Raw genomic sequence first — 44,651 nt, 5'->3', positions numbered from 1 at the left:
GTTTTTTTATGGGCTTTTAAAAGGAAAAGCGGAGGGGTTACTTCGCCAGCAACGGGGTCGATAAAATCTCGCGATGGCTAATCAGCGGGCCGCGAACATTGTTAGCGGCGCGATCCAGCACTTCCTGAATAACCGCAGAGAGTTCGTTAATCTCGAACTTCGCCACGTAGCCATCGGCCTGAACTTTACGTACGTGATCTTCGTTAGCGCTACCGGAGAGCGACGAGTGGATCACCACCGGAATGTTCTTCAGACGCGGATCCGTTTTAATCAGACGCGTTAAGGTAAAGCCGTCCATTTCCGGCATCTCAAGGTCCGTTAGCACCATTGAGATCCTTTCATTAATCGGCACGCCTTCAGCATCGGCCTGCTGTGCGATTTGCTGGATCTTCTCCCACGCATCCTTACCGGTAATATGCATAGAGTTCGGGATCTGCATGGCGTTAAGCCCTTTCTCCAGCATGGCGCGCGCCACTTTGGAGTCTTCCGCCACGATAGCGACCGCACCAGGCTTCATATTGAATTTCTTGTCCGGCACATGTTCGCCGTGTACGTCATGATCCGCAGGCACGATGTCATACAGGATCTGCTCAACGTCCAGCACCATCGCCAGGTTGTTGGTATCCTTATCTTCATCCAGGCAGGCAATACTGGTGATATAGCGACCGTTGATCGCTTTTTCCGCCGTGTGCACCTGTTTCCAGTCCAGGCGAATAATATTTTCCACGGACTCAACGGCAAATGCCTGCACGCTTCGGGCATATTCCGTAATCAGTAGGATGTTCAGACCGCTTGCAGGCTTACAGCCGGCCACCGCAGAGAGGTCAATCACCGGGATCACCTGATCGCGGATATTCACCATTCCCATAAGCGGCGGCTTCATCCCGGCCGGACGGGTAAAATTGGGCATCGGAACGATTTCACGTAACTTGAACACGTTAATGCCAAATAATTCAGATTTGGTGGCATCTAACGATGTGCCAAGGCGAAACAGCAACAGCTCAAACCGGTTCGACAGAGTAAGATTCGCCCTGTCATCGATGTCTTTCTGGAAATTGTCCATCATGCCCTCAATAGGAAATGCCTGCGTAAAACTGTTATCGGCATGGTGGCGAAAAAATAGAGTGCAGAGTGCCTAAATTCAAATCAAATGTGAACTACCGCAAAGTCTTCAGCCAGGAACGTCTGTGAAAAGTCACGTTGGCACTCGGCAAGCATCATTTGGCTCCCCTTATCATCGTAACGTGAACTGAGATGGGTGATCACCAGCCGTTTCGCGCCGGCAGCGGCGGCAAGCTGGGCGGCCTGGCGCGTGGAGCTGTGCCCGCGGCTGTTGGCTTTCTCTTCCATTGCCCACTCAAGGGTGGCTTCATGTACCAGCAGATCAACCCCTTGCGCCAGTTCAACGGCTGCAGGGCAGGGTGCGGTATCGCCAAAGATGGCTATCTTCTTGCCGCTTTCAGCCGGGGCCAGATAATCTGCGCCATTCACCGTGCGCCCGTCAGGCAGCGTAACGGTTTTGCCCGCTTTTAATTGTTGAAATAGCGGACCTGCCGGGATGCCTTCTGCTTTCAACGCCGCGGCATCCAGCGCGCCGGGTTTATCGTGCTCTTCGATACGGTAGCCGTAACACTCCACCGGATGCGCCAGCGGGTAAGCGGTCACTTTGCGCAGGCCGTCGTCAACCACCTGTCCCGGCGTGATCTCTTCGATAGTCAGTGGATAATCGGTCCATGAACCGCTGAGACGCAGGGTGGTTTCAACAAACTCGCGAATCCCCGCCGGGCCATAAATCTGTAGCGGCTGAACGTTGCCCGCCATTGAACGGCTGCACAGCAGCCCGGGCAGGCCGAAGAGGTGATCGCCATGCAGATGGGTGATAAAAATCTTATCCAGCTTACCGGGGTGAAAGGCGGTGCGCAGCATCTGCTGCTGGGTGCCTTCGCCGCAATCAAATAGCCAGAGTCCGGCACGGGTCGGGTGCTGCAAATTGAGCAGCATGGCCGTAACATTCCGCGCCCGGGTCGGTACGCCCGCAGAAGTGCCTAAGAAAATCAGTTCCACAATCTTTGCCCGCAAGGAAAAGAATCTAGTATAACGAGGTGACTATAAATAAGGAGAAGAAGATGATTCGCTGGCAAGATTTGCACCATTCCGAATTAAGCGTCGCCGAGCTTTATGCGCTGCTGAAATTACGCTGTGAAGTGTTTGTTGTTGAGCAGACTTGCCCCTATCTCGATATCGATGGTGATGACCTGATCGGTGAGAACCGCCATATCCTCGGCTGGCAGGACGACAGGCTGGTAGCGTATGCGAGGATTCTGAAAAGTAACGATGATTTATCACCGATTACCATCGGCCGGGTGATTGTCAGCGCCGGGGTGCGCGGTCAAAAACTGGGTTATCAGCTGATGGAATGTGCGCTGCGTTCCTGCGAGCAGCACTGGCCGCAGCACGCGCTGTACCTGGGCGCGCAGGCACATCTGCAATCTTTCTATGGTCGCTTTGGCTTTGTGCCCGTTACCGATGTTTATGACGAAGACGGTATTCCACACGTGGGAATGGCGCGGGAGATCCGCCAGGCGTAACCGCTAGCCTTTGTCTATAGTTAGCGGACAACAGGTGCATAACATGGAGAAAAAAGATGACTAATCACTCTTATGAATCACATATTGATGACGACCTGACCCTGCTGAGCGAAACGCTGGAAGAAATTCTTCGCTCCTCAGGCGATCCCGCCGATCAAAAGTACATTGAACTGAAAGCCCGTGCCGAGCAGGCGCTGAACGACGTTAAACATCGCGTCAGCAGCGCATCGGATACCTACTACTACCGTGCGAAAAAAGCGGTTTATCTTGCCGATGATTACGTGCATGAAAAACCGTGGCAGGGCATTGGTGTCGGTGCTGCCGTTGGTATGGTGCTCGGTCTGCTGTTAGCTCGCCGCTAAAGCTTCACTTCCCCTCCCTGGAAGGGGGTACTGTTATTACGCTAAGTACCCCGTATACTATGTGGTTTTTAACAGGGAGGGGCTCGCGTGTACTCTATTTCCTCTGCGCTATCACACTTACATTTGCGCCTGACCGAAATCGATTCCCGGTTACCCGGCTTTTGTTTTTTTGATGCCCCTTTCCCGTTAAACGACGCCTTTGATCCGCTTGCCTGGCTTGCCAGCCAACACATTTGGCCGCAATTCTACTGGCAGCAGCGTAGCGGTGAAGACGAAGCCGCCGCCCTTGGCGCATTACGTCGTTTCTCTTCACTGCCCCAGGCACAACAGTTTCTACAACCTTATGGCGACGATGTGCGCGTCTGGGGGCTCAATGCCTTTGACCCGGCGCAGGGCGAGCTCTTTTTGCCACGTCTGGAGTGGCGACGGGAAGCCGGGCGCGCCTTTTTACGCCTCTATCTGTGGAGCGAGACTTCGTTGCAGGATGACGCACTTAGCGCGCAACAATTTCTTGCGGCGTTAGTGGAACCTGCACCGCTGGCACAGATCCAGCAACCTTGCCTTGAGCAACAGCACGTTCCCGAGCGCGATGGCTGGCAGACGCTTATCGAACAGGCGCTCAGCAAACTTGAAGGCGGTGAGCTGGATAAAGTGGTCCTCGCCCGCGCCACGGACTACCGCTTTGCCCATCCCGTCGATGCCGCCGCGCTGATGGCCGCCAGCCGCCGTCTTAATCATCACTGTTTTCACTTTATGCTGGTGTTTAATGCGCAAACTGCCTTTCTCGGCTCCTCGCCCGAGCGGCTGTGGCGGCGGCGCGGCAATGCGCTTCGTACAGAAGCGCTGGCCGGTACGGTCGCCAATCGTGAAGACGATGAGCAGGCGCAGCAGCTTGCCGACTGGTTAATGCGCGATGATAAAAACCAGCGCGAGAATATGCTGGTGGTTGAAGATATTTGCCAGCGTTTGCAGCAGCAAACCGGCGCGCTGGAAGTGCTGCCGCCGCAGGTGGTCCGCTTGCGTAAGGTGCAGCATCTGCGCCGCTGTATCTGGACCTTCCTGCACAGCCAGGATGATGCTCTTTGCCTGCAGATGCTGCAGCCAACCGCGGCGGTCGCCGGACTGCCGCGTTTAGACGCGAAGGCGTTTATTGCGCGCTATGAACCCTTTCAGCGGGAATGGTATGCCGGTTCGGCGGGGTATCTGTCGCGGGCGCAAAGTGAGTTTTGCGTCGCATTGCGCTCGGCAAAGGTCAGTGGCGAAACCGTCCGTCTGTATGCCGGTGCCGGCATTGTCTCTGGTTCAGATGCGGAACTTGAGTGGCAGGAAATCGAGAATAAAGCGGCAGGTTTGCGATCCTTATTAAAACTTACGTACGCATAACCGACCCATATCAAAAATAGACCCTTTCTGATTATTTATACTAAGCCGTAATATTGATACCGGACAAATTCATGTCGATAAGCTCATTTAACCGGCGCTGGGCGGCGGTGATCCTCGAAGCCCTTACCCGTCACGGCGTCAGGCATGTTTGCATTGCCCCGGGATCGCGTTCCACCCCCTTAACCCTTGCGGCGGCGGAAAATCCCGCCTTTATCCATCACACCCATTTTGATGAGCGTGGTTTAGGCCATCTCGCGCTGGGGCTGGCCAAGGCCAGCAATCAGCCGGTGGCGGTCATTGTCACCTCCGGGACGGCGGTCGCCAATCTCTATCCGGCGCTTATCGAAGCCGGTTTAACCGGTGAAAAACTGATTCTGCTGACGGCGGACAGACCGCCGGAGCTGATTGACTGCGGTGCAAACCAGGCCATTCGCCAGCCGGGCATCTTCGCCTCACATCCTACCGAAGCGCTCGCGCTGCCGCGCCCGTCGCAGGATATTCCTGCCCGCTGGCTGGTCTCGGCTATCGATAATCTGCTGGGATCGTTAGCGGGCGGCGCGGTGCATATTAACTGCCCGTTCGCCGAACCTCTGTACGGTGAAATGGATGAGACCGGTCTTGGCTGGCAACAGGCGCTGGGCGACTGGTGGCAGGCGGAGTCGCCGTGGCTGCGTGCGCCGGGCGCGATAGCGTGCGAAAAGCAGCGCGACTGGTTTTTCTGGCGTCAAAAACGCGGCGCGATCGTTGCGGGACGCATGAGCGCCGAAGAAGGCCTTCAGCTGGCAGAATGGGCCAGCACACTCGGCTGGCCGCTGATTGGCGATGCGCTTTCGCAAACCGGGCAGCCATTACCCTGTGCCGATCTGTGGCTCGGCAATGGCCGGGCGGTAGCAGAACTGCAGCAGGCGCAAATCGTACTGCAGTTTGGCAGCAGCCTGACGGGTAAACGTCTGTTGCAGTGGCAGGCGACCTGCGAGCCGCAAGAGTACTGGCTGATCGATAAGCTGCCAGGGCGGCTCGATCCCGCTCATCATCGCGGACGGAGGCTTATAGCCAGCGTCGCCGACTGGCTGGCGCTGCATCCGGCGGAGCCGCGCGCCCCCTGGTATGAGGCAATTCCGGCGCTATCTGCACAAGCGTGGCAAGCGGTGGATGCTAAGCGGGAGAGTTTTGGCGAGGCGCAGCTGGCGCACCGCATTGCGGATTATTTACCCGCACAGGGCCAGCTTTTTCTGGGTAACAGCCTGGTGGTACGGCTGGTGGATGCCTTAAGCCAGCTCCCGGCAGGTTACCCGGTGTACAGCAACCGTGGTGCGAGCGGCATTGACGGCCTGTTGTCGACAGCCGCAGGCGTACAGCGCGCCACCGCCCGGCCGACGCTGGCTATCGTTGGCGATCTTTCTGCCCTTTACGATCTCAACGCGCTGGCGCTGCTGCGTCAGGCTTCCGCTCCCTTCGTACTGCTGGTGGTGAATAACAATGGCGGGCAAATTTTCTCATTACTGCCTACGCCGCCCGCCGAGCGCGAGCAGTTCTATTTGATGCCGCAGAATATCGATTTTTCCCACGCGGCGGCGATGTTCAGCCTCGGTTACCAGCGCCCGCAAAACTGGGCTGAGCTTGAGCAGGCGCTGGACGACGCATGGGCTAAACCGGGAGCCACCGTTATTGAACTGGTGGTTAACGCCACCGACGGCGCGCAGACGCTGCAAACGCTGCTGGCGCAGGTAAGCCAACTGTGATCCTCCACGGTCAGGCCATGCCCGGAAACCAGTCGCAGCCGTGGCTGGTGTTTCTGCATGGCTTTTCCGGCGATAACCGCGAGTGGCAGCCCGCAGGCGAAACCCTGGACAGGCTGCCTCGCCTCTATCTGGATCTGCCCGGACACGGCGCGTCGGCGGATATTCAGGTTGCCTCTTTTGCACAACTGGATGCGCTGCTGCGGGCTACGCTTGATAGTTACAACATACTAAAGTACTGGCTGGTGGGGTACTCCCTCGGCGGCCGCGTTGCGCTGTTTCACGCCTGCCAGCAGCCCGCCGGGCTGTGCGGGGTGATTGTTGAAGGGGCGCATCCTGGACTGACCTCGGAAGAGGCCCGCGCCGAGCGAAGCGCTAACGATAGCCAATGGGCGGCGAGTTTTCGTCAGCAACCGCTGCCGGAGGTGTTTGACGCCTGGTACCGACAGCCGGTTTTTGCCTCATTAAGCGACGCCGAGCGCAGCGCGCTGGTGGCTTTACGCAGCCGCAACAACGGTGCGTCGCTGGCGGCCATGCTTGAAGCAACATCCCTTGCTCGCCAGCCCGATTTGCGCGCTGCACTGCGGGAACTGCCTTTCCCGATACACTATTTATACGGTGAACATGACAGTAAATTTCAGGCGCTGGCGACGCAAGTCTCCCGCCGCTGTCACGCCATTCCTGCCGCCGGGCACAACGCGCACCGGGAAAATCCCGCTACCGTTGCCACCGCCCTGGCGCGAATTCTGCGTCTTGAGATAAAGGACCCACTATGATCTACCCTGATGAAAGCATGCTTTACGCGCCGGTTGAATGGCAAGACTGTTCTGAAGGCTACAGCGATATCCGTTATCAGAAATCTGCCGACGGTATTGCCAAAATCACCATTAATCGCCCTCAGGTGCGCAATGCGTTCCGTCCGTTGACGGTTAAAGAGATGATCCAGGCCCTGGCGGATGCGCGTTATGACGACAGTATTGGCGTGATCGTTCTGACCGGTGAAGGGGATAAAGCCTTCTGTGCTGGCGGCGATCAAAAAGTACGCGGCGATTACGGCGGCTATCAGGATGATTCTGGCACCCACCACCTCAACGTGCTGGACTTCCAGCGCCAGATCCGCACCTGCCCGAAACCGGTGGTGGCGATGGTTGCGGGCTACTCCATTGGCGGCGGCCATGTGCTGCATATGATGTGCGATCTGACCATCGCGGCGGAAAACGCCATTTTCGGCCAGACCGGCCCGAAAGTCGGCTCTTTCGATGGCGGCTGGGGCGCTGCCTATATGGCGCGCATTGTCGGGCAGAAAAAAGCGCGTGAAATCTGGTTCCTCTGCCGTCAGTACGACGCGCAACAGGCGCTGGATATGGGACTGGTTAACACCGTAGTACCGCTGGCGGATCTGGAAAAAGAGACCGTGCGCTGGTGCCGTGAAATGCTGCAAAACAGCCCGATGGCGCTGCGCTGCCTGAAAGCCGCCCTCAACGCTGACTGCGACGGCCAGGCGGGCCTGCAGGAGCTTGCCGGTAACGCCACCATGCTCTTCTATATGACGGAAGAGGGGCAGGAAGGCCGCAACGCGTTTAACCAAAAACGCCAGCCCGATTTCAGCAAATTCAAACGGAATCCATAATGCGACAGGCGCAGGTTTACCGCTGGCAAATCCCGCTTGACGCGGGTGTGGTGCTGCGTGAGCGGCGCCTGAAAACGCGCGATGGCCTGTTTGTGCATCTTAAAGAGGGCATGCGCGAAGGCTGGGGCGAAATTTCCCCGCTGCCGGGGTTTAGCGAAGAGACGCTGGACGAGGTTCAGCCGCTGGTAATCGGCTGGGTTGATTGCTGGCTCTCTGGTGAAACGCCAGCGCTGCCCGCTCAGCCCTCCGCCGCCTTTGGCCTGAGCTGCGCCCTTGCTGAACTCGCTGATGCGCTGCCGCAGGCGGCGGATTATCGTGCCGCGATGCTCTGTAGCGGCGATCCTGACGAGCTTTTCGCCGCCCTGGCCGCGCTGCCGGGCGAGAAACTGGCGAAAGTGAAAGTCGGGCTGTATGAAGCGGTGCGCGACGGCATGGTGGTTAATTTACTGCTGGAGTCGATCCCCGATCTGCAGTTGCGCCTCGATGCCAATCGCGCCTGGACGCCGCTGAAAGCCAGGCAGTTTGCCCGCTATGTGAATCCACAATACCGCCCGCGCATTGCTTTTCTCGAAGAGCCCTGCAAGACGCGTGAAGATTCGCTGGCTTTCGCCGAGGAGACCGGTATTACCCTTGCCTGGGATGAAAGCCTGCGTGACGCGGACTTTTATTTTCAACAGCAGCCCGGCGTAGGCGCTGTGGTTATCAAGCCAATGCTGACGGGCAGCTTGCACAAGGTTCAGCAGCAGGTTGCGGCGGCAAAAGCTTTGGGATTGACGGTGGTAATTAGCTCCTCTATCGAATCGAGCCTCGGTCTGACGCAGCTGGCGCGCATAGCTGCCTGGCTGACGCCGGGTACGGTGCCGGGGCTGGATACGCTGCAATTGATGAAAACTCAGCTGCTGCGCCGCTGGCCGCAGAGTGATTTACCCTGCCTGCAGGTGGATGCGCTGGAACCCTTACGATGACTTTTTCCGACTGGCCCTGGCGTCACTGGCGCCGGAACCGCCCTTCGCAGGCGGCGATTCGCCTCGATCAGCACACGCTGAACTGGCGTGAGCTCTGTTTGCGTATCGACAGGCTGGCCAGCGCTTTCGCCCGCCAGGGCGTTATGCCTGGCGATGGCGTGCTATTACGCGCCCGCAATCAACCGGATATGCTGCTGGCATGGCTGGCGTTGTTACAGTGCGGTGCGCGGATTTTACCCCTTAACCCGCAGTTGCCCGCTTCGTTACTGGCGGCGCTGCTGCCGCAGCTTACGCTGCGTTTTGCTATCGATCTGGAATCCCACGCGGCCTATGACGGTTTAACCTCGCTGTCCTTACGCGAAGCTGACGGCGATTATGCCGTTGACTGGCAGCCGCAGCGGCTGGCCTCCATGACGCTGACCTCCGGTTCGACCGGCTTGCCGAAGGCGGCGGTGCACACCTGTGCCGCGCATCTTGCCAGCGCCGAGGGCGTTTTGGCCTTGATTCCGTTTCGTGCAGAAGATGACTGGCTGCTCTCTCTGCCGCTGTTTCATGTTTCCGGGCAGGGGATCCTCTGGCGCTGGCTGTCGGCCGGTGCGCGGATTACCGTGCGGCAAAACGTGCCGCTGGAGCAGGCGCTGGTTGGCTGCAGTCACGCCTCGCTAGTGCCAACCCAACTGTGGCGCTTATTGAATGACAAGGCCGCCGTCTCGCTAAAGGCGGTACTGCTCGGTGGTGCTGCGATCCCCGTAGAACTCACTCAGCAGGCAAGCCAGCGCGGCATTCGCTGCTGGTGTGGCTACGGCTTAACGGAGTTTGCCTCGACGGTATGCGCAAAAGAGGCCGACGGCCAGCCGGATGTGGGTTACCCGCTTTCGGGGCGCGAGATAAAAATTGTCGATGAAGAGGTGTGGCTGCGCGCCGCCAGTATGGCGTCTGGTTACTGGCGCGACGGCGAACTGATGCCGCTGGCGAACAGTGAAGGCTGGTTTGCCACCCGCGATCGCGGCGTGTGGAAAGATGGGAGTCTGACCATTCGCGGCCGTCTGGATAATCTCTTTTTCAGCGGCGGCGAAGGCATTCAGCCTGAAGAGGTAGAACGCATTATCGCCCGCCATCCGCAGGTACAGCAGGTGCTGGTGGTGCCGATTGATGATGCCGAATTTGGGCATCGTCCGGTGGCGGTGGTGGAGTGCGCAGGCGAGATAAATGCCGATGCGCTAAGCCAGTGGGTGGCTGAAAAACTGGCCCGTTTCCAGCAGCCGGTACGCTGGCTGGCCTTGCCCGCAGCGCTGAAAACAGGCGGTATCAAGATCTCGCGCCAGGCGGTCACCGAATGGGTAGCCGGGCTTGGGGCTAGCGCCGAATAACGCGCCCCGGCGAGAAACTTACCGCCACGGTTAACGTTAGGCGCAATGCCAGATAGCGCGGCTGTTTCACCCTGTCGATCCCGCTGCGGGAAAAGTGACCGAATCTCTCCGGACGGGCCTTTTTAATCGTTCTTCTGCCAGAAAATTAAGCGTACAATCAGAGGCTTTTGGGCATTGGGCCCGTTATGTGCGGAAATTAAAAAATGAAGAACGTTGCTGTATTAGGTTTAGCCAGCTTGTTGCTGGTCTCTGCTGGCGCGCAGGCTATTAATCTGCATGGACAGATTGGCAAAGATTACACCAACCTTGGCTTCGGTATGGGTACAGAAACCAGCGGTATCGCCGTCAGCGGTAACTGGGCACACAGCGAAGATGACGGTGATATCGCCGGTCTCGGCCTGGGTTATAACCTGCCGCTCGGTCCTTTCCTCGCCACCGTTGGCGGTAAAGGCATTTATCTTAATCCGGATGTCGGCAGCAAAGGTTACGCCATTGCCGTTGGCGGCGGGTTACAGTGGCATATTGCCAGCGGCTTCAGCCTGTTTGGCGAATACTACTACTCACCGGATTCCCTCTCCAGCGGCGTGAAAGAGTACCAGGAAGCGAACGCCGGTGCGCGTTATACCATTATGCGCCCGCTGACCGTCGAAGCTGGTTACCGCTACATCAATTTGACCGGTAAAGAGGGGCGTCGTGATAACGCCATTGCCGACGGCCCGTATGTCGGCGTCAGTGCCGGTTTCTAATCCTCCGGCGCGGCACCCTGCCGCGCCTGTTTCACTCCGTTTTTACCTCTGCGCATGCGCTATAGTGTTTCAACCTCGATTGCAGGAGTTAACAATGTTGAATGTAGAGATGCTATCGACCGGCGATGAAGTGCTGCATGGCCAGATAGTGGATACCAATGCGGCCTGGCTGGCAGATTTTTTCTTTAATAGCGGTCTGCCGCTCACCCGGCGTAATACCGTGGGCGACAATCTGGATGATTTGGTCGCTGTTCTGCGTGAACGCAGCGAGCACGCGGATGTACTGATTGTGAATGGCGGCTTAGGGCCCACCAGCGATGACCTCAGCGCGCTGGCCGCCGCCACCGCGAAAGGTGAAGGACTGGTGCTGCATGAAGCGTGGCTGGCGCAGATGGAGCGCTTCTTTAGCGAACGCGGTCGCATCATGGCACCGAGCAACCGCAAACAGGCTGAGATCCCCGCCAGCGCCGAACTGGTTGATAACCCGGTCGGCACCGCCTGTGGCTTTGCCCTGCAGCTGAACCGCTGCCTGATGTTCTTTACCCCGGGCGTGCCGTCAGAATTCAAAGTAATGGTTGAGCAGGAAATTCTGCCGCGTCTGCGTGAGCGCTTTACGTTGCCGTCGCCGCCGGTTTGCCTGCGTTTAACCACCTTCGGACGCTCCGAAAGCGATCTGGCGCAGAGCCTGCAACATCTGCCACTGCCGCCGGGCGTGGTAATGGGCTATCGCTCTTCGATGCCGATTATTGAATTAAAACTAACCGGTCCGGCAGAGCACCGTGCGGCAATGGAAGCGCTGTGGCCGGAAGTGAAAAGGGTTGCCGGCGAGAGCTTAATTTTTGAAGGCACCGAAGGTTTACCGGCGGCACTCGCCGCGACCCTGCGTGAACGCCAATTGAGCCTGACGCTGAGTGAGCAGTTTACCGGTGGGCTGGTGGCGCTGCAGCTTTCTCGCGCCGGTGCGCCTCTGCTGGCCAGTGAAGTGCTGCCGTCGCAGGCAGAAGAGTTGGCACAAAGCGCACGCTGGACCACCGAACTGCGCAACCGTCATCTCGCCGGGCTGGCATTAACGGTAACCGGTCTGGAAGAGGATCATCTTAACTTCGCGCTGGCAACGCCGGAAGGCACCCGCGCGCTGCGGGTAAAGTTCAACGTCAATCGTCACGGGCTGGCGGTGCGCCAGGAAGTGTGCGCCATGATGGCGCTGAATATTCTGCGCCGCTGGCTGGCAGGTAAAGACATTGCCAGCGATCACGGCTGGATCAATGTGGTTGACACGCTGACGGTAGAGTAACGGTTAAGGGTAACGGCGCGCCGTTACCCTAATGCGTTTGCCAGCAGCGTAATGGGATGTTCACAGCGTTTGCTGGTCGACATCTCGATTTGCCATTTGCAGGTTTCACAATCCGTAACCACCAAATCTGCGCCGCTGGCCTCAATCTGCGCAAATAGCGGCGCGCCAATTGCCTGCGAGGTAGGATAGTTCTCGCTTTTAAAGCCGTAGGTTCCGGCAATACCGCAGCAGCGCGAGTCCAGCACCGTCAGTTCCAGCCCCGGAATACGTCGCAACAGCTCCAGCGTATAGTGGGTCCAGCCCATTTTTTCCATATGGCAGGGCGTGTGATAAACCACTTTCAGCGGCGTCGTTTTCAGGCGTAAATCATTCCCTTCATCCAGCATGCGCCAGATCCATCGCGTGGCTAAATCAATATGCGCACGCAAATGGCTGTTATCCACGTCCAGCAGGTGCGGATATTCATCACGCAGCGTAAAGGCGCAGGTCGATGACGTGGCAATGACCGGTAATCCCTTGCTGCCGATGGCCTGCTCCAGCGCGTGGACATTAAACTGCGCCTGTTTTTTTGCTTTGTCGTAAAAGCCATTGGCAATCAGCGGCACGCCGCAGCATTTCTCCCGTTCCAGCAGCTGGACGCCGGTGCCCATATGGTTCAGCACGCGGATCAGATCCTTACCTAACTGTGGATGGTTGTAATTGACATAGCAGCCGTGGAAAAACGCCACCTGCTGAGTGAATTCCTGCTGACGGGCGGCGACGCTGCGATACCAGCGGCGAAAGGTGCCGCTGGAGTATTTCGGCAGCGTGCGGTGATGATCGATTTTGAGCGTCGCATCCAGCAACTTGCGCACCGGTTTCAGCGAGGTTGCCGCATTGACCAGCGGTGCGACCGGCGTTGAGAGCGTACCCAGCAGATCCGTATGGCTGAGAATGGCATTACGGATAGAGAGCTTTTTCGGCGCGTACTGCGCGCGGGCGCGCTGAATCAGATCGCCAATCTTCACCCCGGACGGGCAGGCGGTTTCGCAGCGTTTGCAGTTGGTGCAATATTTCAGCGCGTCGTCATACAGCGCGGCATCTTTTAACCGCAGGCGTTCACCATCGGGACCGGCCTGTTTCGGGCCGGGGTAAGCGGGATTGACGCCGCTGACGGGGCAGGCGGTGGTGCAAACGGTACATTTGATACAGCTTTCAAACTGCGGCGTGTTCATTATTCGCCTCCCTGTGCGCAAATTTGCTGTGCGGCATAAAGGGCTGTGACGGCGCAAACGCCGCCGCCGCATCCCTGGGCAATAGGATCGAAACCGCCCAGCACGGAACCAATCACATACAGATTCGACACCGGTTTGCCCTGACGCAGGCCGTGCAGTTGCCCATCGGTTTGTACGCCAAATTGTTGCCATGGCTGGCTGTCGAAGACATTGTCGCGATACCAACTTTCGCGCTCCGCGCTTTGCAGAACATCGAGATCGAATACCGCCTCCCGCACACGATCGCGTCCGGCAATCAATCCATTACTGAAAAAACTGCCGCTGGCGAGCACCACATGGCGGGCGCGCAGCGCAATATCTTCATGCTTACGGGTCCACAGCTGCATGACCTGGCCGTTGATAATATCGGCCCGCAGCACTTCGTCACCGGGCATCCAGCTGCCGCCGCTGCGAATAAAGCGCTGCTGCAATAAACTCTGCATGCGCATACCCGGTACGGAAGGGGGGAGCGTCGGCAGCAGATGCAGCGGACAGGCCAGCTGCTGATTAAGTTGCGTAAAGACGCGGTTATCCGCAAGGCCAAAACAGGCGGGCAGAAACAGCATCGCATACTGCTGGCTTAGTGGCTTCAGCGCCTCGTAAAGGGCATCGAAATGTTCTGGTACGTCGAGCAGGCGGGCGATATTCACCGCGCGAAACTCGCTGGGGTTATCGCGCAACGGATCCAGCAGCGGCAATTCGATCTCTTCGGCGTGGGCATCTATGCCGCGCTGACGCAGCGCGCCGGCGGCCAGCTGCGGCTGAAAATCGAGAAAACCGCTTATGCCGACCACGCCGGTACGCGGATTGGCCGCAGATTTAACGGGCACTTCCGTTGGGCTAAGCCAGGCTTGCCGCAGCGTACCGAGGGGCGTAATTCGTTGATGCGGCGTAGCGATATCGCCCTGTAACGCCAGCCCGCAATCCGCCAGCAGCGTCTGCGTCTGGTGCGCATAGTGACGAACAGCTTCAGCGCCAAGGAGCGCATAGGGATGTTCGGGGTAATTCTGCTGTAGCTGGTCTATCGCGCTGTCCAGGGTCGCGATGGGTTGACCATCGGGTAAATGCGAGAGCAAATCCAGCGAGCCGGAGGAGAAGCTCAGTGCGCTCTGGCCACGGCTGACAATGGCACAGCGCTGGCCGTTTTCCAGCAGACGGATGCCGCACAATAACCCGGCCAGCCCGCCGCCAATAATCACCGTATCAAATTTCATCTTCCGCCTCCTTTTCCAGACCGCATAATCCCTGGTAAACCCAGCGGGTAAATTCGCTTTCACGTAGCGCATCACCCCAGGCGACGGGTTTGATACCTTTCCAGCGTTCGTTCAAAAAGCCCTTCAATTGCTCAACGGACTCCTGTTCATTGGTGACATGCATTCGGTTAAGCAGGCCGGCGGCGCGACAGGCGCACAGTTCGCCCTGGCAGGTGCCCATGCCAACACGGGTGCGGCGGCGCAGGTCGAGCAGGGAATGAACGTTCAGGTTTTCGACCGCGTATTGCACTTCCCCGGCGGTTACCGCTTCGCACTCGCAGACCAGGCTGCGGTTATGCCGATCGCTGCCCAGCCAGGCCGGCGTCCGATCGCCGTGGCGATAAACCGCAGAGCCGCGCAGCGGTGTGGGCAGAGAGATAATTTTTTTCAGCGCCGTTTCTGTCGGTTCGCGCGAACCGGGGAGCGGCGCGCTGGCGGTGGTGCAGGGCGCGCTGTGATTCAGCTTGCGACAGACCGCATCGGTAGCCCATTCGGCCATCAACCGGTAGGTCATCAGTTTGCCGCCGGTGATGGTGATAAAGCCTTCCAGCCCGTCGCGCTGGGCATGATCCATTAATACAATTCCCCGGCTGACGTTACGCCCGCTCGGATCATCGTCGCTGGCAACCAGCGGCCGTACGCCCGCGTAGGCGCGCAAAATACGTGTTTTCGCCATTACCGGGGCTAATTTTTCCCCTTCCCGCAGCAGCACATCCACTTCCTGGGCGGTAACGCGAAGGTTATCGATGTCGGCGTAATCAATATGCGTTGACGTAGTACCAATCAGGGAAATGGTATCGCCCGGCACCAGAATGTCGGCGTCGGCGGGTTTGCGGCAGCGGTTAATAACGTGCTGATTAATGCGGTGATCGAGAATTAACAGCGATCCCTTCGCCGGGAACATGCGAATCGACAGATCGGCATATTCGGCAATGCGCTGACCCCAAATCCCGGCGGCGTTAACCACTACCGGCGCATACAGCTCCTGCGTTTCGCCGCTGGCGGGATGAAAAAGGCGTACGCCGCTCACGCGGTCGCCATTGCGGATCAACCCACACACTTCATGGCCGGTAAGAATCTTCGCGCCGTGTTCGCGGGCATCAAGCATATTGCTGGCGGTCAGGCGAAACGGATCGACCGTACCGTCCGGCACGCGTACCGCGCCGATCAGCGCCGGATTGACGCCTGGCTCCATACGAAGCGCATCGTTAGGTGAAATAGCCTGCGCCGGAATACCCGCCTGCTGGCAGGCATCAATAAACTGGCTTTGATAGACCAGGTCATCTTCCGGCAGGGTAATAAACAGCCCGTCCGTCGGTTCTATACAGTGGCGGGCAATACGTTTAAGGATCTGATTTTCCGCAATACATTCACGGGCTGATTCATTATCCGTCACCGCATAACGCGCGCCGCTGTGCAGCAGGCCATGATTGCGCCCCGTCGCGCCGGTGGCGATATCGTGGCGTTCAAGCAATACCACACGCAGCCCGCGCAGGGCACAGTCGCGAGCGATCCCGGCACCGGTCGCGCCGCCGCCGATAATAATCGCATCATAGTCACTGGAGTTGGGCATCTTCGCGTCCTTCTGGTCAACGTTCCTTAGAAACCATTTAGCCATACTATGATTGTGGTTTGTTTGATATCGCGCATATTCGAGCAAAAAACGAAAATGAAACGCGCTTTCATGCGCGAAGTTAGACATTTGTCATATTTCTGTAACAATGTATGCGACAACTCATTTGCTCTGGTTAAAACTTTCACTACAATCCGCCGCGAATACCTCGAGTTATGTTCGTTTTCACTCATTAAATAAAAAGATATGAGTTTTACCGCGCCACGGAGGCCGTTATGTTGAGTATTTTTAGACCTTCCCCCCACAAGCCGCGTGTACCCGACGCGCAAGTTGATCCCTTATACCGTCGATTACGCTGGCAAATTTTCCTCGGCATCTTCTTCGGTTATGCCGCCTACTATCTGGTGCGCAAAAACTTTGCGCTGGCGATGCCCTATTTAGTTGAACAAGGTTTTTCCCGTGGCGATCTCGGTTTCGCGTTGTCCGGGATCTCCATTGCCTACGGTTTCTCGAAATTCATTATGGGCTCGGTGTCGGATCGCTCTAATCCGCGCGTTTTCCTGCCCGCCGGGTTAATTCTGGCGGCGGCGGTGATGCTGTTTATGGGCTTTGTGCCCTGGGCCACCTCCAGCATCATGGTGATGTTTGTGTTGCTGTTCCTGTGCGGCTGGTTCCAGGGAATGGGCTGGCCGCCGTGCGGGCGCACCATGGTTCACTGGTGGTCGCAAAAAGAGCGCGGCAGCATTGTGTCGGTGTGGAACTGTGCCCATAACGTTGGCGGCGGTATTCCTCCACTGCTGTTCCTGCTGGGGATGGCGTGGTTTAACGACTGGCATGCGGCGCTGTATATGCCGGCGTTTGGCGCGATCGTGGTGGCGATTATTGCCTTTGCGCTGATGCGCGACACCCCGCAATCCTGCGGCCTGCCGCCGATTGAAGAGTACAAAAACGACTACCCGGATGACTACAACGAAAAGCATGAACAGGAACTGACGGCCAAACAGATCTTCATGCAGTACATCCTGCCTAACAAACTGCTGTGGTACATCGCGGTGGCGAACGTCTTTGTCTACCTGCTGCGTTACGGCATTCTTGACTGGTCGCCAACCTACCTGAAAGAGGTCAAACACTTCGCGCTGGATAAATCCTCGTGGGCCTATTTCCTGTATGAATATGCGGGGATTCCGGGCACGCTGCTGTGTGGCTGGATGTCGGATAAGGTCTTTCGCGGCAATCGCGGTGCCACTGGGGTGTTCTTTATGACGCTGGTGACCATTGCGACAATCGTGTACTGGCTGAACCCGCCGGGGCAACCCCACGTTGATATGGCCTGTATGATCGTAATCGGCTTTTTAATCTACGGCCCGGTCATGCTGATCGGTCTGCATGCGCTGGAGCTGGCACCGAAAAAAGCAGCGGGTACCGCAGCGGGCTTTACCGGCCTGTTTGGTTATCTTGGCGGCTCCGTCGCCGCCAGCGCCATTGTCGGCTATACCGTCGATTTCTTCGGCTGGGACGGTGGCTTTATGGTGATGATTGGCGGCAGCATCCTCGCCGTTTTACTGCTGATTATCGTGATGATAGGCGAGAAGCGTCACCATGCGGAAATGCAGGCGCGTCGTCACTAAGGAGACAGTAGATGAAAAGCACTTTCAGTCGCATTACCCTGAGCCTGCTGCTGGCAGGCGCGTTAAGCAGCCAGGCGCTGGCCAGCGATAAAATCGTTATCGCCCACCGCGGTGCCAGCGGCTATCTGCCGGAACATACCTTACCGGCGAAAGCGATGGCCTATGCGCAGGGGGCAGATTATCTGGAACAAGATCTGGTGATGACCAAAGATGACCATTTGGTTGTCCTGCACGATCACTATCTCGACCGGGTAACGGATGTCGCCGAGCGCTTCCCGCAGCGCGCGCGCAAAGACGGGCGTTACTATGCCATCGACTTTACGCTGGATGAGATCCGCTCGCTGAAGTTCACTGAAGGCTTCGACGTGGAAAACGGCAAGAAAACCCAGGTTTATCCGGGGCGTTTCCCGATGGGTAAATCCGATTTCCGTATTCACACTTTCGAAGACGAGATCGAGTTTGTGCAGGGGCTGAACCACTCGACGGGCAAAAATATCGGTATCTACCCGGAGATTAAAGCACCGTGGTTCCACCATCAGGAAGGCAAAGACATTGCGGCGAAAACGCTGGAAGTGCTGAAAAAGTACGGCTACACCAGCAAGCAGGACAAGGTCTATCTGCAATGCTTTGACGCCGCCGAACTCAAGCGGATCAAAAATGAGCTTGAACCGAAAATGGGGATGGATCTCAAACTGGTGCAGCTGATTGCCTATACCAAATGGAATGAAACCCAGCAGAAGCAGCCGGACGGCAAATGGGTCAACTACAGCTATGACTGGATGTTTGAACCAGGCGCGATGAAGCAAATCGCCCAGTACGCCGATGGCATTGGTCCCGATTACCATATGCTGGTAGCCGAAGGCTCGAAACCGGGCAATGTGAAGCTCACGCCGATGGTGAAAGAAGCCCATGCCAGCCATTTGCAGGTGCATCCGTTTACCGTGCGCGCCGATCAGCTTCCGCCGTATGCCAGCGATGTCAATCAGCTGTATAAGGTGCTGTATCAGCAGGCGGACGTTGAGGGATTGTTTACCGACTTCCCCGACAAAGCGGTGCGGTTTCTGAATAAATCTGAATAAAGAGTAAAAACAAAAGGGCCAGTACAGGCCCTTTTTTACATCTCGATTTCGATATCGCCTTTCGCCCGGCAGCAGCAGGGCAAAATTTCCCCTTCGTTGATAAAGGCCAGCGGCTCGGCAATCCAGTCGACCTGGCCTGCTACCAGACGGCAGCGGCAGGAGCCGCAATATCCGGCCCGGCACTGATATTCAACTTCCACCTGATGCGATTCGAGCGCCACCAGCAGGGAAGGGTGCTCATCCCGGCACTGTACGTGCGTGCCGGAAAGGCTTAGCGTTACGCGGCTCATCAGAGCTGGAAGTTGCTCAGATCGTCGGTATCGACTTCAGAGTCAATCTGACCGACCAGATAGGAGCTCACTTCCACTTCCTGCGGCGCAACCTGCACGTTATCGGAAACCAGCCAGGTATTGATCCACGGAATCGGGTTGGAACGGGTCTGGAACGGCAGATCCAGCCCGACCGCCTGCATGCGGATATTGGTGATGTACTCCACGTACTGGCAGAGAATATCTTTGTTCAGGCCAATCATCGAACCGCCCTGGAACAGGTATTCCGCCCACTCTTTTTCCTGCAGCGCCGCCTGCACAAACAGGTCGTAGCACTCCTGTTTGCACTCTTCGGCAATCTCGGCCATTTCCGCATCATCGACGCCGGAGCGCAGCAGGTTCAGCATATGCTGGGTACCCGTCAGATGCAGGGCTTCGTCGCGGGCAATCAGGCGAATAATTTTGGCGTTGCCTTCCATCAGTTCGCGCTCGGCGAAAGCGAAAGAGCAGGCGAAGCTGACATAGAAGCGGATTGCTTCCAGCGCGTTAACGCTCATCAGACACAGATAGAGCTTCTTCTTCAGCTCGCGCAGGCTGACGGTCACGGTTTTACCGTTGACGTTATGCGTGCCTTCGCCGAGCAGATGCCAGTAGCTGGTCATTTCGATCAGCTCATCGTAGAAGCGCGAAATACCGTCCGCACGCTTGAGGATCTGCTCATTGGTGACGATATCGTCAAATACCACCGCCGGATCGTTAACGATATTGCGAATGATATGAGTATAAGAGCGTGAGTGGATAGTTTCTGAAAACGCCCAGGTTTCAACCCAGGTTTCCAGTTCCGGGATGGAGATTAGCGGCAGCAGCGCTACGTTCGGGCTGCGACCCTGAATAGAATCCAGCAGCGTCTGGTATTTCAGGTTGCTGATAAAGATGTGCTTTTCGTGTTCCGGCAGCGCCTGGAAATCGATACGGTCGCGGGAAACGTCAACCTCTTCCGGACGCCAGAAGAAGGAGAGTTGTTTCTCAATCAGCTTTTCGAAGATGTCATATTTTTGCTGATCGTAGCGCGCCACGTTTACCGGCTGGCCGAAGAACATCGGTTCTTGCAACTGATCGTTTTTCGTCTGTGAAAATGTGGTGTATGCCATGGAGTGAGTGTCCTGTCTTGCGAAAAAAAGGGCGGGTTTCCCCGCCCCTTAGTTAGATCTTACATGCGCCGCTTTCGCAGCCATCGTCCTGGATAGAAGGTGCCATGTCATCCTGCGCATCTTCCGCTCCATCGCGGGTGTTCTGATAGTACAGCGTTTTCACACCAAACTTGTAGGCGGTGAGCAAGTCTTTCAACAATTGCTGCATCGGGACTTTACCCGACGGGAAACGGGTCGGATCGTAGTTGGTATTCGCCGAAATCGACTGATCGATAAACTTCTGCATAATGCCGACCAGTTGCAGGTAACCGTCGTTATTCGGCATCTCCCACAGCAGTTCATAGGCATTTTTCAGCTGTTCGTAATCCGGCACTACCTGACGCAGGATGCCATCTTTCGACGCTTTGATGCTCACATGTCCGCGCGGCGGCTCAATACCGTTCGTGGCGTTAGAGATCTGCGAAGAGGTCTCTGACGGCATCAGCGCGGAAAGCGTAGAGTTACGCAGGCCGTGGGTTTTGATCGACTCGCGCAGCGCTTCCCAGTCGTAATGCAGCGGCTCGTTGGTGATGCCGTCGAGATCTTTCTTGTAGGTGTCGATCGGCAAAATACCCTGCGAGTAGGTCGTTTCGTTAAACCACGGGCACGCGCCTTGCTCTTTCGCCAGCTCGTTAGAGGCTTTCAGCAGCCAGTACTGAATAGCTTCGAAGGTCTGGTGCGTCAGGTTATTGGCGCTGCCGTCGGAGTAACGTTTACCGTTCTTCGCCAACCAGTAAGCAAAGTTAATCACGCCAATACCCAGCGTACGACGGCCCATTGCGCCGCGTTTCGCCGCCGGGATCGGGTAATCCTGATAATCCAGCAGGGCATCAAGGGCACGCACCGCCAGCGTCGCCAGCTCTTCCAGCTCGTCGAGGTTTTTAATCGCCCCAAGGTTAAAGGCAGACAGCGTACAGAGAGCGATTTCACCGCTTTCGTCGTTAACATCGTTCAGCGGCTTGGTCGGCAGAGCGATTTCGAGGCACAGGTTAGACTGGCGCACCGGCGCAACCATCGGGTCGAACGGGCTGTGGGTATTGCAGTGATCGACGTTCTGAATGTAGATACGGCCGGTAGAGGCACGTTCCTGCATCATCAGCGAGAACAGTTCCACCGCTTTAATACGCTGTTTGCGGATGCTGTCGTCTTTTTCATACTGCGTATACAGACGTTCAAACTCGTCCTGATTAGCAAAGAAGGCATCGTACAGGCCAGGCACGTCGGACGGGCTGAACAGGGTGATATCTTCCCCTTTCAGCAGACGGGTATACATCAGTTTGTTGATCTGTACGCCGTAGTCCATGTGACGCACGCGGTTGCCTTCTACGCCACGGTTGTTTTTCAACACCAGCAGGCTTTCCACTTCCAGATGCCACATCGGGTAGAACAGCGTCGCCGCACCGCCGCGCACGCCGCCCTGCGAGCAGGATTTCACCGCCGTCTGGAAGTGTTTGTAGAACGGGATACAACCGGTGTGGAACGCTTCGCCGCCACGGATCGGGCTACCCAGTGCACGAATGCGACCGGCGTTAATACCGATACCGGCGCGCTGGGAAACGTATTTCACAATCGCGCTGGAGGTAGCGTTAATAGAATCCAGGCTGTCGCCACACTCAATCAGTACGCAGGAGCTGAACTGACGGGTCGGCGTGCGTACGCCGGACATAATCGGCGTCGGCAGGGAAATTTTGAACGTCGAGACGGCGTCATAAAAACGCTTTACGTAGTCCAGACGGGTTTCACGCGGATAACCGGAGAACAGGCAGGCGGCCACCAGAATATAGAGGAACTGTGCGCTTTCGTAGATTTCACCGGTGACGCGGTTCTGCACCAGGTATTTGCCTTCCAGCTGCTTCACCGCAGCGTAGGAGAAGTTCATATCGCGCCAGTGGTCGATAAAACCGTCCATCTGCTGGAACTCTTCTTCCGTATAGTCTTCCAGCAGATGATGATCGTATTTACCCAGCTCAATCATTTTCTTCACATGATCAAACAGAGCAGGGGGTTCAAACTGGCCGTAGGCTTTTTTACGCAGGTGGAAAATCGCCAGGCGCGCCGCCAGGTACTGGTAGTCCGGCGCTTCGCGGGAGATCAGATCCGCGGCGGCCTTGATAATGGTCTCGTGGATATCTGACGTTTTGATACCGTCATAGAACTGAATGTGTGAACGCAGCTCAACCTGAGAAATGGAAACATTGCTCAGCCCCTCTGCGGCCCAATCCAGCACCCGATGAATTTTGTCGAGATTGATGCGCTCAGTGCCACCATCACGCTTTGTCACCAGCAGACTCTGATTCATGTGATTACCTGTCCGTGAAATAGAAAATATCCCCCCATATACCCACATCTCGTTGCTGTGTTTAGCTTTATGGGTGAATACTATATATAGGGGGTTTGCGATAAGATAAACGCTATATGGTGAGTATTCTAGTAAGGATTCTTTTCAGTACAAGAGTTGATTTTGAGGTTAAATTGAGGTTGCAACCTGGTAAGATTACCTAACTCCTCATGCTGTAAGGCCTGGCGGGCATGTCAATAATCTAAGAAAAAAAATCAAATTTTGATCGAGTGCTGATTTCTTCATCGAGAAAGGCGATTGCGCGGTTTGACCCTGCGCAATCTTTTATAACTTTAACGCATGACCTTAGTCGTTTTTTGCCGTGGTATGTAACATATAATTCACATCCACGCCCGGCCCTAAGGTAAATTTGTTCAATAGCGGGTTAAAATGGAGCCCGGTAATGTGCTGCTCCTGTAACCCCGTCTCGTCGACCCAGCTTAACAGCTCCGCAGGTTTAATAAATTTCTTCACGTCATGGGTGCCTTTTGGCACTAAGCGCAGGACATATTCCGCACCGATCACCGCCATCAGCCAGGCTTTACCGTTACGGTTAATGGTGGAGAAAAAGACGTGACCGCCGGGCTTAACCAGCTGCGCGCAGGCTTTCACCACCGATTGCGGATCCGGAACATGCTCCAGCATCTCCATACAGGTCACCACATCATACTGCTGCGCCTGTTTCGCCGCGTGCTCTTCAACGGTTTCCTGTACGTAATTCACCTGTACGCCGGATTCCAGCGCATGCAGGCGCGCCACCTGCAGCGGCTCAAAGCCCATATCCAGCCCGGTAACGTCTGCGCCTTCCTGCGCCATGCTTTCGGCCAGAATGCCGCCGCCGCAGCCGACATCGAGGACTTTCTTACCGAACAGGCCGCCCGCGTGTTCGCCAATATAGCCCAGACGCAGCGGGTTAATGCGGTGCAGGGGTTTAAACTCGCCTTCTTTATCCCACCAGCGTGAGGCGACCGCCTCAAATTTGGCGATTTCAGCATGATCCACATTCTGCGTAAGCGGCGTTTTTTCGGCATTCATCGGCGCAATAACTCCTCTATCAATAAGACCGCTGAGTATATCAGGCCAACGGCATGAATAAACCTTTACCGGGGTGTTATAGGTTTACCTCTCTCTAAGCGGTTGTGTTATAATTTGCGACCTTTGAATCCGGGATACAGTAGAGGGATAGCGGTTAGATGAGCGACCTTGCGAGAGAAATTACACCGGTTAACATTGAGGAAGAGCTTAAGAGCTCCTATCTGGATTATGCGATGTCGGTCATTGTTGGCCGTGCGCTTCCGGACGTCCGAGATGGCCTGAAACCGGTTCACCGTCGCGTACTTTACGCCATGAACGTATTGGGCAATGACTGGAATAAAGCCTACAAAAAATCAGCCCGTGTCGTTGGTGACGTAATCGGTAAGTACCATCCCCATGGTGATTCCGCAGTGTATGACACCATTGTCCGTATGGCGCAGCCGTTCTCGCTGCGTTACATGCTGGTCGATGGTCAAGGCAACTTCGGTTCTATCGATGGCGACTCCGCGGCGGCGATGCGTTATACGGAAATCCGCCTGGCGAAGATTGCCCATGAATTGATGGCCGATCTGGAAAAAGAGACCGTTGATTACGTCGATAACTACGACGGCACTGAACGCATTCCTGACGTTATGCCGACCAAGATCCCGAACCTGCTGGTCAACGGTTCGTCCGGTATCGCGGTGGGTATGGCGACCAACATTCCGCCCCATAACCTAACGGAAGTGATCAACGGTTGCCTGGCCTATATCGACAATGAAGACATCACCATTGAAGGGCTGATGGAGCACATTCCGGGGCCGGACTTCCCGACGGCGGCGATTATCAACGGTCGTCGCGGCATCGAAGAAGCCTATCGCACCGGTCGCGGCAAGATCTATATTCGCGCGCGCGCGGAAGTGGAAGCTGACGCGAAAACCGGTCGTGAAACCATCATCGTGCATGAAATTCCGTACCAGGTGAACAAAGCGCGCCTGATCGAGAAAATTGCCGAGCTGGTGAAAGAAAAACGCGTCGAAGGCATCAGCGCCCTGCGCGATGAGTCCGATAAAGACGGCATGCGCATCGTGATTGAAGTCAAACGCGATGCCGTGGGCGAAGTGGTGCTGAACAACCTCTACTCCCAGACGCAGCTGCAGGTCTCCTTCGGTATCAACATGGTTGCCCTGCACCATGGTCAGCCGAAGATCATGCCGCTGAAAGATATTCTGGCCGCGTTTGTGCGCCACCGCCGTGAAGTGGTGACCCGTCGTACCATTTTCGAACTGCGTAAAGCCCGTGACCGCGCGCATATCCTCGAAGCGCTGGCGATTGCGCTGGCGAACATCGATCCGATTATTGAGCTGATTCGCCGCGCGCCAACGCCGGCGGAAGCGAAAGCGGGTCTGATCGCGCAGGCGTGGGATCTGGGCAGCGTGGCGGCCATGCTGGAGCGTGCGGGCGATGACGCCGCGCGTCCGGAGTGGCTGGAGCCGGAATTCGGTATCCGCGACGGTAAATACTATCTGACGGAACAGCAGGCGCAGGCGATTCTGGATCTGCGTTTGCAGAAACTGACCGGCCTTGAGCATGAAAAACTGCTCGACGAGTACAAAGAGCTGCTGGAGCAGATTGCCGAGCTGCTGCATATCCTCGGCAGCGCTGAGCGTCTGATGGAAGTGATCCGCGAAGAGCTTGAACTGGTTCGCGAACAGTTTGGCGACGCGCGTCGCACCGAAATTACCGCGAATACCGCCGATATCAACATCGAAGACCTGATCAACCAGGAAGATGTTGTGGTGACGTTGTCGCATCAGGGCTATGTGAAGTATCAGCCGCTGACCGATTACGAAGCCCAGCGTCGCGGTGGTAAAGGTAAATCGGCCGCGCGCATCAAAGAAGAAGACTTTATTGACCGCCTGCTGGTGGCCAACACCCATGACACGATCCTCTGCTTCTCCAGCCGTGGTCGCCTGTACTGGATGAAGGTTTACCAACTGCCGGAAGCGAGCCGTGGCGCGCGTGGTCGTCCGATCGTCAACCTGCTGCCGCTGGAGCAGGATGAGCGTATTACCGCGATTCTGCCGGTCCGCGTGTACGAAGAGGGCGTCAACGTCTTTATGGCGACCGCCAGCGGTACGGTGAAGAAAACGGCGCTGACGGAGTTCAGCCGTCCGCGCTCTGCCGGGATTATTGCCGTTAACCTTAACGAAGGCGATGAGCTGATTGGCGTCGATCTGACCTCGGGCAGCGATGAAGTGATGCTCTTCTCCGCCGCCGGCAAAGTTGTGCGCTTTAAAGAAGGCGCCGTGCGTGCGATGGGTCGTACCGCGACCGGCGTACGCGGCATTCGGCTTGCGGAAAACGACAGCGTGGTTTCGCTGATCGTTCCTCGCGGTGAAGGCGCTATCCTGACGGTGACGCAGAACGGCTACGGTAAACGTACCGCAGAAACCGAGTACCCGACCAAATCCCGTGGTACCCAGGGCGTTATCTCCATCAAAGTGACCGAGCGTAACGGTTCGGTGGTGGGCGCGGTGCAGGTTGCTGATAGCGACCAGATCATGATGATCACCGATGCCGGTACGCTGGTGCGTACGCGGGTATCTGAAATCAGCGTGGTAGGGCGTAATACCCAGGGCGTAATTCTGATCCGTACAGCGGAAGATGAAAACGTGGTGGGTCTGCAGCGTGTTGCTGAGCCGGTGGATGATGAAGAGCTTGATTCCATCGACGGCAGCGTGGCGGAAGGTGACGATGACATCGCACCGGAAGTCGACACCGACGACGACGTGGCGGACGACGACGCCGAGTAACGCGTAACGAGGGCCGGTTTCCGGCCCTTTTTCATTGCCTTGCGGCCTTAGCGATTTATCGCTACTTTAATCACACTCTTTTTTAACTTCCTTGTGGCGGAGTTTCTCCGGTTGAAATACCTCGTCTCGTTTCGCAGTACCCTGAAAGTCTCCCGTTATTTATTCAGGGCGCTGGCGCTATTGCTCTGGCTGTTAATTACCCTATTTTCCGTCTTTTATATCGTTAACGCCTTGCATGATAAAGAGTCGGAAATTCGCAAGGAATTCAATCTCAGTTCTGACCAGGCGCAGCGCTATATTCAGCGTACCTCCGATGTGATGAAAGAGCTGAAGTACATCGCTGAAAATCGCCTGACGGCGGAAAACGGCATTCTCACGTCGCGTAGCCGCGACGATAAAACCGAAGTGCCGACATTTTTACCGCTATTTCCCGATTCTGATTGTTCTGCCATGGGCAGCTCATGGCGTGGTTCGCTGGAGTCGCTGGCGTGGTTTATGCGCTACTGGCGGGATAATTTCTCTGCGGCCTACGATCTCAATCGCGTGTTTTTGATCGGCAGTGACAATCTCTGTATGGCCGATTTTGGTCTGCGCGATCTGCCGGTCGAGCGTGACGACACGCTGAAAAGCCTGCATGAACGCATCGTTAAATTCCGCAATGCACCGCAGGACGAGCGCAGTAATAATCTCTACTGGATGACCCAGGGCCCGCGTCCGGGAATCGGTTACTTTTATGCGCTGACGCCGGTTTACCTCGGTAATCGCCTGCAAGCGATGCTCGGCACCGAGCAGTCGATCCGCATGGAAAACTTCTTTACCCCCGGCAGCCTGCCGATGGGGGTGACCATTATCGATGATAACGGCCATTCGCTGGTCTCGTTGACCGCTCAGGATAGCGCTATTGCCGTCGATCCGCGATGGATGCAGGAGCGTTCATGGTTTGGCTACACGTCGGGTTTCCGTGAGCTGATCCTGAAAAAGACCCTACCGCCGTCGTCCCTGAGCGTAGTGTATTCGGTTCCGGTAGATATGGTGCTGGAACGTATTCGCATGCTGATCCTCAACGCCGTGCTGCTAAATGTGCTGGTCGGCGTGGCGCTGTTTACCCTGGCGCGCATGTATGAGCGACGGATCTTTATTCCGGCGGAGAACGATGCCCAGCGGCTGGAAGAGCATGAGCAGTTCAACCGTAAAATCGTTGCCTCTGCGCCGGTGGGGATCTGTATCTTGCGCACCCAGGACGGAACCAACATTCTCAGTAATGAGCTGGCGCACAACTATCTCAATATGCTGACGCATGAAGACCGGCAGCGGCTGACGCAAATCATCTGCGGGCAGCAGGTCAATTTTGTCGATGTGTTGACCAGCAATAATACCAATCTGCAAATCAGCTTTGTCCATTCACGCTATCGCAATGAAAACGTGGCGATTTGCGTGCTGGTGGATGTCTCTGCCCGCGTGAAAATGGAAGAGTCGTTGCAGGAGATGGCCCAGGCGGCGGAGCAGGCAAGCCAGTCGAAATCGATGTTCCTCGCTACCGTCAGCCATGAGCTACGTACTCCGCTGTACGGCATTATCGGTAACCTCGATCTGCTGCAAACCAAAGAGCTGCCGAAAGGGGTCGACAGGCTGGTCACCGCGATGAACAACTCCTCCAGCCTGCTGCTGAAAATCATAAGCGACATCCTCGACTTCTCGAAAATTGAATCTGAGCAGTTGAAAATCGAGCCGCGTGAATTCTCTCCCCGCGAAGTGATGAGCCATATCACCGCCAACTATCTGCCGCTGGTGGTGCGCAAACAGCTCGGGCTGTACTGCTTTATTGAACCCGATGTGCCGCTGGCGCTGAACGGCGATCCGATGCGCTTACAGCAGGTTATCTCCAATCTGTTAAGCAACGCGATCAAGTTCACCGATATCGGCTGTATCGTGCTGCATGTGCATCGCGATGAGGATTACCTCAGTATCCGCGTGCGCGATACCGGTGTTGGCATCCCGGGTAAGGAAGTGGTGCGCTTGTTCGATCCTTTCTTCCAGGTGGGCACCGGCGTGCAGCGTAATTTCCAGGGTACCGGGCTGGGTCTGGCGATTTGTGAAAAACTCGTCAACATGATGGACGGCGATATCTCGGTCGATACGGAACCGGGTATGGGGAGCCAGTTCACCATTCGTATTCCCCTTTATGGCGCAGCGCCCCCTGTTCGCGCTGAAGTCGATGGACTGGCGGAAACGACCTGCTGGCTGGCGGTACGCAATGCGTGGCTATCGGGCTATCTGGAGAAGCTGCTGCAGTGGAACGGCATCCAGGTTCAGCAGTACGATGGGCGCGCGCTGGGCAACCAGGATACGCTGATTACCGATGATGACCTCGCGCAGCCGTGGACCGGTCGTGCAGTGATTATTTTCTGCCGTCGCCATATCGGTATCCCCGTTGAGCGCGCGCCGGGAGAGTGGTTACACAGCGTTGCCTCGCCGCACGATCTGCTGACGCTGCTGGGACGGATTTATCGCGTGCAGGTTGTCGAGCCGCAAGCGGTCAATGTTCAGCCGGTTGAGGCCCGTGAAACCCGTAATGACGATATGATGATCCTGGTGGTCGACGATCACCCGATCAACCGCCGCCTGCTGGCGGATCAGTTGGGATCGCTGGGGTATCAGTGCAAAACCGCCAATGACGGCGTAGATGCGCTCAATGTACTCAGCAAGAATCCTATCGATATTGTGCTCAGTGACGTCAACATGCCGAATATGGACGGTTATCGTCTGACGCAGCGTATTCGTCAGTTAGGGCTGACGCTGCCGGTGATTGGCGTGACGGCTAACGCGCTGGCGGAAGAGAAGCAGCGCTGTCTGGAGTCGGGCATGGACAGCTGTTTGTCGAAGCCGGTGACGCTGGATGTGCTGAAACAAACGCTGGCGGCCTATGCCGCGCGGGTACGCAACAGCCGCAGTTAAGCAAAAAAGAACCCCGGCGGTTGCCGGGGTTGCGGGATTAATCTTTATCCGTTTGCGTCAGGGTCACTGACGAGAGGTAGTTCAGCAGGGCAATATCGTTATCAACACCCAGTTTCATCATTGCTGATTTCTTCTGGCTACTGATGGTTTTGATGCTGCGGTTCAGCTTCTTGGCAATTTCGGTTACCAGGAAACCTTCAGCGAAGAGACGCAGTACTTCGCTCTCTTTCGGTGACAGGCGTTTGTCGCCGTAACCGCCCGCGCTGATTTTTTCCAGCAGTCGGGAGACGCTTTCCGGGGTAAACTTCTTCCCTTTCTGCAGTGCCGCCAGCGCTTTCGGCAGGTCTGTCGGTGCGCCCTGTTTCAACACAATGCCTTCGATATCGAGATCCAGCACCGCGCTCAGGATCGCCGGGTTATTGTTCATGGTCAGAACAATAATCGACAGCGTCGGGAAGTGACGTTTAATGTATTTGATAAGCGTAATGCCATCGCCGTATTTGTCGCCCGGCATTGACAGATCGGTTATCAATACGTTTGCCTCAAGTTTCGGCAGGTTGTTTATCAGCGCTGTAGAGTCTTCAAATTCACCGACAACGTTAACCCATTCGATTTGTTCGAGTGACTTGCGAATACCGAACAGTACAATCGGATGGTCATCGGCAATAATTACGTTCATATTGTTCATGTATTAGGCTACCTTGCTACAGCAAGCTTTTGACGTACTTGTCAATGTCGCTGATGTAATTTTCTATGCCTGGAGCATCACTCTCGCGAATTAAGTGCTCCAGCGTTTCACACAACTGCTTACCAGGTACCAGATTAAGCATGGCAAACACCCCTTTCAGGCGGTGTGCCGTCTGCGCAAGCGCAGCGAAATCACGCAGCGCCGACTCAGTATACAACCTCTTAACATCATCCGGTACTGTGTCAACAAACAGCGCGTAATAGCCGCTGGCGTGGAGCTCGGCGTTCTCGTCGCCCCCCAAAGGCGACTCCGGTACATCCTCCTGCGCCAGCTGCTCTTCAATGAGCTGCAATATTGCTCCCTGCATTGCGTTGCTCATATTAAAATTGACGCGCAATTGGCCTGGGCCAATTTTCCGCACGCCTGCCTCATCATCGCTTAAAAGCAAACCTGAGGCAGTAAGATTAGACGGATTATCTGTCAAAAAAAGATCATATTCTTGACTTGATAACCTTTCATCCGGGGAAATACAACTCGCTCCCCAATTTTCCAGCTGTCGAACCACGATATTACGGATTTCATTAGAGGTAATATCGATCATTGCTACCACATCATCGAGGAGTTTTTCTTCACTTTCGGCCTGCTGCGCACGGGCCGCCATTTTAACATGCAGTGAATAGCGGGTGCCCAAATCTTCCCGCGCTTTAATGTTGAGATGGCCGCCCAGCTTACGCGCCAGCTGATCGCATAGCCAGAAGGTGAGGGCGTTCGCTTTGCCGTACTGATCGCCCTGAGTATCGTTGAGGAACGGAAAATGAAGATTATCAATTTCGCTGGCGTTAACGCCAACGCCGGTATCCAGTATACGGAAGGTCAGGCGGTCTTCCGCCGATTCATCCCGGGTGACTTCGAGGGTAATTTTACCCATTTGCGTGGTAGTGACGGCGTACTGAATCAACAGCAGCAGGATGCGCCGTAACGCATCGCGATCGCCATGACGCTCTTCATTTGCCGGCAATGCGTTATTGATAAGCAGCTGCAGGCCTTTACGTTTAATCACCGGCAGGACTTCCGGCACCACTTCGTCAATCAAATCCTGGATGGAGAATAGGGTAGATGTCCCTTTCCAGCTATCGCTCTCCAGCATATTCGCCAGCTGAATTTCATCCACCAGCTGTACCAGCCGATCGGCGTGATCGGCAACGAGGTTACCCTCCTGGCTTTGCAGGGCCGCCGCTTCGCTGGCCAGCGCTTTTACCGGCTGTTTGAGCGATTCGGCAAGATTGCTCATAAAGGTAGCGCGACCCTGCTGGTTTTTCTCATACAGCCGCTGTGCCTGCTTAAGCTTTTTATTCACCAGCACTTCGCGGTCCTGGTCGCGAATAATAAAGATCTGCGTACGCGAGGCTACCTGGCTGCGGAACTGGCGAATTTCGTACAGCTCGTTATTGATGGTGGCCTGAATCACCCCCTGATGCTGGTCAGCCATGGCGGTAATATTCTGCAAATTCAGATGCGGCAGCAGATGATCGGCGATTTTATTACTCAATACCGTGCGGTTCGCTTCCTGATCGTGTACCAGCAGCCCCAGCGGCAGCAGGGAGACAATCTCTTCATTGAACGCGCGCAGTACCCGCAGTTCGTTATTTGCGCCGGGCGCGACCAGGCTGTCGCTCTTACGCCCCGGCAGCTGGCGAAAGGTGGTGTAACCGAACAGCGCCAGCGCCAACAGGCCGATATTCAGCAGCAGCGGCAGCAAAATATTTTGCAGCGTATCCAGCAGCAGCGTGCCAAAGGGCACCTGCCAGACCAGACGCTGCCCGGTGCCGTTCAGCGCCGAGGAGATTTCAATCCGCGAGCTATTAAAGTTCACGGTTGCGCTGTCAGTGGCTTCTTTATCCTGCCTGCTCGCGCTGCTTTGTGTGGAGTCACGATCGAGACGGAAGCTATCCAGCGTCATGCCGGGTGGGATGAGGTCATTAATCGGTAAATCGAATGCGACCACCGTTGCCAAATGGCCGGGCTGGTTAAAAGTGGTGCGCAGGGTGAAATAGTGACCGTTTTGCCAGGCCAGATGACGCAACGTAGAGAAGCTCTCACGCTCATCAAGGGCGTTAGCCTGCTGCAGCATCTCGGCTCGGCGGGAATCGACAAGGGTGCTAATAGTGGTGTCTTTAAAGCCGGAGGAGAGATCCTTGAGCGGCAGTGTTGACACCAGGATCATGCTGTTATCCTGGCCATTAAGATAGTACATCGACCAGGGAACCGTTTCCGCGCCCCACAGCGTGTCGAGATAGTTCGAGATGCGCTGCGTCATTTCAAGGGTCGAGCCGTCATGGGAGCCAAAAATTAACGCTTCCGTTTTACGTCGCGGTTTTTCCAGGTAGTAGACATCCTGCTTCAGACGCGTTTCTTGCAAGCCGTCGCCCGCTGAAGCGGCAGGAGCCGCAGCGATATTGTCATAGATCTGCCAGGTCGCGTAGCGCCAGGTGTCGATACGCTTATGAATAGCATGGGTGATATCGACGATTTGATAGCTTTTATCTTTTAACCAGGCGTTGACCGCACTCTGGATCATCACCCCCATTGTTACCAGCAGGACGATAATCAACAACAGGAAGTAACGGGTGATGTTGCCCGGTATCAGGGAAAATTTGCCAGGGATCATTGTGTCCGATCGACTCATTCTTGTGTGGAACCCGTTATGACAACACTGCGGATAACACTCAGCGCGCGCTGAGACAATGTTGCTGCCAAGCCGTAAAAGCCGCCAAAAAAACCGCGGCGAACGTATTGATGTTGTGTTGCAGTGCTGTGTACAGCAGGCAGTATATCGGGTAATGGGTGAATTTCCAGATTCTCTTTTCCGCTTTAGCCACGAAAAGAGCAGGGATATGTGCTTTTCTTCACTTCATTAACGGATGTGCACAAATAGAAGGGATAGTACAGATATTTGTGGCGCAGTTGCAGGAATATCGCACCTAATAACAAAGCATTCAACTGCACATTATGTCACCGATGGACGGTTTGCATATCAAATGATTACTTAATAGTCGTTACAAATAGTGACTATTTCGCCTGCGCTATTCACCTTGCGTAAAGAAAGGTAAAAAAAAACCGAATGCCGCGCATTCGGTTTCAAAAGAGGTAAACAGACATTCAGATTCGAATGACGGTAATAAATAAAGTTAATGATGATAGCGCTGAATATTTTAGTTGCGATTGAAAAAGAAGGTTTTGCATTGAGTGCGGTAAAATAACTATATCTCAATATATTGTTTTTATTATTGTTTTTATTAATTCTTGACCATTAATGCGTATTCCTTTAGCGATTTGTGCGGAAAAAAGTTCCCTGTTTTTTACAAATTGAAACACCTATCATTCATTATGAAACATCTTCGAAATTTTCGTATCATATTCTCGTTGGATTATTTCTCTTTTTTAAGGACAATGGCTTTGCCAGCTGATTAGAGGGTTAGTCAGCACGCAGTGGCAATAAAAATGCATATAACAGAGGGTTTATAAAATGAAAGTAAAAGTTCTCTCCCTGCTGGTTCCGGCTCTGCTGGTCGCAGGTGCAGCAAATGCAGCTGAAATTTATAATAAAGATGGCAACAAATTAGATCTGTACGGCAAAGTAGACGGTCTGCACTATTTCTCTGATGACAAAGGTTCTGATGGTGATAAGACTTATGTGCGTTTTGGCTTCAAAGGCGAAACCCAGGTTAACGATCAGGTAACCGGCTACGGTCAGTGGGAATACAACGTTCAGGCGAACAAAGAAGAAGGCGCAAGCGATCAGGCCTGGACGCGTCTGGCGTTCGCCGGTATCCGCGTGGCTGATGCGGGTTCTTTCGACTACGGTCGTAACTACGGCGTCATTTATGACGTGACTTCCTGGACCGACGTGCTGCCAGAATTCGGTGGCGATACCTACGGCTCCGACAACTTTATGCAGTCCCGTGCTAACGGCGTTGCAACCTACCGTAACACCGACTTTTTCGGTCTGGTTGATGGCCTGAACTTTGCCCTGCAGTATCAGGGTAAAAACGGCAGCACCGGCGGTGAGAACACTAACGGTCGTAGCCTGCTGAACCAGAATGGCGACGGCTACGGCGCGTCACTGACCTACGATCTGGGCGCAGGCTTCAGCGTGGGTGGCGCAATGTCCTCTTCCAAACGTACTGCTGACCAGAACGTAGCGAGTGCTAATCTGTACGGTGACGGCGAGCACGCTGAAGTGTACAGCGGCGGCCTGAAATATGATGCCAACAACATCTACCTGGCGGCACAGTACTCCCAGACCTATAACGCCACCCGTTTCGGTACTTCTAACGGTCGTAACCCGACCACCGCATACGGTTTTGCCAACAAAGCGCAGAACTTTGAAGTGGTTGCGCAGTATCAGTTCGACTTCGGTCTGCGTCCGTCCATCGCCTACCTGCAGTCTAAAGGCAAGGACATCAGCAACAACATCGGTACGGTTAACTACGGTGACCAGGATATCCTGAAATATATCGATCTTGGCGCGACCTACTACTTCAACAAAAACATGTCCACCTACGTTGATTACAAAATCAACCTGCTGGACGAAAACGACTTTACCCGCTCCGCTGGCATTGCCACCGACAACGTCGTAGGGCTGGGCGTGGTTTACCAGTTCTAAATTAACCACCTTAATGATTCAGGGGCCGCGAGGCCCCTTTTTGTTTCCTGTCCCGGTCAACGCGCCGGTTTTGGTGTAGGCTTGCGCCAATTAACTGATAATGAGAAATAAAGATGACGTTTATTCGTGCCGGGCTCGTCGCGGCGTTACTGCTTCTGACCGGCTGTGATACCGGTAGTAAGGCGCAGCCGACGGTGCTGGAAGGCAAAACCATGGGCACTTTCTGGCGCGTGAGCCTGGTGGATATTGACGCGCAACAGGCGAAAAATCTGCAGCAGAAAATCCAGGCGCAGCTGGATGGTGACGACCGGCTGATGTCGACCTGGAAGGGTGATTCCGCGTTGATGCAGTTTAATCATTCCACCAGCACCGCGCCGTGGCCCGTCAGCGCCGCGATGGCGGACATTATCACCACTGCCCTGCGCGTGGGTGAAAAAACCGATGGTGCAATGGATATTACCGTCGGACCGCTGGTGAATTTGTGGGGATTCGGCCCCGATAAACAGCCGGTGAAGACACCGGATCAAGCGCAAATTGATGCGGCGAAAGCGCGCACCGGTTTAGCTCACCTCACGGTGATTAACCGTGCCGGTGAACAGTTCTTGCAAAAGGATCTGCCGGATCTGTTTGTCGATCTCTCGACGGTAGGCGAAGGCTATGCGGCGGATCATCTGGCGCGTTTAATGGAGCAGCAGGGTATCGGACGTTACCTGGTTTCGGTCGGCGGCGCGTTAGCCAGCAGGGGGTTGAATGCACAAGGCCAGCCGTGGCGCGTGGCCATTCAGAAACCAACGGATCGCGAGAACGTCGCGCAGGCGATCGTTGATATCAACGGGCATGGCATCAGCACCTCCGGCAGCTACCGTAATTATTACGAACTGGACGGCAAACGCATTTCGCACATTATCGATCCGCGTAGCGGACGGCCCATTCAGCATGAGCTGGTGTCGGTAACGGTTATCGCCCCCACGGCGCTGGAAGCGGATACCTGGGATACCGGCTTGATGGTGCTCGGCACCGATAAAGCGAAAGAGGTGGTGCAGCGGGAAGGGCTGGCGGTGATGATGATTATTAAAGAGGGCGAAGGGTTCCGCAGCTGGATGTCGCCGCAATTTTCCGCGTTCCTGCTAAAAGAAAAAAATTAAAGCGCAAGATTGCGGGTGCCTGAAGATGACCAGAGAGGCACAGTGAGGCTAAGCTTAGATAAGGAGCCTGACATGAACGACACCACTTTATTAGATGAACAGCGCTGGCAGCAGGTTTTAGCGCGTGATGCGCACGCCGACGGTCAGTTTGTCTTTGCCGTGTTAACCACCGGTATTTTCTGCCGACCCTCCTGCACGGCGCGCCATGCGCTGCGCCAGAATGTGCGTTTTTTCCCTGATATCCAGAGCGCCCTGGACGCGGGGTTTCGCCCCTGCAAACGCTGCCAGCCGGATAAAGCGCACCCGCAGCAGCAGCGCCTCGATAAAGTGGCGACAGCCTGCCGTTTACTGGAACAGGACGCGCCGATTTCCCTTGAACAACTGGCCAGTGAAGTGGCGCTCAGCCCTTACCATTTTCATCGGCTATTTAAATCCGTCACCGGCATGACGCCAAAAGCCTGGCAGCAGGCCTGGCGCGCCCGACGCCTGCGCAACGCGCTGGCAACCAGCGATACCGTGACCGACGCGGTTCTGGCGGCGGGTTTTCCCGATAGCAGCAGTTTTTATCGCCAGGCGGACGCATCGCTGGGCATGACGGCGCAGCAGTTTCGTCGCGGCGGCGATGCGGCGGATATCAGCTACACGTTGAGCGACTGTTCCCTTGGCCGCTGCCTGGTGGCTGAGAGCGAACGGGGGATCTGCGCCATTCTGCTGGCCGACAGCGATGAACAACTGCTTAGCGAACTGCGCTCAACCTTCCCGCGCGCCCGGCCCGCGCAGGGCAGTGCAGCGTTCAGCCAGCGCGTGGCCCAGGTTATCGCACGGCTCGATCATGACGATGCCCCGTTTACGCTGCCGCTGGATCTGCGCGGTACCGCATTCCAGTTACAGGTCTGGCAGGCGCTGCGTGAAGTGCCGGCGGGTGAAACAGTGAGTTATCAGGCGCTGGCCAACCGGCTGGGTAAACCACAAGCCGTGCGGGCGGTCGCCAGCGCATGCGCCGCCAACAAGCTGGCGATTGTCATCCCTTGCCACCGGGTAGTACGCAGCGATGGCGCGCTATCCGGCTATCGCTGGGGCACGGCGCGTAAAGCGCAGCTGCTACAACGAGAACGCCATAAAGAGGAGACCTAATGCTCGATCTGTTTAGCGGTGAACAACCCTGGCAAGAGCCGCTTGCGCCGGGGGCCGTTATCTTGCGGCGCTTTGCCTTAGCGCAGGATAACGCATTGATGAATGCCATTGCGCAGGTGGTGAGCCAGTCGCCGCTGCGCCATATGGTGACGCCCGGCGGCTATACTATGTCGGTGGCGATGACCAATTGCGGGCACCTCGGCTGGACCACCGATCGCCGCGGTTATCTGTATGACCCGGTCGATCCCTTAACGCAGCAGCCGTGGCCTGCGATGCCGACGGTCTTTTCAGCCCTGTGTCAGCTGGCCAGTGAAGCCGCGGGCTACCCGGATTTCCGCCCCGACGCATGTCTTATCAACCGCTACGCGCCCGGCGCGAAATTGTCTTTGCATCAGGATAAAGATGAACCGGATCTGCGCGCGCCGATTGTCTCGGTGTCGCTGGGTCTGCCGGCCATTTTTCAGTTTGGCGGCCTGAAACGCAGCGATCCCCTCAAACGTTTGCTGCTGGAACACGGTGATATCGTGGTTTGGGGCGGTGAATCGCGGCTGTTTTACCACGGCATCGCACCGCTGAAAAACGGCTATCACCCGCTTACGGGCGAGTGCCGTTACAACCTGACGTTCCGCCAGGCGGGTAATAGCGAACAAAAATAAGAATTATTCTTGATGAAAACCCTTAGCCGTTTAAACTGCTGGCTGATTTTGTTGACCGGGTTTTGTTATGGAATTGCTCATTCTTGTCTGGCGTCAGTATCGCTGGCCCTTCGTCGGTGTACTGGCGCTTAGCCTTGCCAGCGCCGCCTTTGGTATCGGCCTGATTGCGTTTATTAACCAGCGGCTGATTGAAACCGTCGATATGTCATTGACGGTGTTGCCGGAGTTTCTCGGTCTGTTGCTGCTGCTGATGGCGGTCACGCTGGGTTCACAGCTGGCGCTGACGACCCTCGGTCACCATTTTGTCTTTCGTCTGCGTAGCGAATTTATCAAGCGCCTCCTCGACACGCCCGTCGAACGAATCGAACAGCTGGGCAGCGCCTCGCTGCTGGCCGGGCTGACCAGCGATGTGCGCAATATCACTATCGCCTTTGTCCGCCTGCCGGAGCTGGTGCAGGGGATCATTTTGACGCTAGGGTCCGCCATTTACCTCGCCACCCTTTCGGGCAAGATGCTGCTGATCACCGCGCTGTGGATGGTGCTGACCATTTGGGGCGGGTTTGTGCTGGTTTCACGGGTGTACAAACATATGGCGACGCTGCGCGAAACAGAAGACAAGTTATATAACGATTTCCAGACCGTGCTCGAAGGGCGTAAAGAGTTGAATCTCAACCGCGAACGCGCAGAGCACATCTTTGAGCAGATGTACCTGCCGGATGCGCGCGAGTATCGCCACCATATTATCCGCGCCGACACGTTCCATTTAAGCGCGGTGAACTGGTCGAACATCATGATGCTGGGTGCTATCGGTCTGGTGTTCTGGATGGCAAACAGCCTCGGCTGGGCAGATACCAACGTTGCCGCTACCTACTCGCTGACGCTGCTCTTCTTGCGCACGCCGCTGCTCTCAGCGGTAGGGGCTTTACCCACGCTGCTTAGTGCGCAGGTCGCATTCAGAAAACTGAAACAGTTTGCGCTGGCGCCCTATAAAGCGGCGTTTCCGCGCCCGCAAGCTTTGCCGAACTGGCAAACTCTGGAACTGCGTGAGGTAACCTTTAAATACCAGGACAACGATTTTGCCATCGGTCCTGTCAATATGACGTTGAAGCGTGGCGAACTGGTGTTTCTGATTGGCGGTAACGGCAGCGGCAAATCGACGTTAGCCATGTTGCTTACCGGTCTGTATCAGCCGGTTTCGGGCCAGATCCTGCTGGACGGTAAACCGCTGGCGCAGGATAAACCGGAAGATTATCGCCAACTCTTTTCGGCGGTGTTTACCGATGTCTGGCTGTTTGACGAACTGTTAGGGCCGCAGGGCAAACCGGCGTCTCCGGTGCTGGTGGAGAAGTGGCTTATGCAGTTGAAAATGTCGCACAAGCTGGAGCTGAAGGAGGGCAAGATCCTCAATCTGAAGCTGTCGAAAGGGCAGAAAAAACGCGTCGCGTTGCTGCTGGCACTGGCGGAAGAGCGCGATATTTTGTTGCTGGATGAGTGGGCGGCGGATCAGGATCCCCACTTCCGCCGTGAGTTCTACCAGGTACTGTTGCCGCTGATGCAGCAGATGGGCAAAACCATTTTTGCCATCAGCCACGACGACCACTACTTCGTGCATGCCGATCGCCTGCTGGAGATGCGTAACGGCAAGCTGAGCGAACTGGTGGGGGAAGAGCGCGCGCTGGCTTCCCGTGATGCGGTAGCCCGCACCGCCTGATCTGATTTCCGCTTTATTCAACCGGCGGCGCTTGCCGATTTTTTCGCCAAACGCCACCGCTGTTTATTATTTTTTACACAACCTCCCGCTATGCTTAAGGCTCCTCCGCTCTGGCTTCAAAGCGTTTTGCCACATTCAGGGATCGACCCATGTCAGTGATTAAAAAGAACAGCGTCAAACTGCGCGACGAAGAGCGTGCACGGCTCATTTGGCTGCTGATCACTCATAAACCCCTTACCGCCGCGCTGCTTGGCGAGTTAACCCTTGTCGAGCAGGTCGACAGCGCCGAACTTGAGCACGATCTCGCGGAAGTGAAGGTGCTGGTCTCGCACCTGCCGCCGCCGGATTTAGCCGATACCCTTGAAGCGCTGCCGGTAGAGGAGCGCCATGCGCTGTGGCGCCTTATTGATGATGATAAGCGCGGGAAAGTGCTGCTTGAAGCCTCGGAAAACGTCTGGGATGACCTGATTGATGAGATGAGCGACCGCGCGCTGCTGGATGCGCTGCAGACGCTGGATATCGATGAGCAGATCTGGCTGGTGCAGCATCTGCCGCGAAATCTCACCGGACGGCTGATGGCGACGCTGCCGCCAACGGAACGTGCCCGCGTACGTCAGGTGATGCGCTATAGCAAAAACTGCGTCGGCGCGATTATGGCCTTTGAAGTCATCTCCGTACGCTCCGAGGCAACCCTGGCCGCGGTGCAGCGCTATCTGCGCCGTCTTGGCAAGATGCCGGAGAACACCGATAAAATCTTTGTTATTGGCCGTGATAACCGGCTGGTTGGCGAGCTGGCGCTGCAAACCATTCTGCTCAATACCGCCGGACGGCGCGTAAGTGAAGTGATGGATGCGGATCCTGTCACCTTTTCCCCGGAAGACGATGCGGAAAAAGTGGCGCGTACTTTTGAGCGCGACAACCTGCTCAGCGCCGCGGTGGTGGATGAAAACGGCATGCTGATGGGGCGGTTGACCGTCGACGAAATTGTCGATGTGCTGTATGAAGAGACCGATAACGATCTGCGTCAGATGGGCGGTTTAAGCGCTGAAGAGGATGTGTTTGCCCCGGTGACCAAAGCGGTGAAAAACCGTTGGGTCTGGCTGGCGACCAATCTGTGCACCGCCTTTATCGCCTCCAGGGTGATCGACGGTTTTGAACATACCATTTCACAGCTGGTGGCGCTGGCGTCGTTGATGCCGATTGTCGCCGGGATCGGCGGTAACACCGGGAATCAAACCATCACCATGATCGTGCGCGCGCTGGCGCTGCAGAATATTCAGCCGGGCAACTTCTCTTTTTTGATTCTGCGTGAGATGGGCGTGGCGCTGATCAACGGGCTGGTGTGGGGCGGCATTATGGGCCTTATCACCTGGTGGCTGTATAACGATGCGGCACTCGGCGGCGTGATGACGCTGGCCATGGTGCTGAACTTGCTGATGGCGGCGCTGATGGGGGTATTAATCCCGATGATCATGACCCGGCTGGGGCGCGACCCGGCGGTCGGTGCCAGCGTGATGATCACCGCCATCACCGACACCGGCGGCTTCTTTATTTTTCTTGGACTGGCGACGATTTTTTTGCTTTAAACAGCGACTTTTCCCGCAGCGCCGGCGGCGTTATCGCCAGAGTAACCAGCCCGGCGACCACGCCGATCGCCAGGTTGCCGGTGCCGACGGTGGCAATGACGGTAACCAGCATCACCAGCGTTTCGGCAACCGGCGCATGTTTCAGCGTAGCGGGCTTTATACTGCCCCAGTTAAAGGTCTTGAAGGCGACAATCGCCATAATCCCCGCCAGCACCACCATCGGGATTTGCGCCATCACCTCGCTTAACGCGGTCACCAGCAGCAGCAATACCAGCGCGGCGGCCAGCGTCGAAATACGCGTACGGCCTTTCCCCATCTCCACGTTAACAATGGTTTGGCCGATCATCGCGCACCCGGCAATCCCACCATAAAAACCCGCCAGAATATTAGCGACGCCAAGCCCGGCGCTTTCCCGCCCTTTATGCGACGGCGTATGGGTCAGGTCATCAACCAGTTTGGCGGTCAATAAAGACTCCATCAGCCCGACAAAGGCGATGCTCAGGGCGCAGGGCCAGATAATGCTTAAGGTGTGCAGATTAAACGGTACCAGCCACTGCGTCAGACCTGGCAAACCGCCCTGCATGGACCCCTCATCGCCTACGTCAGGCAGTTTTTGCCCGCTAAAGACGGTAAAAGCGGTCAGCAGCACAATCGCTACCAGCGGCGCGGGAATGCTTTTAAACCAGCGCGGCAGCCACAGCACAATAAGAATGGTCAAGGCGAACAGGGCGAGGATCAGCGGCTCTTTTTGCCAGAAATGGGGAACCTGGGCGAAGAAGATCAAAATCCCCAGCGCGTTGACAAATCCGGTCATCACCGCGTGCGGTATAAAGCGCATCAACCGCGACATACCGGTGACACCAAACACAATCTGGATAACCCCCGCCAGTAAAACCGCTGGCAAAATGTATTCCACGCCGTGCTGATGAACCATTGGACCGATAACCAACGCGACTGACCCTGCTGCCGCAGTGACCATCGCCGGACGGCCGCCGAGTAACGACATGCCAAGACACAGCACCACCGAGGCTATCAGGCTGACTTTTGGGTCGACGCCCGCAATCACTGAAAAGGAGATCACTTCCGGGATGAGCGCCAGCGCGGTGATGACACCCGCCAGTGCTTCACGCGTTAAGGCTTGTGGGGAGCGCAGGACGTCAACGACCCGGTTTGCTGACTGGATTGATTTTTCGGTCATAAAGATTCGCAGGTGAGAGTTGCCAAAATAACGACAAACGCCATCCATGCGTTCGACAAAGCGGGGGATGATAGCAGATTTTGCGGTTCGCTGACCAGAAATTAGCGTTAAAACTAATGCAAAAAATCAACTTATTAGTAACATTTATACAATGATAATTTAATCTTTAAACATTATTTAAATCTCACTTTGTAAGTGCTACGTTAAGGGTGTTAACAACTTGACCCTCAATAAATGCGAATAAAGCAGCACTAAAAGTAAGGCAATATCATCATGAAAAGAATGACTGCCAGGCTGTTTTCGATGGCTGTCGGGCTTAATGCTGTCTCAAAAGCAGCAAAAATGTCCGCATCGAACGAGCAGGAAACAGATGTGCTTTTAATCGGTGGTGGGATCATGAGCGCCACCCTGGGAACCTGGTTACAGGACCTCGAACCCAACTGGTCGATAACGATGGTAGAACGGTTGGATGCGCTGGCAGAAGAGAGCTCTAACGGCTGGAATAACGCCGGTACCGGGCATGCAGCGCTAATGGAGCTTAATTACACGCCGCGCAGCGCGGATGGCTCCGTCAGTATCAAAAAAGCCATCGAAATCAACGAAGCCTTTCGTATCTCCCGCCAGTTCTGGGCGCATCAGGTGAAAACCGGCGTGCTGCGCGAACCGCGCTCCTTTATCAATACCGTACCGCATATGAGCCTCGTCTGGGGCGACGACAACGTCAACTTCCTGCGTGCGCGCTACAAAGCGTTGCAGCAGTGCTCCCTGTTTCGCGGTATGCGCTACTCCGAAGATGCCGAACAAATTAAAACGTGGGCACCGCTGGTAATGGAAGGGCGCGACAGTGGGCAAAAAGTTGCCGCCACCCGCACTGAAATCGGTACCGATGTGAACTTCGGTGAGCTGACGCGGCAGATGATTGGTTCGTTGCAGAAAAAAGAGAACTTCTCTCTCAAGCTCGGCACCGAAGTGCGCGCGCTTAAGCGCAATGGGGACAACAGCTGGAACGTTACCTTGCACTCTCTGAAAAGCGGTGCTGAGCAGGTTATAAAAACCAAATTTATCTTTATTGGCGCAGGCGGCGCGGCGCTGAAACTGCTGCAAGCCTCCGGTATTCCGGAAGCGGCGGACTATGCCGGTTTCCCCGTGGGTGGACAATTTCTGGTGGCGGAAAACCCGGCGGTGGTCAATCACCACCTGGCAAAAGTTTACGGTCAGGCGACCGTTGGCGCGCCGCCGATGTCGGTGCCGCATATTGATACGCGCATTATTGATGGCAAACGCGTACTGCTGTTTGGTCCCTTCGCCACCTTCTCGACGCGTTTTTTGAAAAACGGCTCCCTGTGGGATCTGCTGCGCTCGACCAACTCGTCGAACATTTTGCCGATGTTAACCGTCGGGATGACCAATTTCAGCCTGGTGAAATATCTCGTTAACCAGGTGCTGCAAAATGAAGATGACCGCTTTGACGCCCTGCGCGAATATTATCCGCTGGCGCAGAAAGAGGACTGGCGTCTGTGGCAGGCGGGCCAGCGCGTGCAGATTATTAAACGCGAGGCAGGTAAGGGCGGCGTTTTACGCCTCGGTACCGAAGTGGTGAGTGATAAAGAGGGCACCATTGCCGCGCTGCTTGGCGCATCGCCTGGTGCCTCGACCGCCGCGCCGATTATGCTCGAACTAATGGAAAAAGTGTTCCCTGAACGCTTCGCCTCAGAGGCCTGGCAGACGAAGCTGAAACAGATCATCCCCTCTTTTGGCACCGAGCTGAACGGCAATATTGCAGCCGCCGACGAGGAGCTGCGCTACACCAGCGAGATCCTCGGGCTTAAATGCGATGAATCACTGGTGGCGGACGTTACCCCGCCGGTGCGCAAACCGACTACCCAGCCGCATAACGACGGCGAAACGGTGGCGGATATCGCCCTCTGATTGCCTGCTTGTTAACTGAAAACCGTAACCGCTGGGTTGCGGTTTTTTTTATCCCTGCGCTTTTGACTACAATGGGTTACTGATAAAAACGTCCATCCGGGAAGGAAGATGACGGAGAAGATAAAAAAGTTGATTGGCAAAGCGCTGAATAATTCCAGCGCCAATGAGGCAGCGCAGGCGCTCAAAATGGCCGCTGCGACCATGCAAAGCGAGGGCGTAAACCCAAACGCCTTTTTAGTGAGTAAGGGGACGGCGGATGAGCGTGCCGTGCTGGAGGCGGAATATGCTGAACTGAAACGCGCATTTGACCAGCAGCGGCGCAAGAACGCGCAGCTGGAAAACGCCTTAAAAGCCGCCGCAGGTAACCCGGCCGCGCTGCGCGAAGCGCAAGAACAGGCGAGCCACTGGCATCGTACTTCACAGGAGCAGGGGCAAAAACTGGGGGCGTTGCGCGGCAGGATAACCAGGCTGCTCGTGCTGGGCATTGTTGCGT

Annotated in this window: 34 protein-coding genes (1 of these 34 cut by a window edge); 22 read left to right on the top strand and 12 right to left on the bottom strand. The window is 55.8% G+C overall.

The annotated features are described in order from the left end of the window. Positions 1–37 precede the first annotated feature (37 nt). Both RW65_RS20845 and rbn read right to left on the bottom strand, forming a co-directional pair. Positions 38–1,063, bottom strand: a complete 1,026-nt coding sequence (locus RW65_RS20845; protein WP_039058760.1) for a chemotaxis protein — start codon at positions 1,061–1,063, stop codon at positions 38–40. A gap of 83 nt (positions 1,064–1,146) precedes the next feature. After that, positions 1,147–2,064, bottom strand: a complete 918-nt coding sequence (gene rbn, locus RW65_RS20840; RefSeq protein WP_039058759.1) for a ribonuclease BN — start codon at positions 2,062–2,064, stop codon at positions 1,147–1,149. A 62-nt stretch (positions 2,065–2,126) separates the two neighbouring features. Between rbn and RW65_RS20835 the strand changes: the two genes are divergently transcribed. The 10 genes from RW65_RS20835 (at position 2,127) to RW65_RS20790 (ending at position 12,077) form a co-directional block, all read left to right on the top strand. Beyond that, positions 2,127–2,588, top strand: coding sequence for a GNAT family N-acetyltransferase (locus RW65_RS20835; protein ID WP_039058758.1), 462 nt, complete (start codon positions 2,127–2,129; stop codon positions 2,586–2,588). Positions 2,589–2,644: 56 nt separating this feature from the next. Then, the gene (elaB, locus tag RW65_RS20830) at positions 2,645–2,950 is read left to right on the top strand and encodes a stress response protein ElaB (RefSeq protein ID WP_039058757.1); all 306 of its coding nucleotides are present in this window, start codon (positions 2,645–2,647) and stop codon (positions 2,948–2,950) included. A gap of 87 nt (positions 2,951–3,037) precedes the next feature. After that, on the top strand, positions 3,038–4,333 hold the full coding sequence (menF, locus tag RW65_RS20825) for an isochorismate synthase MenF (RefSeq protein ID WP_039058756.1): 1,296 nt from the start codon (positions 3,038–3,040) through the stop codon (positions 4,331–4,333). A gap of 71 nt (positions 4,334–4,404) precedes the next feature. Continuing rightward, positions 4,405–6,075: a 2-succinyl-5-enolpyruvyl-6-hydroxy-3-cyclohexene-1-carboxylic-acid synthase gene (gene menD / locus RW65_RS20820; RefSeq protein ID WP_039058755.1), complete on the top strand. Its 1,671-nt coding sequence runs from the start codon at positions 4,405–4,407 to the stop codon at positions 6,073–6,075. Further along, positions 6,072–6,848 carry a 2-succinyl-6-hydroxy-2,4-cyclohexadiene-1-carboxylate synthase gene (gene menH / locus RW65_RS20815; protein ID WP_039058754.1) on the top strand — a complete coding sequence of 259 codons (777 nt, stop codon included), beginning with the start codon at positions 6,072–6,074 and terminating at the stop codon, positions 6,846–6,848. The genes menD and menH overlap by 4 nt, the downstream gene beginning before the upstream one ends. Beyond that, positions 6,845–7,702, top strand: coding sequence for a 1,4-dihydroxy-2-naphthoyl-CoA synthase (gene menB, locus RW65_RS20810; RefSeq protein ID WP_039058753.1), 858 nt, complete (start codon positions 6,845–6,847; stop codon positions 7,700–7,702). The genes menH and menB overlap by 4 nt, the downstream gene beginning before the upstream one ends. Then, positions 7,702–8,667, top strand: a complete 966-nt coding sequence (gene menC / locus RW65_RS20805; RefSeq protein ID WP_039058752.1) for an o-succinylbenzoate synthase — start codon at positions 7,702–7,704, stop codon at positions 8,665–8,667. The genes menB and menC overlap by 1 nt, the downstream gene beginning before the upstream one ends. Next, entirely contained in the window at positions 8,664–10,037 is a 1,374-nt protein-coding gene (gene menE / locus RW65_RS20800; protein ID WP_039058751.1) for an o-succinylbenzoate--CoA ligase, read from the top strand. The genes menC and menE overlap by 4 nt, the downstream gene beginning before the upstream one ends. A gap of 203 nt (positions 10,038–10,240) precedes the next feature. Continuing rightward, complete coding sequence (locus tag RW65_RS20795) at positions 10,241–10,783, top strand: YfaZ family outer membrane protein (protein ID WP_039058750.1); 543 nt, start codon at positions 10,241–10,243, stop codon at positions 10,781–10,783. Positions 10,784–10,877: 94 nt separating this feature from the next. Continuing rightward, complete coding sequence (locus tag RW65_RS20790; RefSeq protein ID WP_039058749.1) at positions 10,878–12,077, top strand: nicotinamide mononucleotide deamidase-related protein YfaY; 1,200 nt, start codon at positions 10,878–10,880, stop codon at positions 12,075–12,077. Positions 12,078–12,100: 23 nt separating this feature from the next. Here the strand turns inward: RW65_RS20790 and glpC are convergent, their stop codons facing one another. Genes glpC through glpA form a run of 3 tightly spaced genes read right to left on the bottom strand, consistent with a single transcriptional unit; the run spans position 12,101 to position 16,156 of the window. Next, the gene (glpC, locus tag RW65_RS20785) at positions 12,101–13,291 is read right to left on the bottom strand and encodes an anaerobic glycerol-3-phosphate dehydrogenase subunit GlpC (RefSeq protein ID WP_039058748.1); all 1,191 of its coding nucleotides are present in this window, start codon (positions 13,289–13,291) and stop codon (positions 12,101–12,103) included. Next, the gene (gene glpB / locus RW65_RS20780; protein ID WP_039058747.1) at positions 13,291–14,544 is read right to left on the bottom strand and encodes a glycerol-3-phosphate dehydrogenase subunit GlpB; all 1,254 of its coding nucleotides are present in this window, start codon (positions 14,542–14,544) and stop codon (positions 13,291–13,293) included. The genes glpC and glpB overlap by 1 nt, the downstream gene beginning before the upstream one ends. Beyond that, entirely contained in the window at positions 14,534–16,156 is a 1,623-nt protein-coding gene (gene glpA / locus RW65_RS20775) for an anaerobic glycerol-3-phosphate dehydrogenase subunit A (RefSeq protein ID WP_039058746.1), read from the bottom strand. Before glpA ends, glpB begins: the two co-directional genes overlap by 11 nt. Positions 16,157–16,431: 275 nt before the next feature. Here glpA and glpT point away from each other — a divergent pair, with 275 nt between their 5' ends. Together glpT and glpQ are read left to right on the top strand one after the other, a co-directional pair. Next, positions 16,432–17,784: a glycerol-3-phosphate transporter gene (gene glpT / locus RW65_RS20770; RefSeq protein WP_039058745.1), complete on the top strand. Its 1,353-nt coding sequence runs from the start codon at positions 16,432–16,434 to the stop codon at positions 17,782–17,784. 11 nt (positions 17,785–17,795) lie between these two features. Further along, on the top strand, positions 17,796–18,863 hold the full coding sequence (glpQ, locus tag RW65_RS20765) for a glycerophosphodiester phosphodiesterase (protein WP_039058744.1): 1,068 nt from the start codon (positions 17,796–17,798) through the stop codon (positions 18,861–18,863). A gap of 35 nt (positions 18,864–18,898) precedes the next feature. Here the strand turns inward: glpQ and yfaE are convergent, their stop codons facing one another. From yfaE to ubiG, 4 genes are all read right to left on the bottom strand, one after another. After that, positions 18,899–19,153 (bottom strand): class I ribonucleotide reductase maintenance protein YfaE, encoded by a 255-nt coding sequence (gene yfaE / locus RW65_RS20760; RefSeq protein ID WP_039058743.1) that lies wholly within the window; start codon positions 19,151–19,153, stop codon positions 18,899–18,901. Beyond that, positions 19,153–20,283 (bottom strand): class Ia ribonucleoside-diphosphate reductase subunit beta, encoded by a 1,131-nt coding sequence (nrdB, locus tag RW65_RS20755; protein ID WP_039058742.1) that lies wholly within the window; start codon positions 20,281–20,283, stop codon positions 19,153–19,155. Before nrdB ends, yfaE begins: the two co-directional genes overlap by 1 nt. Positions 20,284–20,335: 52 nt before the next feature. Further along, complete coding sequence (gene nrdA, locus RW65_RS20750; RefSeq protein ID WP_039058741.1) at positions 20,336–22,621, bottom strand: class 1a ribonucleoside-diphosphate reductase subunit alpha; 2,286 nt, start codon at positions 22,619–22,621, stop codon at positions 20,336–20,338. A gap of 345 nt (positions 22,622–22,966) precedes the next feature. After that, entirely contained in the window at positions 22,967–23,695 is a 729-nt protein-coding gene (ubiG, locus tag RW65_RS20745) for a bifunctional 2-polyprenyl-6-hydroxyphenol methylase/3-demethylubiquinol 3-O-methyltransferase UbiG (RefSeq protein ID WP_039058740.1), read from the bottom strand. 158 nt (positions 23,696–23,853) lie between these two features. Between ubiG and gyrA the strand changes: the two genes are divergently transcribed. Then, entirely contained in the window at positions 23,854–26,490 is a 2,637-nt protein-coding gene (gyrA, locus tag RW65_RS20740; RefSeq protein ID WP_039058739.1) for a DNA topoisomerase (ATP-hydrolyzing) subunit A, read from the top strand. Positions 26,491–26,601: 111 nt separating this feature from the next. Then, complete coding sequence (gene rcsC, locus RW65_RS20735; RefSeq protein ID WP_039058738.1) at positions 26,602–29,445, top strand: two-component system sensor histidine kinase RcsC; 2,844 nt, start codon at positions 26,602–26,604, stop codon at positions 29,443–29,445. Between the two features lie 37 nt (positions 29,446–29,482). Here rcsC and rcsB read toward each other — a convergent pair whose 3' ends face one another. Next, entirely contained in the window at positions 29,483–30,133 is a 651-nt protein-coding gene (rcsB, locus tag RW65_RS20730) for a response regulator transcription factor RcsB (protein ID WP_039058737.1), read from the bottom strand. A gap of 16 nt (positions 30,134–30,149) precedes the next feature. After that, on the bottom strand, positions 30,150–32,819 hold the full coding sequence (gene rcsD, locus RW65_RS20725) for a phosphotransferase RcsD (RefSeq protein ID WP_082022472.1): 2,670 nt from the start codon (positions 32,817–32,819) through the stop codon (positions 30,150–30,152). A gap of 840 nt (positions 32,820–33,659) precedes the next feature. Here rcsD and RW65_RS20720 point away from each other — a divergent pair. The 6 genes from RW65_RS20720 (at position 33,660) to mgtE (ending at position 41,031) form a co-directional block, all read left to right on the top strand. Continuing rightward, on the top strand, positions 33,660–34,799 hold the full coding sequence (locus RW65_RS20720) for a porin OmpC (protein WP_039058735.1): 1,140 nt from the start codon (positions 33,660–33,662) through the stop codon (positions 34,797–34,799). A 107-nt stretch (positions 34,800–34,906) separates the two neighbouring features. Further along, positions 34,907–35,944 carry an FAD:protein FMN transferase ApbE gene (gene apbE / locus RW65_RS20715; protein WP_039058734.1) on the top strand — a complete coding sequence of 346 codons (1,038 nt, stop codon included), beginning with the start codon at positions 34,907–34,909 and terminating at the stop codon, positions 35,942–35,944. 72 nt (positions 35,945–36,016) lie between these two features. Beyond that, positions 36,017–37,078: a bifunctional DNA-binding transcriptional regulator/O6-methylguanine-DNA methyltransferase Ada gene (gene ada, locus RW65_RS20710; RefSeq protein WP_039058733.1), complete on the top strand. Its 1,062-nt coding sequence runs from the start codon at positions 36,017–36,019 to the stop codon at positions 37,076–37,078. Beyond that, complete coding sequence (alkB, locus tag RW65_RS20705) at positions 37,078–37,734, top strand: DNA oxidative demethylase AlkB (RefSeq protein WP_039058732.1); 657 nt, start codon at positions 37,078–37,080, stop codon at positions 37,732–37,734. The genes ada and alkB overlap by 1 nt, the downstream gene beginning before the upstream one ends. A gap of 67 nt (positions 37,735–37,801) precedes the next feature. After that, positions 37,802–39,445: a multidrug ABC transporter permease/ATP-binding protein gene (locus RW65_RS20700; protein ID WP_039058731.1), complete on the top strand. Its 1,644-nt coding sequence runs from the start codon at positions 37,802–37,804 to the stop codon at positions 39,443–39,445. Positions 39,446–39,594: 149 nt separating this feature from the next. Continuing rightward, on the top strand, positions 39,595–41,031 hold the full coding sequence (gene mgtE, locus RW65_RS20695) for a magnesium transporter (protein ID WP_039058730.1): 1,437 nt from the start codon (positions 39,595–39,597) through the stop codon (positions 41,029–41,031). Here mgtE and RW65_RS20690 read toward each other — a convergent pair. Next, on the bottom strand, positions 40,994–42,229 hold the full coding sequence (locus RW65_RS20690; protein WP_052250354.1) for a SulP family inorganic anion transporter: 1,236 nt from the start codon (positions 42,227–42,229) through the stop codon (positions 40,994–40,996). The genes mgtE and RW65_RS20690 overlap by 38 nt on opposite strands. A 273-nt stretch (positions 42,230–42,502) precedes the next feature. Here RW65_RS20690 and mqo point away from each other — a divergent pair, with 273 nt between their 5' ends. Continuing rightward, positions 42,503–44,158: a malate dehydrogenase (quinone) gene (mqo, locus tag RW65_RS20685; protein ID WP_039058729.1), complete on the top strand. Its 1,656-nt coding sequence runs from the start codon at positions 42,503–42,505 to the stop codon at positions 44,156–44,158. Positions 44,159–44,266: 108 nt separating this feature from the next. Then, a protein-coding gene (locus RW65_RS20680) for a hypothetical protein (RefSeq protein WP_039058728.1) crosses the window boundary here: on the top strand, positions 44,267–44,651 show its 5' portion. It continues 461 nt past the right edge of the window; only the first 385 of its 846 coding nucleotides appear in the window; the start codon lies at positions 44,267–44,269; the stop codon falls past the right edge of the window.

Origin of the sequence: Enterobacter sp. Bisph1, assembly GCF_000814905.1 — a bacterium.
Classification (GTDB): Bacteria; Pseudomonadota; Gammaproteobacteria; order Enterobacterales; family Enterobacteriaceae; genus Kosakonia.
Note: the sequence above shows the minus strand (reverse complement) of the source record. Positions and strands in the feature narration are given on the sequence as shown.

Coding starts and splice junctions, on each gene's coding strand:
- RW65_RS20845 (WP_039058760.1), bottom strand. CDS start 1,063: ATGGACAATTTCCAGAAAGACATCGATGACAGGGCGAATCTTACTCTG.
- RW65_RS20835 (WP_039058758.1), top strand. CDS start 2,127: ATGATTCGCTGGCAAGATTTGCACCATTCCGAATTAAGCGTCGCCGAG.
- elaB (WP_039058757.1), top strand. CDS start 2,645: ATGACTAATCACTCTTATGAATCACATATTGATGACGACCTGACCCTG.
- menD (WP_039058755.1), top strand. CDS start 4,405: ATGTCGATAAGCTCATTTAACCGGCGCTGGGCGGCGGTGATCCTCGAA.
- menB (WP_039058753.1), top strand. CDS start 6,845: ATGATCTACCCTGATGAAAGCATGCTTTACGCGCCGGTTGAATGGCAA.
- menC (WP_039058752.1), top strand. CDS start 7,702: ATGCGACAGGCGCAGGTTTACCGCTGGCAAATCCCGCTTGACGCGGGT.
- menE (WP_039058751.1), top strand. CDS start 8,664: ATGACTTTTTCCGACTGGCCCTGGCGTCACTGGCGCCGGAACCGCCCT.
- RW65_RS20795 (WP_039058750.1), top strand. CDS start 10,241: ATGAAGAACGTTGCTGTATTAGGTTTAGCCAGCTTGTTGCTGGTCTCT.
- RW65_RS20790 (WP_039058749.1), top strand. CDS start 10,878: ATGTTGAATGTAGAGATGCTATCGACCGGCGATGAAGTGCTGCATGGC.
- glpC (WP_039058748.1), bottom strand. CDS start 13,291: ATGAACACGCCGCAGTTTGAAAGCTGTATCAAATGTACCGTTTGCACC.
- glpB (WP_039058747.1), bottom strand. CDS start 14,544: ATGAAATTTGATACGGTGATTATTGGCGGCGGGCTGGCCGGGTTATTG.
- glpA (WP_039058746.1), bottom strand. CDS start 16,156: ATGCCCAACTCCAGTGACTATGATGCGATTATTATCGGCGGCGGCGCG.
- glpT (WP_039058745.1), top strand. CDS start 16,432: ATGTTGAGTATTTTTAGACCTTCCCCCCACAAGCCGCGTGTACCCGAC.
- glpQ (WP_039058744.1), top strand. CDS start 17,796: ATGAAAAGCACTTTCAGTCGCATTACCCTGAGCCTGCTGCTGGCAGGC.
- yfaE (WP_039058743.1), bottom strand. CDS start 19,153: ATGAGCCGCGTAACGCTAAGCCTTTCCGGCACGCACGTACAGTGCCGG.
- nrdB (WP_039058742.1), bottom strand. CDS start 20,283: ATGGCATACACCACATTTTCACAGACGAAAAACGATCAGTTGCAAGAA.
- nrdA (WP_039058741.1), bottom strand. CDS start 22,621: ATGAATCAGAGTCTGCTGGTGACAAAGCGTGATGGTGGCACTGAGCGC.
- ubiG (WP_039058740.1), bottom strand. CDS start 23,695: ATGAATGCCGAAAAAACGCCGCTTACGCAGAATGTGGATCATGCTGAA.
- gyrA (WP_039058739.1), top strand. CDS start 23,854: ATGAGCGACCTTGCGAGAGAAATTACACCGGTTAACATTGAGGAAGAG.
- rcsB (WP_039058737.1), bottom strand. CDS start 30,133: ATGAACAATATGAACGTAATTATTGCCGATGACCATCCGATTGTACTG.
- rcsD (WP_082022472.1), bottom strand. CDS start 32,819: ATGAGTCGATCGGACACAATGATCCCTGGCAAATTTTCCCTGATACCG.
- RW65_RS20720 (WP_039058735.1), top strand. CDS start 33,660: ATGAAAGTAAAAGTTCTCTCCCTGCTGGTTCCGGCTCTGCTGGTCGCA.
- ada (WP_039058733.1), top strand. CDS start 36,017: ATGAACGACACCACTTTATTAGATGAACAGCGCTGGCAGCAGGTTTTA.
- alkB (WP_039058732.1), top strand. CDS start 37,078: ATGCTCGATCTGTTTAGCGGTGAACAACCCTGGCAAGAGCCGCTTGCG.
- RW65_RS20700 (WP_039058731.1), top strand. CDS start 37,802: ATGGAATTGCTCATTCTTGTCTGGCGTCAGTATCGCTGGCCCTTCGTC.
- mgtE (WP_039058730.1), top strand. CDS start 39,595: ATGTCAGTGATTAAAAAGAACAGCGTCAAACTGCGCGACGAAGAGCGT.
- RW65_RS20690 (WP_052250354.1), bottom strand. CDS start 42,229: ATGACCGAAAAATCAATCCAGTCAGCAAACCGGGTCGTTGACGTCCTG.
- mqo (WP_039058729.1), top strand. CDS start 42,503: ATGAAAAGAATGACTGCCAGGCTGTTTTCGATGGCTGTCGGGCTTAAT.